This window comes from Mesorhizobium sp. M8A.F.Ca.ET.218.01.1.1, from assembly GCF_004791165.1.
GTDB lineage: Bacteria > Pseudomonadota > Alphaproteobacteria > Rhizobiales > Rhizobiaceae > Mesorhizobium.
Genome location: NZ_SRUZ01000003.1, coordinates 113,480 through 169,520, shown reverse-complemented (window position 1 = coordinate 169,520; position 56,041 = coordinate 113,480). Strand labels below are relative to the sequence as shown.

Below are 56,041 nucleotides of genomic sequence, written 5' to 3'. Positions count from 1 at the left end.
GGAAGATTGTCGAAACCGCCCTGATCGTCGGAACCGTCATCGGCGGTCGGTTGCAGCTTGGCCTTGACCTTGACGCTGACCACGGCTGGCGAAACGCGCTCGACGACATCGGCGAAGCTCGGAACCTGGGGAGCCTCCACACGCACGGCGTCAGCCAAAACGGGGCTGGTTCCACTGGTCAGCGCGCCAACGCCGATCGCGCCGGCGACAGCGATGGACGCGGCGGCAGCCAGAAGACGCTTGCGGGTGCGGGAATATGAATTGGGGGCAATATTCATGGTTCTCTTATCCTCTTTCAACGGACGCGCCTTGATCGGCATCCTCAAGAACGAGAATTAGAGCGGCGCACATTACGACGCCATTTCCGGCACATGAAACTTTGGTAATGTTGGCGCGGCCGTCAGTCGCGGTCCAGGATCGTGTCCAATGCCGCCTGTTCATCGGCTGACAGGGATTTCGTCGCCTGCGTCCGGCGCGACCGCGCGGTCAACACAATGAATCCGCCTCCCACCAGCAGCAACAGCACGGGCGTGCCCCACAGCAACGCGTTGCGCAGGTCGAAACGCGGCTTCAACAGAACGAACTCGCCGTAGCGGGAGACCACATAGTCCATCACCTGCTGGTCGGTATCACCGGCGACAAGGCGTTGTCGCACCAGGATACGCAGGTCGCGAGCAAGGTCGGCGTCGGATTCGTCGATCGACTGGTTCTGGCAGACCATGCAGCGCAAGCCTTCCGACAGCGCCCGCGCCCGTGCCTCCAGAGCGGGGTCGGCCAGCATCTCGTCAGGCTTCACCGCCATTGCCGTGCCGGCGAAGAGCAATGCAAGTAACAGGACAATCGAGGTCAGCGAAAACCTTGCACTCATGGCAGAACCACCGGCGCAACCGCCTGCTTGCGGCGGCGCGAAGGCGCGCCGACCCGCAGGCGCCTGTCCATCAGCGACATGGCGGCACCCGCCATCATCACCAGGCCGCCGCCCCAGATCAGCGTCACCAGCGGCTTCCACCACAAACGCACCACGACCGAGCCGTCCTTGCCCTCGTCGCCGAGCGAAATGTAGAGCTGGGAGAGGCCGATGGTCTTGATGCCGGACTCCGTCGTCGTCATCTGCCGCACCGGATAGAAACGCTTGGCCGAGCTGATTTCGCCGACGGGGCTGCCGCTGGCGCCGATCAGCTCGAAACGGCCGCGATCCTCGCTGTAGTTCGGCCCCTGGGCCGGATAGAGGCCGACGAAACGCACCGTGCGGCCGGAGATTTCGACGGTTTCACCAGCACGCATGGACAGGATCTTCTCCGTGCCGAAGCAGAGCGTGCCGACAATGCCGAGCACCGTCAGGCCAAGGCCGAGATGCGCCAAAGCGGTCCCGAAGACGGAGCGTGGCAAACCAACCAGGCGCCTGACCATGACCGGCGCGGCGACATTGCCTAAGCCTGCCTTGACGGCGAGGTCAGTCAGCGCGCCAAGGATCAGCCAGACCGCGAGGCCAACGCCAAGCGCGGCAAGCACCGAAGCGCCGTCGATGAACAAGGCAGTGACCAGCGTCGCCAGAAGGGCGGCCGCAAACGCGAGCATCAGACGCTGCGCGACGCCTAGGACATCGCCGCGCTTCCAGGCCAGCAGCGGCCCAAAGGGAACCATCACCAGCAGCGGCACCATGAGCGGGGCGAAAGTGAGGTTGAAGAACGGCGCGCCGACCGAAATCTTGCCGGCCGAAAAAGCCTCGACCGCCAGCGGATAGAGCGTGCCGACCAGCACGGTGGCGGTCGCCGTGGTCAGGAACAGATTGTTGAGGACGAGCGCGCCTTCGCGCGAAATCGGATGGAACAGGCCGCCTGCCGTCAGCCTCGAGGCGCGCAGCGCAAACAGCGCCAGCGAGCCGCCGATGAACAGCGTCAGGATGCACAGGATGAAGACGCCGCGCGTCGGATCGGTGGCAAAGGCGTGGACGGAAGTCAGGACGCCCGAACGCACCAGGAAGGTGCCGAGCAGCGACAGCGAGAAGGTCAAAATGGCGAGCAGCAGCGTCCAGATCTTCAACGCCGAGCGCTTTTCCATCACGATGGCAGAATGCAGCAGCGCGGTGCCCGCCAGCCAAGGCATGAAGGAAGCGTTCTCGACCGGATCCCAGAACCAGAAACCGCCCCAGCCGAGCTCGTAATAGGCCCAATACGATCCCATGGCGATGCCGCCGGTCAGAAACATCCAGGCGACCAGCGTCCATGGCCGCACCCAGCGCGCCCAGGAAGCATCGATGCGGCCCTCGATAAGGGCCGCGACCGAGAAGGAAAAGCAGATCGAGAAGCCGACATAGCCGAGATAGAGCAGCGGCGGATGAATGGCGAGGCCAAGGTCCTGCAGGATCGGGTTGAGATCGCGGCCTTCGATCGGCGCCGGATTGAGTCTGACGAAGGGATTGGACGTCACCAGGATGAACAGGAAGAAGGTTGCGCCAATGGCGCCCTGCACGGCAAGCACGTTGGCGCGCAGCGTCGCCGGCAGGTTGGAGCCGAAAGCGGCGACAAGCGCGCCGAAGAAGGTCAGGATCAGCACCCAGAGCAGCATCGAGCCTTCGTGATTGCCCCAGGTTCCGGTGATCTTGTAGATCAGCGGCTGCAGCGAATGCGAGTTCTCCCAGACGTTCGCCAGCGAAAAATCGGAACTTGCATAGGCGCTCGCAAGTGCCGCGAAGGACAGGGCCGTCAAGGCAAAACCAGTCACCGCGACCGGACCGCCGACCGCCATCAGGCGCTGGTTGTTCAGCCGCGCGCCAAACAGCGGCACGATGGTCTGCACCAGCGAAAGCGCGAACGCCAGAACCAGGGCGAAATGTCCGGTCTCAACCATTCCCGCCTGCTCTCCCGCCGGGATTACTCACTCTTGCTCTCCTGCCAGACACCCTTGGCCTTCAGGCCGTCGGCAACTTCCTTGGGCATGTAACGCTCGTCGTGCTTGGCCAGCACGCTGTCGGCGACAAAGACGCCGTCGGGGCCAAAGGTGCCCTCGGTGATGACGCCCTGCTCTTCGCGGAAAAGGTCGGGCAGGATGCCGGTATAGGTAACCTTGACCGATTTGTGGGTGTCGGTGACCGAAAAGGCAACCGTCGCGCCCTGGCCGCGCTGGATGGTGCCTTTTTCGACCAAACCGCCGAGCCTGATGCGCTGGCCGGGCTGCACACTGGCAGTGGTCAGATCGGCCGGCATGTAGAAATAGGACGCTTTCTGGCCAAGCGCATAGAACGTCAGGCCGGTGGCGGCTGCGAGGAAAGCCAAGCCGCCCACAATCACCGACAATCGTTTCTGCTTGCGCGTCATATCCAATTCTACTCCGTCGCCGTCAGGCCGAGCGAGGCGCCAAAGGCGGTGAATTTCTTGGCTTCGTCACTGTCGGCCCCAAAGACCGCAATGGCGCGGCCCAGCGCATCGCGCGCCTGGTCGGTCTTGCCCAGCACGACATAGGAACGAACAAGCCGCATCCATCCTTCCGGGTCGCGCGGATTTTGACGAAGTTTGTCGTCGAGGCCGGCGACCATGGTGTTGATCATGGCTTCCCTGTCCTGCGGCGACATGGAGGATGCCGCGTCGACATCGCCGGCATCGGGGCCTTTCGGGGCCGCGCCGGAAGCGACTTCGGAGCCGGATTTGGCCAGTGCCTGTTCGACGGCGCCGCGCCATGGCGAATCCGGCGGCAGTTTACCGAGCATCACCTGCCAGGCCGCGGCCGCTTCCTTGCCGCGGCCCTCCTGCGCCAATGCCATCGCCAGATAGAAGCTGGCTTTCGCATTGGCCGGGTCAAGCCTCAAGGCCGCCTCGAAGGCATCCTGGGCATCGGCCGAAACAATACCGCCCGCGGCACCGGCGATCGCCTCACCGAGTCCGGCCTGGCGTACGGCGCTGTCGCCGTCGAGGCGTATGGCGTTGCGGTAGGCCGCCGCGGCGTCGGCAAAGCGCTGCATGCGCAGATAAACCGGCGCCAGCACATCCCAGCCCCGCCCATCGGAAGGGTTGGCCGCGAGGTGGGCTTCGGCGCGCGCCACCAGCTCATCGACCGAACTGTCGGCCGGGTTCTTGGCCAGCCGCTCGCTGAGCGGCTGCGACGGCAGGTCAGGCGAGCCGATCTGGCTGTAGAACCCCCAACTGACCAACGGGACCGCCAGCACGGCCACGGTCGCGACAAGCCGTGCCGTGACCGACGCCGCCCTGCCGGACGTCTTGCCGGTTATGTCAGCGTTACCCAGGCGAAGGATGCGGCGGGCGATCTCGGCGCGCGCCTCGGCTGCCTCAGCGGGCCGGATCATGCCGCGCGCGGCATCGCGGTCGAGTTCGGCTAATTGATCGCGATAGACTTCCAGGTCGTGGTCGCCGCTCGATGACGCGCCCTTGGAAGCCCCAGCCAGCGGCAAAAGCACCGCCAGACTGGCGCCCAGCGTGAGAATTGCGGCTATGACCCAGAACAGCATGGTTCTTCCAATAAAGGCAGAGCCCTGCCCTGCCAACACAGGCATCCTGCGACGCTTTGACGGCAGGCGCACCGAATGTCCTTGATCGACATCAACTGGCCGGGTCGCAACCGGACCCGGCGTGCTAGGTCAATGGTGTCCAGCCGCCGTCGGCATTGCGGCAGGCTGTTCCGTGCGCCGTGACACTGGCGCTGCCGGTGAACACCGTCTGCGTATACTGGCGGCAATCCTGCGAACCAACGCGGTAAGGTTGGGCTGGCACGACCTCGCCATGGCGCGAGGCCTGATCGCCCTTCCACGCCACCTTCTGCCCGCTCGTCGTGTATTCAAGCGCCTTGTATTCAGCCTCGAGCGCGCTGCGCTTTTCCGTGTCGCTCAGGCCATTGCCGACAGACCCGCCAATGAGGCCGCCGCCCATGGCGGAAATGATCGACTTGGTGACGACCTTGCCGCCGGCCGGGGGCGTCGAGGCCGGGGTCGCGGCCACGGTCGGGCCCTTGCCGCTCGAGGTGGTGCAGCCCGACACGGCCAGCAATGCGGAAACAAGCGCGACGCGAATCTTCATGCCAACAACCGGTATTCCTGAGTTGGAGCTTGCCATGGATGCGCGTGGCATCATCTGAGAAGTGGGCATGGCCATACTATTGATATTTGTCGGAAATTTGGCCGCCGCCGGCCAGTATGAGGTCAATCGATATGCCGCCATAGCATGTGCCACCCGTTGGTGTCGATTGGTCTGGGCAAACGTCACTGAAGGCTCCGCAATCGCACCGCTGCCTTCAGACCACCCATGCCGGAACGCCCCAGATCCAGGCCGCCTCCATACTCGTTGACGAGGTCGGCGACGATGGCGAGGCCCAGGCCCGTTCCCGGCTTTGTCTCGTCCAGGCGCCGTCCGCGCTTCATGGCTTCGCGCGCCTTGTCCTCGGGAATGCCAGGGCCGTCATCCTCGATGCTGATCTCGAACAGGCTCTCATCCTTGCTGACCAAGGGCACGACCGAGACCGCGACAGCACTCCTTGCCCATTTCATCGCATTCTCGAGAAGATTGCCGAGCAGTTCCTCGAGGTCCTCGCGTTCGCCGGCAAAGACGATCTCGGTGGCCGGCAGCGACAGCGACAGGCTGGTCCGCGGGTTGAGCTTCTGCAAAACACGCACCATGCGCTGTACCAGCGGCGCCACGGGCGTGCGGTAGACGACGCTGTCGCGCTGCGCCGCGACGCGGGCGCGCTGCAAATAGTGATCGATCTGCTTTTGCATGGAGGCGGCCTGCTCGGCGATCAACTGCCCCTTGGCGCCGCCAAGCGCCCGGCCCTCGTTGAGCAGCACGGCGAGCGGCGTCTTCAGCGAATGGGCGAGGTTGCCGACCTGGGTCCGCGAACGCTCGACAATGCGTTTGTTGTTTTCGATCAAAGCGTTGGTTTCGTTGGCCAACGGTTCGATCTCGGCCGGGAAGCGGCCGTCGAGCTTCTGCGCGGTGCCCTCGCGCACCATGGCGAGTGCGTTCCTGACCCTGCGCAGCGGCTGCAGCCCGAGCAGGATGGCGATGGCGTTGATGGCGATCATTCCGATGCCGAACAGGCTGAGATAGGTCAGCAGGCGACGCTGGAAGGTCCCTATTTCCTGCTCCAGCTCGGTCTTGTTTCCCATGACGCGGAAGCGCGCGGCGCGGTTCTTGGCATCGAGAACGAATTCGCTCTCGAACACGACCAGTTCCTCGCCGTTGATGCCTTGCGCGGCATAGCTACGCTGGAAATTGGCGTTGAAAGGAACATCCGCCACATCGGGCGACGGGATGGTCCGGGTCATGGACGACGAATGGAGATCGCCGTGCACGCCTTCCGAGGCGGGCTCGACGGACCAGTACCAGCCCGAATTCGGCTCCGAGAAACGGAGGTCGCCAAGATCGGGCGAGCCGGTCAGCGCGCCGCTGTCGGAAATGCCAATGGAGCCGATCAAGTTGAACAAATGCGCCGACAGCAAACTGTCGAAGCCCCGCTCGCTGGCTTGGCGGTAGAGCGTGGTGATCAGGGTGAAGATGACGACCAGGGTCAGGATCGCCCATACCGTGGAGAAGGCGATAACGCGGAACGTCAGCGAGCGCGGCCAAGCGCGTAGCGAAAGCCGTCTGCCCACGGTTGGGTTGGTAGGAAGCGGTTCCGCCTTACGCCTCCGGCTCACGCATGCGGTAGCCCATGCCGCGCACGGTTTCGATCATGTCGATGCCCATCTTCTTGCGCAGCCGCCCGACAAAGACCTCGATCGTGTTGGAATCGCGGTCGAAATCCTGGTCGTAGAGATGCTCGACCAGTTCGGTGCGCGAAACGACCTCGCCCATGTGGTGCATCAGATAGGCAAGCAGCCGGAATTCGTGCGAGGTCAATTTCAGCGGCACGCCATTGACATCGGCCTTCGAAGCCTTGGTGTCGAGACGCAGCGGCCCACAGGTCAGTTCCGACGAGGCGTGGCCGGCGGCGCGGCGGATCAGGGCCCTGACCCGTGCCAGTACCTCCTCGATGTGGAACGGCTTGGTGACGTAGTCGTCGGCGCCGGCGTCGATGCCCGAGACCTTGTCGCTCCAGCGGTCACGCGCGGTCAGGATCAGCACCGGCATCTTGCGGCCGCCGCGACGCCAACGCTCGACCACGCTGATGCCGTCCATCTGCGGCAGGCCGATGTCGAGCACGACGGCATCGTAAGGCTCCGTGTCGCCGAGGAAATGACCCTCCTCGCCATCGAAGGCACGGTCGACGACATAGCCGGCATCGACCAGCGCATCGGAAATCTGCCGGTTGAGATCCTTGTCATCCTCGACGACGAGTACGCGCATGCGGGGACCAATGCCTGTTGACTGAGGTTTCAGATATAGGCCGATTCCGGCGGCCTGGGAAACGGAGCCCTGTAGGACGAGAAGACTGCGTCAGTTCTGCGGAACGACGATTTCGGAGCGGCGCGGACGCTGCCCGTCCTTGCCCGGCACGAGGACGACGATAACGCAGACCGGCTGGCCGCCACGCGTCGACGCCGAGGCCTTGGCGAGTGTTCCACCATTCTGCTGGGCCACCTGCTGACCGATCGCATAGCAGTCGGATGCGGCCAGGACGATCGGGGTGGGCTGATCGGGCGCGATCGCCGGTATCGCCATTGCCTGCGACGCAAACATCCCGGCGGCACTAAGCGCCAGGGTCGCGGTTCGGAAATGGGAGCGAAGCGTTTTCATGACCGGCGTTGTAACGCATCGGTGCTGAACGTGAAATGAACAGTGAACGGCCCTGAACCCATGCTCGCCACACCCCTGCAACGCGAGATAGACAATCTGGATTCACCGCCCCACCAGTGAACCCCGCGAAAGCCCAGTCTAGACTCCGTTTCGATGATATTGAAAGCGCGTCAGGCGTTTTCCTGCGTCAGCGCTCGGAATCGCAGCAGACCATGATGGACAAGCAATTCCTCATCATAACGCGCCTCGGTGAATTCCAGCGACAGCCGCGTCTGTCCACGCGGGCCGATCACCAGCACCGCGTCGGCAAGGCGCGCCTTGATGGCGGCCATGATGGCAAGCGTTTCGGCTTCACCATGGGCCTTCGACCAGACATGCAGCGTGATCAGCTGGTCGTCGTTATTCTCGGCGCCGGTATCCCAGTCAAAAGCCGAGGTCTGGCCTGAAGTCACATAGGGAAAGGCGGCGGTGTCGGTTGCCCGCTCGAGCAGCCCGGCGCCGCCGAGCAGCGCCGACAGCGACGCATCGCTTTTCAACCTGAGGAACAGGGCCTGCTGCAAATCACCGGGCGCGGTCATCGTTCTTCCCCTCGCCTGTTGCGCCACCGACCCTTGCCTGCCAGAAGCTCTTCCGCGTTCTAGACGCTTTGCCATATATAACCATTTGCCGCACGGACAGGTTTGCCGATTCGTCGTCTCGATGATGAATGCCGATGATCTCGAAAATACGACTTGCCGACAATCTCCTCAGCGGACGCGGCATAGCGATACCGGTTGCGCACCGCAAGCACCATCAACGCCCGGCAGCGGGCCATTTTCCCAGATTCGGGAGCTGACCATGCTCGATCCACAAAAGGCCAAAGCCGCGTCGCGTCTGCTGGTAAGCCATTGGGATCATGGCACCCATCTCGACGCCATACCTGAGGAGCTTCGCCCGAAGACACGGACCGAAGGCTATGCCATCCAGGCCCATGTCATGGATCGTTCGGCGGTCCCGCTTTTCGGCTGGAAGATCGCGGCAACCAGTCTTGCCGGTCAAAGGCATATCAATGTCGACGGCCCGATGGCCGGGCGCCTGCTGGCAGAGAAAGCGGTCGCGGTTGGCGGGACCGTCTCGCTCGCGACGAGCAAGATGCGGGTCGCCGAGATCGAATTCGCTTTCCGTTTTGGCCGCCAGATCCCGACGCGCCCGGCGCCTTATGAAATCGCCGAGGTGATAGATGCCGTGGCGACCTTGCATCCGGCGATAGAAATACCGGACTCGCGCTACGACGATTTCCGCGCCGTCGGTGCGCCACAGCTGATAGCGGACAATGCCTGTGCCAATCTGTTCGTCATCGGCCAGCCCACGCAAGACGAATGGCGTGACGTGAACCTCGCGGAACACCCGGTGACCGGTCTTGTTTCGGGCAAGTCGAGGCACGACGGAACCGGCGCGGCGGTGTTAGGCGACCCGCGTATTGCGCTCACATGGATCGTCAACGAACTGTCGGGCCTGGGCATAGCGCTCCAGCCGGGACAGGCGGTGATCACGGGCACTTGCGTGACGCCGATACGCGTCGAGGCTGGTGATGAAGTGATCGGCGATTTGGGCAAATTTGGCCGCGTCTCGGTACGGTTTGTCTAGACCGGCTTGCTCTCCCGGTTCAGCCTGACCACGAAGCTCCTCACCGCCAGAACCAGCACGGTGATGATGATCAATATCACGGAAAGCGCCGCGATCGCCGGGTCGATGTTGTCGCGCAGGCCCATCCACATCAGGCGCGGCAGCGTGATGGCGTTGACCGAGGTGATGAACAGGGTGACGCCGATCTCTTCCCATGAGAGTACGAATGAGAGCAGTGCCGCGGTGACGATGCCAAACTTGATGTTGGGCATAATGACGCGCGTGGCGCGTTCCCACACGCTTGCACCAAGGCCGCGCGCGGCGAGGTCGATGCGCCGATCGAGCTGGCTGAGCGAGACCAGGATCAACACCGTCGCGAACGGCACCGTCATCACCGAATGCGCCATGGCAACGCCGAGCCAGGTGTCGTAGCCGAAGAAGGAACTGACGCCTGAGATCGAGGTGAGCAGGAAGTAGAGCGTCACCGCCGAGACCACCGGCGGCACAACCATCGGCAGCAGCACGAAACCGACCAGGGCTGCCGTAAAGCGCGGCTGGAACATCCAGACGCCGAGGCTGAAACTAAGCGCCAGTACGGTTGAAATAGTGCTGCTGACGATGCCGATCCGGATCGAAAGCAGGATCGACTGGAGCCAGCGCGGGTCCTCGATCAGCGAGCGATAGTGGCGCAGCGACAATTCACCCGTCGGCATTGCCAGCATGCGGCTCGGCGTCAGCGAGACCGGAATGACGGCCAGCAGCGGCAACAGCAGGAACAGCGCCACCAGCACGGCGAGGATCAGCGAGACGGGTCCGGGGCGATAGGTCGGCATCACGCTACACCAGTTGCTTCGGTTTGACGTATCGGAAGAGCAGCGCCATCAGGGCGCCGACGAAGACCACCAGCACGACGCTGATCGCGGCCCCCAGTCCCCAGTCCGGGCTCTGGAATATCCGGAGATAGATCAATTCGGCGATCATCACGCTGCGGCCGCCGCCGAGAATCGCCGGCGTGACGAAGAAGCCGAGCGAGAAGACGAAGACGATCATCGCGGAGCCGATGATGCCGGAGCGCGTCATCGGCACGAACACCGTCCAGAAGGTGCGCATGCGGCTGGAACCCAGCCCGCGCGCCGCGAGCAGCACGCGCTCGTCCAGGCTGCGCATGGCTGACGCCAACGGAAAGACGGCGAAAGGAATGAGGAAATGCGTCATGCCGACGATGACGCCGAATTCGTTGCGCACCAAAGTCAGCGGTTCGGAGATGAAACCGATGGACTGCAGCCAGGTGTTGATGAGGCCGCGGTTGGACAAAAGCGCCACCCAGCCGAAGGCGCGCGTCAGCACCGAGATCCAGAACGGCACCAGGATGCAGAATTCGGCGATGAGGCGCTGCGCCGGGCTGCCGCGCACCCAGACGACCGTGATGGCATAGGCGGCGGCGACCGACACAACAGTGACGATGGCCGCGATGCGCAGCGTGCGGATGAACACCGACTGCACCAGATCGTCGGTGAGCAACGCTTGGTACTGGCCAAGCCCGGGCGTTGGCAAGGTGAAGCTCCACTTCACCACGCCGAGAAACGGCCAGGCATAGGCCAGGACGAGGAACAGGAGCAGCGGCGCCATCAACAGCGCCGCGCCCATCCTGTCGGAGAGAACACCTCTCATGTCAGCTCAGCAACGCCAGTGATCAGGCGGAGATGATCTTGGTGTATTCGTCGAGGGCCGCGCCGTAGTTCTTGGCGTACCAGTCCATGTCGAGCGGGATCTGCTTCTTCATGTTCTCCGGATCGACGGGGTTGATGCGCTTCTTGTCGGCGGGAATCAGCGCGTCGGCCGCCGGATTGGCCGGACCCTGGCCGAGCTTGTCGAACATGACGAGCTGCTTTTCCGGATCCTGGGCGCTGGCGATAAACTTCATCGCCGCATCCTTGCCGCCTGGGTTGTTCTTGAGCACGGCCAGCGCACCGGGCGAGATCAGACCCTGGTCCCAGATGAACTTGATCTTGCCGCCGGAATCCTGCTCGATCAGCGAGGCCCGTGTCGACCACACGATCGCCATCGACGCTTCGCCATTGAGCAGCACGCTCTGGCTCTCGGCGCCGCCGCCCCAATAGGCGACGACGTTTTCCTTGAAGGCTGATATCTTGTCATGCGCACGCTTCAAGTCGAGCGGGTAGAGCGACGCCGGTGCGATGCCGTCGGCCAGAAGGGCCGCTTCCCAGCTCGACACGCCCCATTTGTAAAGGGAACGCTTGCCGGGGAATTTCTTCACATCGAAGAAATCGGCCATGCCGGTCGGTGCATCCTTGCCGTATTTCTCGGAATCGTAGGCGATGACATAGGAGAAGAAATAGGTCGAGGCGGCATAGTCCCAGCCGAAACCGGGACGCATCTTCTTCTTGTCGACGATATTGTAGTCGATCGGCTCGAGCATGCCTTGCGCGCCGAGCGTGATGGCCGAGAACGGATCGACGTCGACTAGGTCCCAGGTCGGGGCGCCGCTCTTGGACTGCGCGGCGATCGCGCCTTCGGTCGGGCCCGAGCCGTCCATCTTGACGGTGATGCCGGTGTCCTTGGTGAAAGCCTGGCCATAGGCGGCGTCGTAAGCCGTGATCGCGTCGCCGCCCCAATTCACCAGCACCAGTTCCTTCGCCGCCGCGAAGGCTCCGGTCGAGCGCAGCAGCATCGGCGAGCCTGCAAGCACGAGTGCCGCGAGTTGCGTGAACTGGCGGCGCGAGATCTCGCCGCGTCTCGTCCTCTCGGACAGCGTTTCGATGGCCTGTTTCTTGGTGTCGTTCATGTCATTTCCCCTTTGTTTTCGTTGATTTCAATCCGGAAACCGGTGCGGCGGATCAGGCCGCACCGGCGCTCATTGTCCTCCATCCGGAAGGAGGAAGCCCTTTTCCGCCGGCCATGTCAGCCAGACGGAATTGCCCTTGCTGAGAGCAGCCGCCGCGACCTCGTTGGGCACCGAGACGGTTACCTTGGCACCATGGCGCGTGGTGAGGTCGAGCTTGGTCGCCGCCCCCAGATAGGTCGAGGCGATCGCGGTCGCGGCGATGCCGTTCTCTCCAGCTGCCGCCTCGGGCGCGATCGACATGTGTTCGGGCCGGATCGCCAGGATGGCGTCACCGCGGACTTTCTCGGCCTTGCAGTGCATGCTGACCGCGCGGTCCTCGCAAAGGCCGGTCGAGCCGTGGTCGGCGGGCTTGACCCCCTTCAGCGGCAGCATGTTGATCTCGCCGAGGAACTCGGCGACGAAGCGATTGTCCGGCCGGTCGTAGACCTCGTCCGGCGCCCCGACCTGCAGCAGTTTGCCGTGGTTGAAAATGGCGACGCGCGACGACAGCGCCAGCGCCTCGCTCTGGTCGTGGGTGACGAAGACGAAGGTGGTGCCGGTCTCCTGATGCAGGCGCTTCATCTCGGCCTGCATCTGGCCGCGCAGGCTCTTGTCCAACGCCGAAAACGGCTCGTCGAGGAGGAGCACGCCCGGCTCGAACACCAGCGCGCGGGCAAGGGCGACGCGCTGCTGCTGGCCGCCGGACAGCTGCGACGGCAGTTTCTTCTCGTGGCCGACCAGACCGACGCGCTCGATCATCTCGCCGACGCGCTTCCTGATCTCGGCGGCCGATTTCTTGCGGACCTTGAGCGGGAAAGCGATGTTGGCTTCGACGCTCATATGCGGAAACAGCGCATAACCCTGGAACACCATGCCAGCGGCACGCTGCTCGGCCGGGCGGTCGGTGATGTCGGCGCCGTCGCTGAAAAGCCTGCCCTCGCTCGGCTGCACGAAGCCGGCCAGGATCATCAGGAAGGTGGTCTTGCCGGAGCCGGAGGGGCCAAGCAGGGTCAGGAACTCGCCGCGCCCAATGTCAAGCGTCAGATTGTCCAGTGCACGGAACGAGCCGAAGCTCTTGCCGATCCCGATTGCCTTGATCTCTGCGGCCCGGCCGGGTTGCTGCATCCTGCCTCTATCCTTACCGTTGAGCCAAATCGTAGGCAGGGCCGAAGCTCACCGCAACCGAATAGTTTTCGCCTGATCGGCAAATTTGATTCACGGGTGGATGGAAGATGGCGTGGCTGGAACCGCCAATCTCCCCCTCGTGGGGGATCTGCTAGTCTTAATTCGCCTAGAGCCTGTTCTCCGATAGCTTTGCCCTCAACCAATCGCTGAAGGCATTGAGTACCGGATGTCCCGCCTTGGCATGCTCGAAGACCAGGAAATATGAGCGTGGCGAGGGGACCGACGCCTCGAACGGCTTGACCAGGCGGCCTTCGCTCAGCGCCCGGCGGCCTGTCAGTTCGTCGCCCATGGCAATCCCCTGCCCGGCGACCGCCGCCGAAAAGACGAGGTTCATGTCGGAAAAGAAGATGCCGCCCTCGGTGTCGGGATTTTCCACCTTCGACAATGCCAGCCAGCGTGCCCAGTCCTCGGTGTCGCCGAGATGGAGCAAATTGGCGCGCAGCACGTCGGCGGGCTTGGAAAACCCACCGACCTTGTTGAGCAGCGTCGGGCTGCAGAGCGGCGTGAACGAGACCTCGCAGAGCAGTTCCACCGCGCGGTTCGGCCAGTTGCCGACGCCAAAGGCGATGAAAGCGTCGGCCTCCGCATTGCTGACGTCATCGAGGCGACGAGGCGTCAAGATCGAGAGTGCCACGTCCCGATACATTTGCTGGAACTCGCCGATATGGGAGCAAAGGAACATCGAGGCGAAGCCCGGAGGGCAGGAAATGGCAAACGAACCGCCGACGCCCGCACCGCTGTTTTGCGCTCCCGCGTCGCCGAGCACGGTTAGCGCCTTCCTGACATCGGCCGCATAGCGCTGGCCGCGCGGCGTCAGCGCCACGCCCTTGCCGATGCGTTGCAGGAGATCGAAGCCAAGGTCACGCTCGAGCAACCGCAGCTGATGCGAGACGGCGCTGCGGGTCAGGTGCAGTTCGTCGGCGGCACGCCAGACGCTGCCATGCCTGGCGAAACTGTCGAGGGCGCGTAGCGCCTGTGTCGAAGGAATTCTCAAGAGGTGAACCGAATTTGCACGAACCGGGAAAACATATCACTTTTTGGCGAGCCGCTTCACTGCTTTCTTCTAGAGCATGGACAAACCGGTGACGACATCGGCGCAAGAAACCGCGCTTGCCTGCCTCGACGGCATCCAGCCGCTGCTGTCGGCCTGGACACGCAGCATCTTCGATTTCGGCGAGACCGCATGGCGCGAGTACCAATCGGCCGCCTGGTATGTCGATCGGCTCAAACGCGAGGGATTTTCCGTCGAGGAAGGCTCGGGCGGCATGCCGACCGCCTTCTGCGCCCACTGGACGAACGGCGCCGGACCGACAATCGGCATGTATGCCGAATATGATGCCGTGCCCGGCAATTGCCAGGACGCCGTGACGGTGAGGCAGCCACGGTCCGGCCTTGGTGTCGAGGCCGGCGGCCATACCGACCCGCATTCGGGGCTCGGCATAGCAAGCCTCGGCGGGCTGCTAGCGACCAAGGCCGCCATGCAGCGCCACGACATTCAGGGCACGCTGCGCTTTACCGGCGAGCCGGCCGAAAAGGTGCGCGGTTCGAAGCCGATCCATGCGGCAAAAGGCTATTATGACGGCCTTGCCGGCATGATTTCCTTCCATCCATTTTACATGCTGCCGCTCTGCAACACCGCTCGCTGGGATACGCATTGCGGCGCGGCCTATGCGATGATCTATCGTTTCGTCTGCGACGAACCCGAAAACTGGATTCGCGCAGGCGACGGCGTGCCGATCCCGCAGGCGCATTCGGCGGTCAGGGCACCGGGCGCGAACGATGCGCTGATGACCATGTACATGGCCTCCAAGGCGTTGCGCGATTCCATGCTGCCGCACCAGGGCGGCTGGTCGATCAGCGAGGCGATCCTGACGGCTGGCCAGGCCACCGCCGACAATCTGCCGGCCGGCCTGGCCGAGATCCAGTACATGATCCGCGTGCCGACCATCGGCATGGCCGAGCAGGTGACGGCGGTGCTCGACCGCAACGCCGCGGCCGCGGCCGCGATCAGCGGCTGCCGCTACGAGCGGCACTGGGTGTCGAAGTCGCGGCCGGGGCTGGCCAACCACGCCATGGCAGGGATTACCTACGAAGCCCTGTCGACGGTCGGGCCGCCACGCTGGGACGAGGCCGCCAGGACGATCGCGCGGGAAATCCAGGTCAATGCCGGCGGCACCGCGACCGAAAACCCCTTCATCGATGAGCTGGAGCGGCTGATTTCGCCACAGGAGGCCGAGGCGATCTTGCGCCGCGACCTGCCGCCTTCCCAGGTGAATTCGACCTCCGACGACTACACCGACATGAGCTGGCACGCGCCGACCGCGCGCTTCTATGTCGCCCGCCCAGCGCTGCGCTCGGCAAACGGCCACGCTTTTCCGGCATGGGTGATGAATGCTCTGGGCGGCATTCCCGCGACGATCGATCCGATGGTCATCTGCGCGGCCAAAACGGTCGCGCTGGCGGCGCTGCGCCTGCTCGAGGACAAAACCGTCCGCGACGAGGCGATGAACGAGTTCACCACCCGTACCGGCGGCGGCGTCGGCGGCTCCACCTGGATCGCGCCGCTCTGCGACTACGAGCCGCCGATCAATTTCCGCTGGCCGGAATATGTCACCACGCCGCGCGGGCGCGACTGGTGGATACCAAACAATGCGCGACTGACCAATTCTTGAGAACAAGCCACGAGGAGAACCGCATGACCGTTCATGACCGCATCGTCGCCGAACCGTTTTCGCTGCAACGCCGCAACCCGGCCGGCGGCACCAAACCGCTGACATCATGGGGCTTCGCCAACGAAACCGATGTCTTGACCGACGTGCTGCTCGGATCGCCGAACTTCCTGCGTCATCTGTCGACCAGCTCGCTCTCGCGAAAACATTTGCGCGAGGCGCCCTGCAACGTCCAGATCGCGCAGGCGCAGCACAAGGATCTGGTCGCGGCCTACGAGCATTTCGGCGTCAATATCCATTGGCACGAGCCGACACCGGAGCTGCCGATGCAGGTCTATTCCCGTGATTCCAGCGTCATGACGCCTTATGGCGCCATCATCACCGCCATGGCCAACTGGTGGCGGCGCGGCGAGAACTATGCCGCCATCCGCACCTATGAAAAGCTCGGCATCCCGATCTACGACATGGTGACGGCCGGCACCTTCGAAGGCGGCGACTTCAACGTCATCGAGGACGGCGTGGTGCTGATCGGCTGCGGCGGCGCCCGCACGCAGGAGGAAGGCGCCCGCCAGGTGCAAGCCTGGTTCGAGAAGGAAGGTTGGGAGACGCGCATCGCCTTCATCGACGAATATTACGTCCACATCGACCTGATGGTTGTGCCGATCGCCGAAAAGCTCACCGCCGTCTGCCTCGCCTGCACCGAACCCGGCATCGTCGACTGGCTGAAGGGCAAGGGTCACGAGATCATCGACGTGCCCTTCCAGGACACGATGGCGCTCGGCTGCAACTTCATGTCGCTCGGCAAGGACCGGGTGATCGCGCCGACCTCCAGCCAGACGCTGATCGGCCAACTCAAGGCGCGCGGCTTCGAGGTCGCGGCGGTCGACATGAGCGAAATCTCCAAGACCGGCGGCGGCATTCATTGCATGGCGCAGGCACTGAAGCGCGAGGCGGCCTGATAGCCCGGGAAAAGGCAAATCCCCCTCGCTCGCCGGATCAAGATTCTGGCGCGCGAGGAGCCGGGCCGCCGGCTACCCGGCTCTTCCATCGACAAACCTTGCAGCTGTGTCCCCGACGCCCTTGTGAGTGTCGGCAAAATGGATGAATAGTCGGAACAGGGCACCGCCCTGAAATTGCCCGCTTGCGGTTTTCAGGTCGCGCCAGAGCCGAGCCGGGTTTTAGAATGGTCAACCCTGAACCGCGCAAGAGAAGAGGTCCGATCGCCTCCCGCCTTCTGGCGCTGGACGCGTGGCTCGATTCCTCGCTCTATGAGATCGGGTTCAAGGCGCGCGAGTTCTGGGAGACCGCGACGATCTTCTCGCGGCGCTTCCGTCTCAAGGGCTGGCGCCGTGGCTTCATCGAACTGTTGAGCGAAGGTTTTACACTCGGCGCCGGCGGCATGGTGGTGATGCTGGCGCTGGCGATACCCGCTTTCCAGGACACCACGGGGGACTGGCGTGCCCAAGGCGACTTCGCGGTCACCTTCCTGGACCGCTACGGCAACGAGATCGGCCAGCGCGGCATCATCCAGCGCGATTCAGTACCGGTCGACGAGATGCCCGACCACGTCATCAAGGCGGTGCTCGCCACCGAGGATCGACGTTTTTTCGACCATTACGGCATCGACGTGCTCGGCCTTTCCAGGGCGATCTTCGAGAATGTGCGGGCAAACTCGGTCGTCCAGGGCGGCTCCAGCATCACCCAGCAGCTGGCCAAGAACCTGTTCCTGACCAATGAGCGCACGTTCGAGCGCAAGATCAAGGAAGCCTTCCTGTCGCTGTGGCTGGAGGCCAATCTGTCGAAGAAGGAAATCCTGCAGCTCTATCTCGACCGCGCCTATATGGGCGGCGGCACGTTCGGCATCGAGGCGGCGGCGGATTTCTATTTCGGCAAGAGCGTCAAGGACCTGAACCTTGCCGAAGCGGCGATGCTCGCCGGCCTGTTCAAGGCGCCGACCAAATACGCGCCGCACATCAACCTGCCGGCGGCACGCGCGCGCGCCAATGTGGTGCTGTCCAACCTCGTCGATTCCGGCTTCATGACCGAAGGCCAGGTGCTGCAGGCCAGGCTGCATCCGGCCGACGTCGTCGACCGCGGCGAACAGAAGAGTCCCGACTACTATCTCGACTGGGCCTTCGACGAGGTGAAGAAGATCGCCAAGCCCGGCCAGCACTCGCTGGTCGCCCATACCACCTTCGACGCCAACATCCAGAAGGCGGCGGAAGAGTCCGTCGAGTTCCACCTGCGCCAGTTCGGCAAGGAGTACAACGTCACCGAAGGCGCGGTGGTGGTCATCGAGACCAATGGCGCGGTGCGGGCGATCGTCGGCGGCCGCGATTACGGCGCCAGCCAGTTCAACCGTGCCACCAAGGCACTGCGGCAGACCGGCTCGTCGTTCAAGCCCTATGTCTACGCCACGGCGATGGAACACGGCTTCACGCCGAACTCGATCATTTCGGGCGGGCCGATCAGCTGGGGCAACTGGTCACCGCACAATTACAGCGGCGAGTCGGCGGGCAACATCACGCTGATCATGGCGATGGCCAAGTCGATCAACACCGTGCCGGTGCGACTGGCGAAGGACCATCTCGGAATCGCGCCGATCAAGGCATTGGCGGAATCGTTTGGCGTGGAGTCGCCGCTCGAAGGGCACAAGACGATGGTGCTCGGCACCTCGGGCATGACCGTGATGGACCAGGCGACTGGCTACAGCGTCTTTGCCCAGAACGGCTTCGTCGGCTCCAGGCACGGCATCACCCAGCTCGTCACCCGCACCGGCGACGTGGTCTATGACTGGACCAAGGACGCGCCGCCGCCGCATCGCGTGCTGTCCGAGCAGGCGCTGAAATCCATGAACACCATGCTGGCGGCCGTGCCGGTGATGGGCACGGCGCGGCGGGCGCAAATTCCCAACATCGTCGTCGCCGGCAAGACCGGCACGACACAATCCTACCGCGATGCCTGGTTCGTGGGTTTCACCGGCAACTACACGGCGGCCGTGTGGCTGGGCAATGACGATTTCACCCCCACCAAGAACATGACCGGCGGCTCGCTGCCGGCGATGGTGTGGCAGCGGCTGATGGTCTACGCGCACCAGAACATCGACCTGAAGCCGATCCCCGGTATCGACAAACCCTTCGTTGACGAGGAGATCGCGGCCAAGGCCGCCGAGGCGCAGAAGAAGAGCGAGGAGCAGGCAGCGGCCGACGCCGCCGCCGAGCGGCCGCCGGTGCTGTCCAGCCGAACCACGCAGACGCTGCGGGACATGAGCCAACTGTTCCAGATGGCGCCCAAACTCGAGGCCCCCACTCCACCCGAGACGCTTTCGGCCCTGTGACATCCGCCCGGTGAGACAAGACCGACAGGCAAAACCATCACGCCGGCTTGCCACAGGGCCCTGCGCCGCGATATCCCCGAACGGCAATCCTCGCGCACCCGGCCCTTAATGCTCAAGAATGCTTTCCTGATGCTGATCTCGCTTGCCATAGCCGTTGGCGGGGGCGGTGCCAGCGTCTGGTATGCGCTGAAGATCCAGGACGGCGTCGGCGCGATCAGGATCGGCCAGTGGACCGCCTTCCCCGACATCGGCACACCGGCCGCGGATCCCTATTCCAAGGCGCGCGTGGCGCGCGAGGGCGTGCTGGCGCTCGGCCGCGCCGAAGGCCTGTCCTTCGTGGCGGAAAATGATGCCGCCGGCGACCAGCTCAAGCGGGAATGCACCTACAGGATCGAGGGTGGATTTCCAACGGCCCGGTTCTGGACGCTTTATGCCGCCGATCAATCGCTCGGCGTCGTCGAGACCGGCAAATCGCGGCTTGCGGCACTTCAGTCCTACGAGGTGCTGCGCCAACCGGACAATTCGGTGATCATTTCCGTCGGCCATCACCCGATGCCGGGCAACTGGCTTCTGACCGACGGTTCGGGAAGGATGTACTTCGTCCTGACCTTCTATGACACGCCAATCGCCAGCAGCACCGGCCTGTCGGACGTTTCGCTGCCCAGGATCGTCAAGGCAGGCTGCGATGCGTAGTTTGCGTGCCGCACTGCGCAGGCTTCTGCATGCCATCCTGCTCGGCCTCGTCGGCGCCGGCATCGTCCACATTATCGTCCTGCTTCTGGTGCCGGAATTTTCGGAACGTGACGCCTGGTCGCGTCTCTCCCTGGCGTCGGATCTCTACAGGATGAATCGGCTCGACGCCGAAGCGGGCGGTGCGCCGGTGGTGAAGTCGGTCGACCCGCTGTTTTATGCCACGGCCTGCCGCTTCGACCTCGAGGAGGGAATGGTGCGGATCAAGGCACCAGGAAACGTCCCCTTCTGGTCGGTGTCGGTCTATGACCGCAGCGGTCACAATGTCTATTCCTTCAACGACCATACGGCGACGGGCGGCAAGCTGGATGCAGTCGTGCTGACGCCGGCGCAGATGATCGACGTGCGCAAGGACCTGCCCGAAGACCTGCAGGGAGCGATTTTTGTCGAGGCGCCCATCGACGAAGGCATCTTCGTCATCCGCAGCTTCGTGCCCGACGAGAGCTGGAAGCCGATCGTGTCGCGCTTTCTCGATCAAAGTTCCTGCGAGCTGCAGGATTTCTAGGCCGTCGACCAGAGGTCCAGAGCTGAAGGGCTGGCGGACCAGGCCACAGCCTTAAGGCTTAGTGATGCGGCACTGGCGTCCGTGGCGATCCCGGCTTGTCCGGGCCTGCGGGCCGCGCTTCGCCGGTGTTGGGCCGCTCATAGCGGATGCCGGGAAATATGATCACGGCCGCCGGTATCTCGGTGGTTTGCTTGGCTCGATTGGTCGGTGCCGCACGCGGCACGAAAGACAGTACCATGCCCATGGTTCGCGCATTCCTCTCGGTTTCCCCGGAGCACAACGCAACGCCTCCAAATATCATTAAGGCCGGCAGAGGGTTAACGGACCGCTAACGGATCGTCGCTAACTTGATCTTTGTCTAGAGGTCAGAGCGTTCTGACCGAGGCAATCGCGAAACCGGCACAGTCCCGGTGGCGCGAGGCCAAGTGTGTATCCGGTGTCAGGCGTATCCCTCGTGTCATCTTCGGACTTCAGGCAAATCGCGATCAGGACGGAATCGGGAAAAGCCGAAAGGTTGTTCCGCGCCGCCGTGTCGGCGTTCTGCTCACTGACGCGCCCGTCGCGCCGCGAGATCGGCCAGCTCGAGGACTTGACCCTGCCGCTGTTCGACGACGTGTCCGTCGAATCGCGACGCTACGTGGCAGCCGCCCTTTCCGAATGCGAATATGCACCCACGGCCCTGGTGCGGCGCCTCTGCGAGGAACCGGTCGACATCGCCGCTCCGCTGCTCATCCGTTCGCGCGCGGTCAGCGATATCGACCTGATCGCGCTGATTGGCCGGCATGGGCTGCCGCATGCGCGCGCCATAGCGCGGCGCAAGGAGCTGAACCCGACCATCGCCGATCTGATCAGGGCGCTTGAAAGACCGACCTTGGTGCGGGTGCGGGATCGGGAAGCAGCCCCGGCGCAAGGCCTTGCCGTAAAGACGCAAGCGACGGCGGACAGCGCCGAAACCCCACAGGCGCCCGGCGTTGCCGCCGAGAACGCGCGGCGCAGGCTGCGCTCAATGATGCACACCGGCGACGAAGCCTTGGCCGCGAAGGTCGATGCGTTCCCAGGTGCGGATACCTATGTCAAACTGCGCGAGACGGCACTGACCGGAAACGCCGCCTTCTTCCAGACCGCGCTAGCGGACGCCCTCGACATTGATTTCTCGATCGCGCGATCGCTGATCGCTAACCAGAACTATGCGCCACTGCTTGCGGCGCTGCGTTCGCTCGACTTCAGCGAGGACCGGGCATTCCTGGTCACGGTTGCCGTCTATCCCAGCCTGTTCCCGCATCCGCAGGCCATCCGGACCTATCTCGACCGTTACCGCCTGCTGCATCGCGATGCGGCCCTGGAGACGGTGCGGGGATGGAAAGCCGAAACCCTGTCGAAGGCGGCTCGCAACGTTTCGCCGACGAACGGCGACAGCCGCAAGGCCTCCAACGGCGACGAAGCCCCCGGCCTCAGGGCGTCTTCACGGAAATAAGCTCCTCGACGGGAACGCTCCCGGCCTCGATCTCGACCACCCAGATGTCGGGATCGAATTTTTTCTCGCGCTCAAGTCTCGCATCCAGCACGGCGGCATCATCGCCGGTGGCGAGAAGGCTGAAAAAACGGTCCTCGGGCTTGGCCGAATCGTAGCTTGTCTGCGGTGCCGGCCCGTAGAGAGCCGTTTCACCCATCCTGCCCCGCGCCAGGATGAACACAGCCCCGGCCTCGGTCGCACCGCGATTGACCACAGCGGCAAATCCGCCGGCGCCAAAAACCCGGCGCAACAGGGCCGACACCCACAGATCAGCGGTTACACGCATGGAAGACTCCCGACGACATGCGGGCTCTCTATCGAAATTTCCCATGCAGGGCGAGCCGTCGTTTCGGCCGTCAGTTGGTCAGGCCGATCTCGCGCATCTTGACGTAGACGATCTCGTCGGGCTCGCCGGTCTGCGGTAGTCCGAACAGCGACTGGAATTCCTTGATCGCCGCCTTGGTGCGCGCACCGACGACGCCATCCAGTTGCATGTCATCATTGCCGAAGGCCTTGAGCCCGGCCTGGATCTTGACGATGCGGGGGTCGGGTCCTTCGGTGGAGGCCGGGGCGGAACTCGTCTGCCCAGTATTCGTCTGCCCAGAATTCGTCTGCCCAGAATTCGTCTGCAACGACACGGGAACGGCGGCCGACGGCATGGCGGGACGAGGCTGCGGCTTGGGCACGGCGGCGGTCTTCGGCGTTGCCCCCAACTGGTCCAGCAGCAGCGCGTCGATCTCGCCCGAGGCGTTCAGCCCGACCTTCTGCTGATAGGCCTGTATGGCCTTGCGCGTGTTGGGGCCGGAAATGCCGTCGACGGTGCCAGAATAGAAATCGAGATCCTTCAATATGCCCTGCACCTGCTCGACCACCGGATCGCCCTTGATCGGGGCGGGCGCAGCGTTGGGCCGCACGATGTTGATCGTTGTCTCCGGCTCGTCGGATGCGTGCGGAAAGCCCTGGAAATTGCGTGTGGCGAAAAATGCCCCGGCGTGCGGGAAAGGCTGATACCACAGTGCATTCGCCGAGACGTAGAACAGCGTCACCAGGAATGCGGTCGATCCTCCCACAAGGACGGGATTGCGCGAAATCATGCCGCCAACGGCGATGGCGCCGTCCTGAAAGGCATTGCTGCGGCGTTTGACCGCCTTAGGCTGTTTTGCGGAGCGAGCCATTTCCGTCCCCTTTCGCCCTCGTCACCGGCATCGTCAGCACTCCGGTTTGGTTGGCGGGGCGTCCCTTCGGCCCGCTGACCGGCAGGCTGATGGTCACCGTGGTGCCCTCGCCCGGCATGCTTTCGATCGACATGGTCCCTTCATGCAAGGCCACCAGCCCCTTCACCAGGGAAAGGCCAAGACCCGTCCCCTCGAAACGGCGGGTATAGTCGTTCTGGATCTGCATGAAGGGTTTGCCGAGATTGGCGAAATCCTCCTCGGCAATGCCTATTCCGGTGTCCCTGACCCAGAAATGCAGACGTGAGCCGATCCGCTTGGCGCCGACGACGACGTCGCCGCCGTCGGGCGTGAACTTGATCGCGTTGGAAACGAGGTTGATGAGCATCTGCTGTACGGCGCGGCGATCGGCGTTGATATCGCCTGCGTCAGGGGCGATCTGCGTCTGCAGGTCGATATTCTTGGCCCGCGCCTGCAGCCGCATCATCGACTGGCACATGTCCACGGCTTCCACGAACCGGAACGGCTCCGGTTCGGTGGCGTAGACGCCCGATTCGATTCTCGATACGTCGAGTATGGATGTCACGACTGCCAGCAAATGCTGGCCCGAATCCCGCACGAGGCCGACATATTCCTTCTGGCGCGGGTCCTTGAAGGCGCCGAACATCTCGTGCAGCAGCATGTCGGAGAAGCCGATGATGGCGTTCAACGGCGTGCGCAGTTCATGGCTCACCACTGCCAGGAACCTGCCCTTGGCCACTTCGGCGGCCGCCGCCGTCTCATTGGCTTGCGCCAGTTCTTCGCGCAGCCGCGCTGTCTCGTCATTCTCGCGCAGCACAAGCGTGAAGACGTCGCTTTGTTCCTCGCCGCGCACCAGTTCGAGCGCGAATGGCTGATAGTTATCGGCCACAAACCCATTTCCGTTCTGGGTGCCATTGCCACTCTGGGGCAGCCTGATGCGCAATTCGAGACGGCGCGACAGTGCGCCGTCTCGCATGTCGGCCAGGGCGCTGAGATAGGCGACACGGTCCGACAGGTGGACGCGGTCGAAGAGGCCCGTTCCGGACAACAGTTCAGGCGGCAATTTCAGAAGCGTACGCGCCTTGGCGGACGCATCCACGACTTCGCCGTGGCGGGCGATCCGCAAGACCACCGCGTCGATGATGTCTTCCAATCGGTCCCCTGCATCGACCGTATCGGTCGCGCCCGCGGAGCCGCGAAAAGCCGATATGCGCGGGATGAGGGTCAGCGCCCAGGCCAATGGCACCAGCCAGTGCCAGGCGGCGATGTGCGCGTCCGCGAATGGAAGGAAGGCGGCCGACAGGGACTGAATGGCGATGGCGATGGCGGCCGAGGCGCCCCCCCACAATGCCGCACGCCGCGACGCGCCGATCCACCAGGCTTCGAATGGCAGCGCCAGGGCAAGCATGGCGACAGGTGAACTCAATCCGCCTGCGGCACCGATGAGACCGCCAAGGGCAATCGCCGCCATCGCCAGCGCGATCGGTCCCGCGGCGGCCATCTTGCCGGTCGCGGCCACCAGGAGGGCGACGAACCAGCACAGACCGAAGGCGGCGAAAATGGCGGCCATGGTCACGGCGGCCCCCATGCCCGATGTAACCAGCGTGACCGCGGCACCCGCTGCAAAGAACGGCGCGGCCAGCATCACGCCTATGAAACGGCGCTGGCGCTCGCGGTCGCTGCGCCCGAGAACGCTGGGATGAACCATGCGTTCACAACCGGCCGCCATTGCGCCAGGCAATTCAGCGTATCTGGCCTCGATCGGCATCAACTCAACGCACTCGCACTCGTCGGGAACAGCTCTGCTTTTGCAGATTGTCTTGATTGGCTTTGAAACTCGCATCCAGCGTTTAAGGAATGGATAAGGCAGGGCCGACCAAGGCCGGCCCTGCGGCAAATATCGGGATGACGGCCGCCGAAAACCCGGGCAAATGCAGCCATAGTAAACGGAGGGTTATTCGCGAACGCCCGCCATCACCGGCCAAGCGGCAGGAACGGGATCGCCTTGATTTGCGAAAAATGTCATATAAACAAATAGATAAATGGTTATCGGATGGTAACGAGAATCGTCCCGATATGAAACAAATCGACAGCAAAAACGCTTCGTTTCGAATTTGCCTAAAATTTGAGGAAAATTCTCGGCGATCATGCAAGCCGTCTTTCGTCCCTGTGTGCCAATATCCTGCCCATAAAAGAGGTCATGCCATATGATGCATGATCCGGTCACGACGAGAGGCAAGGCATGTTCTTCCTGATAAGAATGGCTTTCTGGTTTTCACTTGTGCTGCTGGCGCTGCCGCTGGGCGTCGGGTCCGATGAAACGGGCCAGGAAAGCGTCGGGCCGATCCAGGCCCTGTTCGCGGCGCGCGACGCCGTCGGCGACATCGCCGGAATCTGCGAACGCAAGCCCGATGTCTGCGAAACCGGCAAGTCGGCGATGCACACCATCACCGCACGCGCCAAGGAGACCGCCAAGATCGCGGCCGCCATGCTGGACGACAAGTCCGCCGGCCCCGACACCTCGACAATGACGGGCAGCGTGCCGGACGAAATCGTCCTGCCCCAGACGGTCAACCTGCCGATAAAGAATTAAGCCGTCTCGACGGCGCACCGCGGATCGTTTGCCCTCTCGACGCCCGCGGTGTCCTTGTTTTTTCCGTGACGCGGCGCCGCCGCGTGACTATATCCGGGTCATGACGACCACGATCCAGACGATCCGCGACGACTTCTCGTTCCTCGAGGAATGGGAGGACCGCTATCGTTACGTCATCGAGCTCGGCGAAGCGCTGCCTCCCTTCCCCGATGCGGAGCGCAACGCCGCCAACAAGGTGCCGGGTTGCGTCAGCCAGGTCTGGCTGACCACCGAACGCGATTCGGGCGCCGATCCCGTCATCACCTTCACGGGCGATTCGGACGCCCATATCGTGCGCGGACTGGTCGCGATCATGTTGGCGCTGTTTTCCGGAAAGACAGCCAGCGAAATCCAGAAAACCGACGCTGAAGCAACGCTGAAGGCACTCGGCCTCGACGAGCACCTGTCCCCCCAGCGCGCCAACGGCCTTCGCTCGATGGTCAAGCGCATCAAGCGCGACGCCGAGATGGCGCTCGCGCAGACTGCCTGACAGGCTTCTTCACACCTTTCCTGGAATTGCTCTGGCCCTCAAAATCAAACGGCGCCCGAAGGCGCCGTCCGATTTCAGGTCCAATCCGGCAGTATCGGCTACCGCGCCTTGCGCTTGCGGCCGAGGCCCATCTTCTTGGCAAGCTGCGAGCGGGCCGCCGCGTAGTTCGGGGCAACCATCGGATAGCTTGGGTCCAGGTTCCACTTTTCGCGATACTGATCGGGCGTCAGATCGTAGTGGGTCATCAGGTGACGCTTGAGCGACTTGAACTTCTTGCCGTCTTCAAGACAGACAATGTAGTCGTCGTGAACCGAGCGCTTCGGGTTGACAGCCGGCTTCTGCTTGTCCGCAGGCGGCTGTTCGACGGTACCGCCCACACGCCCAAGAGCGGCGTGGACATCGGATATCAGGTTCGGCAGTTCGCCGACCGGCACGGGATTGTTGCTGACATAGGCAGCCACCACATCGGCGGTGAGCTCGATCAGCGCATCATTGTTTCTGGAAGGTGTTTCGACAATATCCATGGTCTTCAGGCCCCAACAAGAGTTACGTCGGTCTGCGCCCTTTTTTACAAGCAGGGCATTGCACGAATTTTTTGCAGATAGAGCATCCGCGATTCGTGTCACGGGGACATCAATGCGACCACACGTCAAGTAAGTCAATTCGCTCTTTGCATTATATTTAGGAATGTTGATCAACTATTCCGGGATCAGCTTCAATCTTTCGTGCACCATGTAATTTTTCGATATTTCGGTCGCCAAACGGACAAAGGCTGACGTTGGGTCAGCTAATCGTTACATTCGCGATAACTCACAAAACAAGCTTCAATGCTCCGGTTTGCTTGACGAGCACACCGGCAAGCTTGGTTGTTCACACCTGTCCACAAAACCACAGGTTGCCAAACCATTCCCCGGTCAAGCAGGCCACTCCGGGGTCAAAACGGCACGATGTATCCGCCATAGGCCCAGCCGGTGACGAAGACGCCGTTCCTGGCGGGGTCATGCCAGACTTCGCACCAGCGATAGCGAACCGTCTGCTGCTGTTTCCATGCCTCCTGGCCGGCAATATCGAGCAGATCCATGCCGCCGGTGCATCGTCCGGTCATCTGCAGGACGGTCCCGTTCTGGTATGCGGCCTGCTTCTGGGAGATGCCCGACGGATATTTGCGCACATTGAGCGTGTCGCCGAACGGCACATTGGCTACTTGCCAAGCTGCGAATACGGTCGCATGAGACTGGCCGGCAAAGACCAGAGTCAACGAAGCGACGGCGAAGACCGCAGCAATACGAGACCGAACAGTCATCTTCTCTCCTCCCGACCATCTCAGGGCCCGACACCACCTCTACGCAACAGCTCTTGAACCCGCGCTGATCTGCGCGTTCATACATCGTTCAAGATATTTCCAGAGCGAGACGCAATGACCAGGACTTCCCGATTTCCGACCGTCAACCCGCCTGCCCCCGAAAAAAGGCCGGTCTCGGATACGCATCACGGCATCACGCGAACCGATGACTATGCCTGGCTGCGGGCGGATAACTGGCAGGAGATGTTCAGGGACCCTTCCTTGCTCGATCCTGGGATCCGCGCCGAACTCGAAGCCGAGAATGCCTACCATTCGGCGCTGATGGCCGACACGTCGGATCTGCAAAAGCAGCTTTTCAAGGAAATGAAGGGCCGCATCAAGGAAGACGATTCTTCCGTTCCCATGAAGGACGGTCCTTACGCCTATGGGTCTTCCTTCAAGCTTGGCGGCGAGCAGCCGCGCTATTTCCGCATGCCGCGCGACGGCGGACTCGAGCAGATCCTGCTCGACGGCGACGCCGAGGCCGAGGGCAAGGCCTATTTCCGGCTTGGCGGCGTCGATCATTCGGCCGATCATCGCAAGCTGCTGTGGGCCTTCGACGACAAGGGTTCCGAATTCTACACGCTGCGTGTGCGCGACCTTGCCGATGGCAGGGAACTGGCGGACCAGATTCCCGCCACCGGCGGTTCGGGCGTCTGGGACGCAGGCAATGACGGGTTCTTCTATACGCGTCTCGATCCGAACCACCGGCCGTCCAAAGTGCTGTTCCACGCCTTGGGCCAAGATCCTGAAAACGACCGCCTGATCTATGAGGAAACCGACCCCGGCTTCTTCATGAACGTCGACGGGACCCGCAACAATCAATGGATCATGATCGGCATCAACGATCACGAGACTTCGGAATATCGCCTGTTGAGCGCCAGCGATCCGTTTGCCGAGCCGAAGCTGGTGTCGGCGCGCGAGACCGGCCTTCAGTATGAGCTGGAGGAAGGCGGCGACATATTCTTCATCCTGACCAATGCGGACGGTGCCAAGGACTTCAAGATCATGACGGCGCCGGCGAGCGATCCTGTCCGCGCCAACTGGCAGGAACTGGTGCCGCATGAACCGGGCCGGCTGATCCTGTCGGTGATCGGCTTCAAGGACCACATGGTCCGGCTCGAGCGCAAGGAAGGCCTGCCGCGCATCGTCGTGCGTGACCGCGCCAGCGGCGAAGAGCATCTGATCTTCTTCGATGAGGAAGCCTTCTCGCTCGGCCTTTCGGGGTCCCTGGAATACGACACCGAGATGATGCGCTTTTCCTACTCGTCGATGACGACGCCGTCGCAGATGTTCGACTACAACATGCGCACCCGTGAGCGTGTGCTGCTCAAGACCCAGGAAGTGCCGTCCGGCCACGACCCGCATCAATACGTCACGAGGCGGCTGATGGCGCCCGCGGCCGATGGCGAACTGGTGCCGATCTCGCTTCTGCACCACCGCGACACGCCGCTGGACGGCTCCGCGCCCTGCCTGCTCTACGGTTATGGCTCCTATGGCATTGCCGTGCCGGCCGCCTTCAATACCAACTGGTTCTCACTCGTCGACCGCGGCCTAGTCTTTGCCATTGCCCATGTCCGCGGCGGCAAGGACAAGGGTTATGGCTGGTACGATGACGGCAAGCGGGCACAGAAGATGAACACCTTCACCGATTTCATCGCCTGCGCCCGTCACCTCGTTGCCGAGCGCTATACCGCGCATGACCGCATCGTCGCGCAGGGCGGCTCGGCCGGCGGCATGCTGATGGGCGCCATCGCCAACATGGCGCCGGATTGCTTCGGAGGCATCGTGGCCGAGGTTCCGTTCGTCGACGTGCTTACCACCATGCTCGACGCGACGCTGCCGCTGACCCCGCCGGAATGGCCGGAATGGGGCAATCCGATTGCATCGGCCGACGACTACCGGACGATCGCCGCCTATTCGCCCTACGACAATGTTGCCGCGCTCGACTACCCGGCGATCCTGGCGCTCGCCGGTCTTACCGATCCGCGCGTCACCTATTGGGAGCCGGCCAAGTGGGTGTCGCGGCTGCGTGACCGCAAGAGCGGCGATAATCCGGTGCTGTTCAAGATCAACATGGATTCCGGCCATGCCGGCGCGTCCGGCCGGTTTTCACGCCTGGAGGAGATCGCCTATACCTATGCCTTCACCCTGAAGGTGACGGACAAGGCATAGCTAACGGAGGAACGCCGCGGTGATCGATCTGTCCACATTGATAGCCTATATCGCGGTTGTGTTCGGCTTTGTCTTCATTCCGGGTCCGGCCACATTGTTGACGATCGCGCGCGCGACGAGTTCGGGAACCAGGGTCGGGATCGCCACCGGCGCCGGGATCGCGGCCGGCGATGTGTTTCATACCGTCATGGCGATGGTCGGCATCTCGGCGATCATCGCCACATCGGCGACGCTGTTCAGCATCGTGAAGTATATCGGCGCGGCCTATCTCGTTTACCTCGGCATTCGCGCCATCATCGAGAAAGCGCCGACCGATCCGACCGCCGGCGCGCTTGCAATCTCCGCCGGCAAGGCGTTTCGACTGGCTGTCCTGACCGAGGTGCTCAACCCCAAGACCGCGCTTTTCTTCCTCGCTTTCCTGCCTCAGTTCGTGCGGCCCGAAAACGGATCGGCGATGGTTCAGTTGGCCGTATTGGGGATCATCTTCGTCGTGCTGGGCCTATTCAGCACGGTTGTGTTCGCGGTGAGCGCGGGGCGGCTCGGCAGTTTCCTGCACCGAAATCCGACAGTGCTGAAATGGCAGGGCAAGGTTGTCGGCGGCATCTATTGTGCGCTCGGTGTACGCCTGGCCTTGCAACAGCGCTGAGGTCAGGCAGCCACGCGTCTGTCGGCAGGCATGATGATCATGACTTTTTGAATTCCGCGCGGCTCATTTCCGCTCGCAATTGCGACGCTCGCGCGTTACCCAAAGCACGACTTTTCCCGGCCACGAAGCCCACACTCGCACAAGGGTCCATCATGCTGCTCGTCGACGTCTATCTCGACAAATCGCCGATCCAGGGCATCGGTGTGTTTGCCAAGCACCACATTGCCAAGGGCACGCTGGTCTGGAAGCTCGACCCCCGGTTCGACCGGATCATCGACGTCGAGACCTATGAGGGCGAGACCGGGCCGGTGAAGAACTATCTCGACCGCTATTCCTACCCCGACCGGCGCGATCCGGCCTATATCGTCTTCGAAGCCGACGACGCCCGCTACATGAACCATGACGACGAGCCGAATTGCGATGTCTCGTCGCCCGAGGAAACCTACGCCTTGCGCGACATCGCGCCCGGCGAGGAGATGACCTGCAACTACAACCATTTCTTCGAAACGGGCTTCGATTTCCTCGGCGATCGACACCTGCAGTCCGAAGACTAGTTCGTGCTTTTCTTGCGCGGCGGATAGCCGTTGGGATGCGGCGGTACCGCCTTGAGATAGGCGGCAATCGCCGCACGGTCGTCCGCCGTCAGCTCGGCCATGTTGCGCTGCACATCGACCATCGCGCCGCCAGCGGAATCGAAATCCGGCGTGAACCCGGTTTCGAGGTAGTTGGCAATGTCGGCTTCCGACCAGTTGGTGATGCCACTCCCACCCGAAGTGATGTTCGGCACGACGCCCGAGCCCTCGGCTGCCACAGCACCGGCCAGCCATTCGCTTTTCCTGATGCCGCCAGCCAAGTCGCGGGGCGTATGGCATTCGCCGCAATGACCTGGCCCTTCGACCAGATAGCGGCCTGCCATCACGGGTTCCGGCGTGCCGCCAGGCAGCGGAATGACAGGCTGGTCGCTGAGATAGAGGCGCTTCCATAGGCCAATGCCGCGCCGGATGTTGAACGGGAACGCCAGCGAATTGCCCGGCGTCTTGCCGGCGACGGCGGGAAGCGTCTTCAGGAAGGCATAGAGATCGGCAATGTCGGAAGGTTTCATGCGCGCGTAGGACGCGTAGGGAAACGCCGGATACAAATGATGACCCGAGGGCGATACGCCTTTCAACATGGCGTTGGCGAGATCCTCGGCCGACCATGCGCCGATGCCGTCCTTGGGGTCTTGCGAAATATTGGGCGGAACGAAGGTGCCGAACGGCGTCTTGAGTTCAAGGCCACCCACGAGCTGAAGCCGTGCATCGCCCTGCGACCCAGGTTTCGCATGGCAGGAGGTGCAGCCGCCTGCATAAAAAATCCGCTTGCCCCGAACAGCATCGCCGGGGCCGAGTTGCGCCAACGCCGCCGCATCAAGCTTGACCGGCGCCGACAGCAGCCAACCGGCTGCCGCGCCGACGACGCCCAGAACGAGGGCCGCGCCGACGAGCTTCTTCAGCCATGCCATATCAGGCAATCAGCCCTTCTTGACCCTGTAGCTCTGATGGCAGGCGCCGCAATTCGACCCAAGAACGCCGACTTGCGCTTTGAGCGCATCGACATCGCCAGGAGCTGCCGCGACCGCGGCCTTGACGTCGGAGAGATACTTGTCCTCGGCCGCCTTGAAGCCGGCCATGTCTTCCCAGATCTTTGGTGCCGCCGTGGTGTCGCCGGCATCGCTGCCCTTCGGGAACAAGGCCTCTACGTCGAATTTCTCGGCATTTTCCTGCACGGCCTGCAGCTGCGTCAGCACCGCGGCGGCATCAAAGGGTTCCTCGCCCTTGACCACTTTCGCCAGGCCGCCGACGATCTTTCCGCGTTCCTTCATCAGAGCCTGCCGGTCGAGGATCGGATCGGCAAAGGCCGCCGACGCGGCGAGTGCGAGCATGGAGATGGCGATGACAAGCTTTCTCATTCATTTGGCTCCGTGATGAAGGCATTCAGGACAGGACGTTAACGGACGTGGCGGGAGGAATATTCCCTTCTCGCGGCATGAATTTTGTATGACCTTTGCTTGTGCGGCACTTCGGTACAAAAAAGAAAAGCCCCGTCTTGCGGGGCTTTTCTGGAGGCCTGTCAGGCTTTTTCGTAGAGTTCGAGAACGTGATCCCAGTTGATCAGGCTGTCGACGAAGGCCTCGAGATATTTCGGCCGGGCGTTGCGGTAGTCGATGTAATAGGAGTGTTCCCAGACGTCGACGCCGAGGATCGGCGATGCGCCATGAACGAGCGGGTTTTCACCGTTTGGCGTCTTCGAGATCGCCAGCTTGCCGTCCTTGACCGAAACCCATGCCCAGCCCGAACCGAACTGCGTCGTGCCGGCGGCGATGAAGTCGGCCTTGAACTTGTCATAGCCGCCAAGATCGCTGTCGAAAGCCTTCTGCAGCGCGCCAGGGAGCTTGTTGCCGCCACCGCCCTTCTTCATCCACTTCCAAAAATGGATGTGGTTGTAATGCTGTGCGGCATTGTTGAAGAGACCGGCATTCTTGCCGAACGACTGCTTGACCACCTCTTCGACGGAAAGATCGCCAAGGCCGGCTTCGGCGGCGAGCTTGTTGCCGTTGTCAACATAGGCTTTGTGATGCTTGTCGTGGTGATACTCCAGCGTCTCTTTCGACATATAGGGCTGCAGGGCCTCATAGTCGTAGGGCAGAGCGGGCAATTCGAAAGCCATGGGTAGTACTCCCTCGTGGAAAAATCCGGTGTGGATACCGGAGTAAGATAGGTCGCGATTGAGCTGGAACAACTCCGGAAGTGAAGCGTCGGTTCTCTTTCTAAGCGGGTTCCCGAGAACTGTCACACGCTTTTCCTGCGGCCAACCGCGCAGCGACAAAAAGCTCAAACCGGCATCTCAGCCAACCGAGGCCGAATGCGCCCAATCCCAATAGAGTTCGCGTGCCTTCTTGGCCACCGGGCCGGGTTGCAGGTCGCGGCCCTCGATGCGGGTGATCGGCACCACCTTGGAGTGGTTGCCGGTCGAGAAGATTTCGTCGGCTTCGAGGAAATCCCGCACCGAAAGCGTCTTTTCGGTCGTCCTGAACCCATAGTCGCCGAGCAGCGTCATCGTGCGCGAGCGGGTAATGCCGGACAGGAAGGTTCCGTTGGGCGCCGGCGTCAGCACATGGCCGTCCTTGACCAGAAAGATGTTCGAGCTTCCGGTCTCCGCGACATTGCCCAGCATGTCGAGCACAAGTGCATTGTCGAAGCCGCGCGCCTTGGCCTCGAGGATGGCGCGGCCGTTGTTGGGATAGAGGCAGCCGGCCTTGGCATTGGTCGGCATGGTTTCGATGGTCGGCCGCCGGAACGGCGATACGGTCACGGAAAAACCGGTCGGCGAGATCATCGGCGATTCATAGAGACACAGGCAGAAACGGGTCGAGGCGGGATCGGCCGGCACGCCCATGTAGCCGCCATGCTCGGCCCAGTACATCGGCCTGATGTAGACCGCCGTCTTGCCGTCGAATTTCTTCAATCCGTCCCAGGTCAGCCCGACGATCTGCTCCGGCGTCATGTTCGGCGCGAGGCCGAGCGCGATCGCCGAGGCATTGACGCGTGCGGCATGAAGTTCGAGGTCCGGCGCCACGCCCTCGAACCAGCGAGCCCCGTCGAACACGCTGGTGCCGAGCCACATGGCGTGGCTGCGCGGCCCCAGAATGGCGACATTGCCTTCGTACCAATCGCCATCGATGAAAGTCCATGTCGCGGATTGCGCCGCTGCCGCCAGTGTCATCGCGTTTTCCCGTTCCGGTCAATCTTATGTGACAGCCATTGGAAGATGCTTTGACAGGCCTCGTCAACCATCATCAGGGAGATTTGTTGAGGCCAGCGACGGGTGCGGTGCAATCAAGGCTTGCACCTTGTCCCGCCTCGCCTCAAAACTGTTGCCATGCAATACGCCGCCTATGTTTTCGACGCCTACGGCACACTGTTCGACGTGCACGCCGCCGTGCGCCGCCATGCAGACGCGATCGGCCCGGACGGCCAGCTCCTGTCCGAAATCTGGCGCGCCAAGCAACTCGAATATTCCTGGGTGCGCACGCTGATGGGCGCCTATTGCGATTTCTGGCAGTTGACGGAACAGGCGCTGGACTTCGCCTTGCGCAAGGTCCCTTCGGCCGATCCTGGTCTCAAGGCAAAGTTGCTGGAGGCCTATTGGAGGCTGGACTGTTACCCCGAAGTGCCAGCCGTGCTGAAGGCGCTCAAGGCTTCCGGCGCCAGACTGGCTATCCTCTCCAATGGCTCGCCCGAAATGCTTGAAGCGGCAGTAAAGTCCGCGGCACTCGACCAGGTCCTGGACGACGTCTATTCGGTCGATGCGGTGCGGCGCTTCAAGACCGACCCAGCGGTCTACGACATGGTCGCCACCGGCTGGCGCCTCTATCCAGGCGCGGTCTCCTTCCAGTCTTCCAATCGCTGGGACATTGCGGGCGCCACCAAATTCGGTTTCCGCACGGTTTGGATCAACCGCTCCAACCAGCCGGAGGAATACCGGGACTTGCCGCCGGCCCTGATCCTGCCATCGCTGGAGGCCCTCGTATCCGGCAGCTGACAGACCTGTGGCCCCAACGCCACAGTGGCGGCGCAGTCACAGCTTCGCCTTTGTTTGTCCACGTTCGGGCCAGAATCGGAACCGCCTATCGCCTCAGGTGTTGTTAGGCACCCGCGGCGGACGTCGGCGTGTTGACGCTTTGTTGCGATTTGAGTCTTAAAGAAGGCAGCCATGTCCATAACCGAAATCGAATCCTATCGCCTGAGCCGTCGCTGCTTTCTCAACGCCGCAGCCCTGGGCGCCGCCTCGATCGCGGTTTCGGCATGCGCAACCACCGGACCGGGGCCGGCCGAGCCGCCGCCACCTACCTATGTCGAGCCGCCGCTCGCCGACTATGCGTCTATGTACGCGGCGGTCAACGATGGCGGCTTCGATCTGCCGGCCATCCCGGTCGACAGGATCGACCCGCAGTTCCTGCGCCAGATCGTGCCCGACCCGACCGGACAGAAGCCGGGAACCATCGTCGTCGATACGACAGGCCACTTCCTCTATCTGGTTCGCCCGGGCGGCCAGGCCATTCGCTATGGTGTCGGGCTCGGCCGCGCCGGCTTCGAATGGTCGGGCGACGCCGTCGTCCAGTGGAAGCAGAAATGGCCGAAATGGACGCCTCCGGATGAGATGATCGCGCGCCAGCCGGAATTGAAGCAGTACAGCGCCGACAATGGCGGCATGCCCGGCGGCCTGAAGAACCCGCTCGGGGCGCGCGCGCTCTATCTCTTCCAGGGCAATGTGGACACGCTCTATCGCCTGCACGGCTCGCCGGAATGGCGCTCGATAGGCAAATCGGTGTCATCGGGCTGCGTGCGCCTGATGAACCAGGACATCATCGATCTCTATGACCGCGTGCCGTCGAAGAGCCCGGTCATCGTGACCAGCAACGCCAGCCAGCCCATGGTGGCGACGGCGAACCACAAGGCCATCCCGATCGACGCCGGCGTGCCGGATGGATCGGTGCTGCTCGGCCCGGTCAAGGCGGTCACGGACGCGATCTTCTGAGCTCACAGGGCAGCGGCAACGCCGCTGCCCGATCCTACCGCCCCCGCGACAAACTCCCCAGAATCCCGCGCACGATCGCACGTCCGACCGACGAGCCGACCGATCGCACCACCGACTTGATTGCGGCTTCCGCCACCGTCTGGCGATTGGACGGCCGCGGCGCCGGCGCGCGCCTGCCACCGGACTGCGGCGCTGGATCGTCATTGCCGAAGCCTGGAATGGTCCAGCGCGAGCCGCCGGTGTCTGCCTGCTGCGCCTCGGCGTCCTGCGCCTCCTTGGCCTTCTTCTGCAGCATCTCGAACGCCGATTCGCGGTCGATGACCTGGTCGTACTGGCCGGTGACCGGGCTTTCCCCGATCAGCTTCAGCCGCTCGGCGGGGGTAATGGGTCCAAGCCGCGACGACGGCGGACGGATGAGCGTGCGCTGGACCATCGACGGAATGCCCTTGGCCTCCAGCGTCGAGACCAGCGCTTCGCCGGTGGCGAGCTGGGTGATGGCGGTGGCGCAGTCGAAATCGGGATTGGGCCGGAAGGTCTCGGCCGCCGTCCTCACCGCCTGCTGCTCGCGCGGCGTGTAGGCGCGCAGCGCATGCTGCACGCGGTTGCCGAGCTGGGCGAGGACCTTTTCGGGAATATCCAAAGGGTTCTGCGTGACGAAATAGACGCCGACGCCCTTGGAGCGAATCAAGCGGACCACTTGCTCGACCCGGTCGATCAGCACCTTCGGCGCCTCGTCGAACAAGAGGTGCGCCTCGTCGAAGAAGAACACCAGCTTCGGCTTGTCGGGGTCGCCGACTTCGGGCAGTTCCTCGAACAGCTCCGACATCAGCCAGAGAAGGAACGTCGCGTAGAGGCGCGGATTCATCATCAGCTTGTCGGCGGCCAGCACGCTGATGGCGCCGCGACCGTCGCGGGTCGTGCGCATGATGTCGGCGATGCGCAATGCCGGCTCGCCAAAGAAGTTCGCCGCGCCCTGCTGCTCCAGCACCAGCAACGTGCGCTGAATGGCCCCCACCGATGGCTTGGTGACGTTGCCGTAACGGGCGCTGATCTCTTCTGCACGCTCGGCAATGTTGGCGAGCAGCGCCTGCAGATCTTTCATGTCGAGCAGCAGCAACCCTTCCTCATCGGCTATGCGGAAGGCAATGTTCATGATGCCTTCCTGTGCGTCGGTCAGGTTCATCAGCCGCGACAGCAGCAGCGGTCCCATTTCCGAAATGGTCGCGCGGATAGGGTGGCCCTGCTCGCCGAACAGATCCCAGAAGATGACCGGGAATTCCTGGAAGTCGTAAGGGTCGAGCTTCACCTGTTCCGCCCGCTTGACCAGGAAATCCTGCGCGGTGCCCATCATGGCGATGCCGGAAAGGTCGCCCTTGATGTCGGCGCAGAAGACCGGCACGCCGGCGTTGGAAAATCCCTCCGCCAGGATCTGCAAGCTGACGGTCTTGCCGGTACCGGTGGCGCCGGTCACCAGGCCATGGCGATTGCCGTATTGCAGCAGCAGATTTTCAGCTCGCTGATAGCTGTCGTCGGGCTTGCGGCTGGCGCCGATGAAAATACTGGTGTCGTCAGCCATATGTCGGGTCTCCGCAAACTGATGTGCCCAAAGCCAGCCTTTGCCCGAAGGTATAGTGAGGCTGTTGCACAGCGACAATGACAATTGTCCAACGCGGGGCCGATCATCCAATCCAGGCCAATCGTCCAAATCGGACCAATCGCCAGGATCGGATTTTGGAACTTGCGAATTTCGATGGTGTTTGGCAATCGTCCATGGTCCGCCCACCCAAGCCGACCTATATCAGGTGGATCGAATATCAGGTGAGTGGGATTCGGGCCTTGCACCTGCATTGCGGTAACCCACCGGGGACCGTAGACTGGGCTGGCCGGGCTGGTGCGGCCACACAGAACGAGGACGACGAATGGGCGCCGGAGCCTTGACCAGGGATGTTGAGCCAATGGATGCGGAGCGTCAGCGATGGCTGGCCTTGGCGGAAAAGGCGTTGGCCGGCGCATCCTTCGAGGAAAAGCTGATCTCGCATACCGACGACAACATCCGCGTCGAGCCGCTCTATGACCGCGCGACCGGAGCCGAACCGATCGTGCGCGCCAATCCTCAATCGCCCTGGATCGTCAGCCAGCGCGTCGACGACCCCGATGTCGATCGCGCCAAGAGCCAGGCCCTGGAAGACATTGCGCAAGGCGCGACGGGACTGTCGCTCGTCTTCGAAGGTGCCCCGAACGCGTTCGGCTACGGCCTGCCGAGGACGGCGCAGGCACTGGAGACGGTGCTGGAGGGCGTGCCCCTCAACAGGGTCCAGATCCGCATCGACACCCACCCCTGGAGCCGCCCCATGGCCGACTGGCTGGTGGCGTTCCTGAGCAAGCGGCGCTCCGATCCGGCAAAGCTCAACCTTTCCTTCGGCATCGATCCGGCGGCAGTCCTCGCCGGCACCGGCCGGCTGCGCATGTCGATCGAGGCGCTGCAAGAATCGATGCCGCAATCGCTGGCGCATTTCTTCTCGATGGGCGTTCCGGGTGTGCTCCTGGAGGCGGACGGTCGCGTTTTTCACAATGCCGGCGCCACGGAAGCGCAGGAACTCGGCATCATGCTGGCCTCGGCGGTCTCGTATCTGAGAATGTTCGAGAAGGCGCGGCAGCCGCTCGTCTATGCCGCGCCTCATATCGGTTTCGCGCTCAGCGTCGACCAGGACCAGTTCCTGTCAATGGCCAAGGTGCGGGCCTTGCGCAGGCTGTGGGCACGGGTGCAGGAGGCCTGCTCGATCCCCAATTCCACGGCCAACATCCATGCCGAGACATCATTTCGCATGATGACGGCACTGGACCCCGAAACCAACATCCTGCGCACGACGATCGGCTGCTTCGCCGCGGCGGCGGGAGGCGCCGATTCGATCTCAATCCTGCCGCATACGATCGCGCATGGCCTGCCGGCGGCTTTTGCCCGCCGCGTCGCGCGCAACGCGCAGTTGATCATGGCCAATGAAAGCCATGTCGACCATGTCGCCGATCCGGCCCATGGCTCCGGCGCCGTCGAAGCGCTGACGTCGGGTCTTTGCGAAGCAGCGTGGGCGGAATTGCAGGCGATCGAGGCAGAAGGTGGCGTGCTCTCCAGCCTTCGGGACGGACATATCCAGCAACGCGTCCGCGCTGCCGCCGTCCAGCGCGGCATTGCCTTCAAGTCAGGCGAGCGGGCCATGATCGGCGCCACGCTTTATCCGTTGAAAGGCGAGCGTCCGGTCGAGACGCTGGACGCTGAGCGGCGAGCTGCCTTCACCGAGGGCGTCGTCCTGTGCGAGCCGCTGCCTCCAGTCCGCATCGATCAATCCATCGGGGCCGCTTCTTGATTCCGGATTTCAGTCAGATCGGCTGGGTGCCACCGCGCCGCGCGCCTGTCGAGGTCAAGGGGCAGCGGACGACGCCGGAAGGCCTCGTCGTCAAGCATCTCTACAATCAGGGCGACCTCAAGGGCCTGCCGCATCTCGACACCTATCCCGGCCTGCCCCCCTTCGTGCGTGGCCCCTACCCAACCATGTATGTCCAGCAGCCCTGGACGATCCGGCAATATGCAGGCTTTTCGACCGCCGAAGAGTCCAACGCCTTTTACCGGCGCAACCTTGCCGCCGGCCAGAAAGGTCTTTCGGTTGCCTTCGATCTTGCCACCCATCGCGGCTATGACTCAGACCATCCGCGTGTCGCCGGCGATGTCGGCATGGCGGGCGTGGCCATCGATTCCATCCTCGACATGCGTCAGTTGTTCGACGGCATTCCGCTCGGCGACATGACCGTGTCGATGACGATGAACGGAGCCGTGCTGCCGATCATGGCGCTCTACATCGTGGCGGCGGAAGAGCAAGGCGTCGCACAGGAAGATCTGGCGGGGACCATTCAGAACGACATTCTGAAGGAGTTCATGGTCCGCAACACCTACATCTATCCGCCGAAGCCCTCGATGCGGATCGTCTCGGACATCTTCTCCTACACCTCGAAGAACATGCCGAAGTTCAACTCGATATCGATCTCCGGCTACCATATGCAAGAGGCCGGCGCGACCGCCGACCTGGAGCTCGCCTATACGATCGCCGACGGTATCGAATATGCCCGCGCCGGCGTCGCGGCAGGGCTCGGCATCGACCGTTTCGCGCCGCGCCTGTCCTTCTTCTGGGCGATCGGCATGAACTTCTTCATGGAAGTGGCCAAGCTCAGGGCCGCGCGCCTGTTGTGGGCGACGCTGATGAAAAAGAATTTCGCGCCGAAGGACGAGCGATCGCTGTCGCTGCGTACCCATTGCCAGACTTCCGGCTGGTCGCTGACGGCGCAGGATCCCTACAACAACATCATCCGCACCATGATCGAGGCGATGGCGGCGACCCAAGGGCATACCCAGTCGCTGCACACCAATTCCTTCGACGAGGCAATGGCGCTACCGACCGACCATTCGGCGCGCATCGCCCGCAACACGCAACTTGTCCTGCAGAAGGAGTCCGGCACCACGCGCATCATCGATCCGTGGGGCGGTTCGGCCTATCTCGAGCGGCTGACACACGATCTGGCGGCGCGTGCGCTTGCTCATATCGAGGAGGTCGAGGCTCTCGGCGGCATGGCGGCGGCGATCGAAAAGGGCATACCCAAGCTGCGCATCGAGGAAGCGGCGGCCCGCACGCAGGCGCGCATCGATTCCGGCGAGCAGATGCTGGTCGGCGTCAATGCGCATCGCCCGGAGAACGACATCGAGGTCGATGTGCTGAAGATCGACAATGCCGAGGTCAGGGCCCGGCAACTCTCGAAGCTGCAACGGCTGAAGGGCACGCGCGACGTCGCCGCCGTCGAAAGCGCGCTCGATGCGCTGACACGTGCCGCACAAGGCGAGGACAATCTCCTTGAATTCGCCATCCGCGCCGCGCGCGCCAACGCCACTGTCGGCGAAATCTCGTTCGCCTTGGAACGAGCCTATGGCCGCCATGTGGCCACGGTGCAGACCATTTCCGGCGTCTACCGCAAGGCGCTCGGCGACAATCCGGTGGTCGACCGGCTGCGGGACAAGCTTGATGCCTTCGAAAAGAAAAATGGCGGCAAGCCGCGCATTCTCGTGGCCAAGATGGGACAGGACGGCCACGACCGCGGACAGAAGGTGATCGCCACGGCTTTCGCCGATCTCGGCTTCGACGTCACCGTCGGCGCCATGTTCCAGACACCGGAAGAGATCGCGAAACTGGCCGTCGGGCACGATGTCCACATCATCGGCGCCTCGTCGCTGGCGGCGGGACATCTGACGCTGATCCCCGAATTGCGCGACGCGCTGAAAAAGCTCGGCCGCGGCGATATGCTGATCGTGGCCGGCGGCGTCATCCCGCCGCAGGACTATGATGCGGTGCTGAAGGCTGGAGCAGCGGAAATCTTCCCGCCAGGCACGGTCATTCCGGAAGCGGCGGACCGCTTGATGGACCGGCTTCTGGCGGGCTGAGGGAGATTGTTATAATATCCGTTGCAACGCGCACTGATTGCGTTATAATCGGCGTTGCAACAGGATATCCATCATGAACACCACCATTCGCAAGATCGGCAATTCTGAAGGTGTGATCCTGCCCAAGGATCTCCTTGACCGTCTGAACATGAAGACAGGCGATCAGCTCCAGATTGTCGAAACGGACAAAGGTATTGCTCTTGAGCCGGTGGACGACAGTTTCGAGCGGCAGATGGAAGCTGCTCGCAAGGTCATGGACAAGTACAAGGTCGCATTACAGAAACTCGCCGAATGAACTGGGAGTTTCTGTCACGTCGTGCCGTCGAAGCGATGCATGCAGAGCAATTGCGCAGACATGGTGGAGCGCAAGGTTTGAGAGATGAAAACGCTCTCGAATCGGCGCTTGCCCGCGCTGAATACAAATCGAACTATGGGGACCCATCGATCGAGGATCTCGCCGCTGCCTATGTCTTTGGTATTGCCAGAAATCATGCCTTCGTCGACGGAAACAAGCGAACTGCCATCGTGGCCGCCGGCGCATTTTTGATTGTGAACGGCCATGTCCTGACAGCCGACAACGGCACGCTTTACGAATTCGTCATGGCCGTCGCTGCCGGCGAGATCGACGAAGCGGGTGCCGCGGCATTCTTCCGCGACCACGTCGTCAAGCTTGAAGACTAACTCTCCGAGAGCTTGACGATCTCCCACTCCTTGCCATTGACGCTGGCGACGTCGCCGACCTTCTTGCCGAACAGCGCCACCGCCATCGGCGAGACATGCGAGATGCTGCCCTTGGCGGGATCGGCTTCGTCCTCGCCGACGATCTTCCAGTGCACCTTCTTGCCGTCATCACTTTCCAGCGTGACACCCATGCCGAAGCGGACGACGTCGCTGCCGGGCTCCGGTACGGACAGTTCGGCGTTCTCCCGCCGCGCGGTCCAGTAGCGCAGGTCACGCGACACGACCGCGATGCGCTCGCGATCGGCCTTTCTCTCGGCTTTCGCCAGCACGTCGCGCAAATCGGCCAGATTGTCCTCGATCTGCGCCAGGCCGCGCTCGGTCACCAGGTTGCGGTGCGTGCTGATCGGCCTCTCGCCAACGCCGGCGATGGCATTCTCGCTGTCTTCCTCGCGGGTAAAAGCTCTGCTCATCTCCTGAACTTAGGCGCCGAGTGGCCGCTCGACAAGCCATGCCCCCCGAGAACGGCTGCCCAGCGTCTGGCATGATTCCTGCGGTGTCAGGACTGGACACTGGGGTGTCGGGACTGAACACTTGGATTGTGTGCCGATGTTGAACAGACGAATGCTGCTGACTCAGACCGCCGGCTTTGCCGTGATGGGCCTCGCGCTCGGCAAGGCGGCGGCCGCCAGCCTGACCGGCATCGAGAAGGCCTCGATGCGCGGTTCCATCAATGCCACGGAACTTGGCGTGCAGCCCGGCACGTTTGACGACCAGAGCAAGGCCTTCGCCAAGCTGCTGCGCGATGCCAACGGCCGCGACATGCCAGTCTTCCTGCCGCCCGGCACCTATGTGGTGTCCAATCTCTCGCTGCCTGGCCGCGTGCGTCTGTCCGGGGTACCGGGTGCGACGCGGATCGTCTATGGCGGCGACGGCCATCTGTTCATGGCGGAACAGGCCGACCATATCGAACTCAGCGGGCTGGTCTTCGACGGTTCGAACCGCTCGATGGGCGACTATGCACAAGGGCTGCTCGATCTGCGCCGGGTCGCTCACCTGGTGGTGGATAACTGCCAGATAACCGGCAGCGGCAAGAACGGGCTGGCGCTGGAACATGCGGTAGGCCGGATCGAGCGTTCGGACATATCGGGAGCGGCGGACGCCGGCATCTATTCCGTCGAAGCCGCAGGACTGGCAGTCACCGGCAACACCGTCTCCGATTGCGCCAATGGCGGCATCCTCGTGCACCGCTGGCAAGCCGCGGAAGACGGCACCATGGTCACCGGCAACCGAGTCGAACGCATTGGCGCGCGCAGCGGCGGCACCGGCCAGAACGGCAACGGCATCAACGCCTTCCGCGCCGGAAATGTCGTCATCTCGGGCAATGTGATTTCGGACTGCGCCTTCTCCGCGATCCGCGCCAACAGTTCCAGCAATCTGCAGATATCGGGCAACACCTGCGCACGCTCGGGCGAGACCGGGGTCTACTCCGAGTTCTCGTTCGAGGGCGCCGTCATCTCCAACAACATCGTCGACGGTGCGGCCAACGGTATTTCGATCGTCAACTTCAACGAAGGCGGCCGCATGGGTGTCTGCTCGGGCAACATCGTGCGCAATCTGTCGACATCAGGCCCCTACACCGCGGACCCGCCCGGTTTCGGCGTCGGCATCGCCGTCGAGGCCGACACCATCGCCTCCAATAATGTCGTCGAGAACGCGCCGCTCTACGGCATGTCGATCGGCTGGGGACCGTATCTGCGCAATGTCGTGGCCACCGGAAACATCATCCGCAAGGCGGGCACCGGCATCGTCGTCAGCGTGGTCGAGGGTGCCGGCACCGCCGTCATCTCCGACAATGTCATCGACGGTGCGTCGAACGGGGCGGTTGTCGGCCAGCGCTGGGCCGAGCCGGTGACGTCAGACCTTACCCAGACCAGCAGCAGCGGCTTTGCGCATCTGACCGTCGAGCGCAACCGCGTCAGCTGACCTCAATTCAAGGCTGGCGTCGGCCTCAGCGCCCCGACCTTGGCGCCAATGCGGCTTTCGATCGGCGCGTTCGCCAGTTCGAGCAGCTTCGCCGACAAGGCTTCGTCCGCCCGCAGCAGCCTGGCGAGGACGGCAGCGGCGATTGCGTCGCCAGCGCGCCCGGCACCGTCATCGCATTTGACGGCGATACCGAGACCGAGTTCCGGAAGCGCGGCACAATGGACGCCCTCGGCCCCGCCTTTGGCAAAAATCCGCCCGGGAGCGGCTTCCATCAGCAACAGGTCCGCACGGCCGGTGCCCGCGACGAAGAACGGCTCCGCCATGCAGGCCGAAAGCAGTCGCTTCGCAGCTTTCGCCCGCTCGGGGCCAAAGCCCTGTCCCGTCACCATGCGGGCAAAGCCGAGCGCGAAACTCCTCAGCGGCACCGCATAGGTCGGGATCGAGCAGCCATCGGTCGCGCGTTCGTCGGCGCCGTGGACAGCGCCGGTGACCGACTGCATGGCGTCGCGCACCATTTCCTGCAAAGCGTGCCCCGGCTTGACGTAGCCGCGATGCTCCATGCCGGAATGCACGCAGGTGCAAAGGAAGCCGGAATGCTTGCCGGAACAGTTGTTGTGAAGCGCATTTGGTGAACCGCCGGCACGTGCGAGCGCAATCTCGGCGTCATGATCCGAGGGCCAGTGGGTGCCGCATTCGAGCGCCGACCTATCCAGCCCGGCCCCGGCCAGCATGGACCGCGCCAGGTCGACATGTGCCGGCTCGCCGGAATGGGAGGCACACGCTAGCGCCAGTTCGCGGTTGCCGAAGCCGTAGGCATCGGCGGCACCCGTTTCGACAAGCGGCAGGGCCTGGATCGCCTTGACGGCGGAGCGGGGAAAGACCGGCTTCGATGTGTCGCCGATCTCCAGGACCGGCTTGCCGCCGGCATCGAAGACAGCGACGGCGCCGCGATGGGCGCTCTCGACAATGGCGCCGCGCAAGACTTCGATCAGAACCGGATTGGCCATGTCACCTCCCGTGAATGCCGGGGCGGTTTACCTGATCCGATCAAGAATGGAAACGTAGTTGGCGACAGCCGCGCCCCCCATGTTGAAGATGCCGCCGAGTTTTGCGCCCGGCACCTGGATGCCACCGGCTTCGCCAACAAGCTGCATGGCGGTCAAGACATGCATGGAGACGCCGGTGGCGCCGATCGGATGGCCCTTGGCCTTCAGGCCTCCTGAGGGATTGACCGGCAGGCGGCCGTCTTTTGCCGTTGTGCCATCCAGCGCCAGCTTGGCGCCCTCACCGGGCTTGGCCAGTCCCATCGCCTCATACTCGATCAATTCGGCGATGGTAAAACAGTCATGCGTCTCGACGAAGGAGAGATCGTCGAGCGTCACGCCGGCATTCTTCAAAGCGCGGGTCCAGGCCTGCTCGCAGCCTTCGAAGGCCAGGATGTCGCGCTTCGACATCGGCAGGAAATCCTGCACGTGTTCGTTGGCGCGGAAGGCTACGGCGCGGCGCATCTTCAGCGCCGTCGCCGTGTCGGCAAGGACAAGGGCGGCGGCGCCGTCGGAGACAAGCGAGCAGTCGGTGCGCTTCAAGGGTCCCGCGACGAACGGGTTTTTCTCACTCTCCTGCCGGCAGAAATCATAGCCGAAATCCTTGCGCATCTGCGCATAGGGATTGTCGACGCCGTTCTTGTGGTTCTTGGCGGCGATCATGGCGAGCGCATCCGACTGATCGCCATAGCGTTGGAAATAGGCCTGCGCGATCTTGCCGAAGACGCCGGCAAAGCCGGCCGGCGTGTCACCGTCCTCGGGCAGATAGGACGCCTTGAGCAGGTTCTTGCCGATCTCGGGCCCGGGCGTTGTCGTCATCTGCTCGGCGCCGACCACCAGAACGACCCGGGCAGCGTTTGCATCGATCGCGCGGATGCCTTGCCGGACCGCGGCCGAACCGGTTGCGCAAGCATTCTCGACGCGCGTGGCCGGCTTGAAGCGCAGCCGGTCATCGGCCTGGAGAACCAGGCTTGCGGTGAAATCCTGCGCCGAAAAGCCGGCGTTGAAATGGCCAAGCACGATCTCGTCGACCTCGTCCGGGCCGATGCCGGCATGATCGAGCGCGTCCGTCGCGACCTTGACGATCAGGTTTTCGAGCGTCTCGCCCTCGAGCTTGCCGAAGCGCGAATGTGCCCAGCCAACGATACATGCGGTCATGCCGGTCTCCATCCTTGGCGCCAGCCTAGCATGTGGGCTCATGGCGCACTTCGTCTTTATTGTTCAAATATAAACATTCCTGCTCGAACCGTGAAGAGCCGCCGCGCAACAATCGCTTGGTGCAGGTCGCGTCAGCATCGATTTTTTGTTGATTGACGCGTCAATAAAAAATAATCTCCCGAAAAGATCGGGAACAGCATGCCAAAGGTCGGAATGGAGCCATTGCGCCGCAAGGCGCTCATCGACGCGACGATCTCGGCGATCGGCGAGCGCGGCTCGCTTGACGTGACCATGTCCGAGATTGCCGGACGCGCCGGTGTGTCTTCGGCCCTTGCCCATCACTATTTCGGCGCCAAGGACGAGCTACTGTTCGCGACGATGCGGCACATCCTGGCCGAACTGACCATCGACATGCGCCGCGCGCTTCAATCCACCACCTCCCCGCGCGAGCGCGTGTCGGCCGTGGTAGCTGTCAATTTTTCCGACATCCAGTTCCAGGCGGAGACCATCGCCGCATGGCTCGCCTTCTATGTCGAGGCGCAGCAATCGTCCTCGCTGCGCCGGTTGCTCAGAATCTACGCAAGGCGGCTGCATTCGAACCTGATGAGCGGTTTGATCGGTATCCTGCCCAGGACCGAAGCCGACCGCGCCGCGGAAGCGACGGCGGCAATGATCGACGGGCTCTACATCAGGCGCGCGCTGAAGGATGGCGTGCCCGACGCCGCGACCGCGATCGCGCTGGTCGAGGACTATCTCGAAACCAAACTTGGCGGACAGCACAAACAGTGACAGCGAAGCGACCCAATTTCCTGATCGTCATGGTCGACCAGCTCAACGGGACCTTTTTCCCGGATGGGCCAGCGGAATTTCTACACACGCCGCATCTGAAAGCGCTGGCGGCGCGTTCGGCGCGCTTTGCCAACAACTACACCGCCTCGCCGCTTTGCGCACCGGGCCGCGCCTCGTTCATGAGCGGCCAGTTGCCGTCGCGCACCGGTGTCTACGACAATGCCGCTGAATTTACCTCGTCCATCCCGACCTTCGCCCATCATTTGCGTGCCGCCGGCTACTACACCTGCCTGTCGGGCAAGATGCATTTCGTCGGACCGGATCAGTTGCACGGTTTCGAGGAGCGGCTGACCACCGACATCTATCCGGCGGATTTCGGCTGGACGCCGGACTACCGCAAACCCGGCGAGCGCATCGAGTGGTGGTATCACAATCTGGGTTCGGTAACCGGCGCCGGCATCGCCGAGACCACCAACCAGATGGAGTATGACGACGAGGTCGTGTTCCTCGCGTCTCAGAAGCTCTATCAGCTTTCACGCGAACAGGACGATGCAAGCCATCGGCCATGGTGCCTCACCGTCTCGCTGTCGCACCCGCACGATCCCTATGTCGCGCGCAAGCAGTATTGGGATCTCTATGAGCATTGCCAGGCGCTGGACCCGGAAACCGGCTTCATCGCGCATGACGAGCAGGATACGCATTCCCAGCGGCTGTACCACGCCAGCGACTATCCCTCTTTCGAGATCACACCGGAGCAGGTGCGTCGTTCGCGGCGCGGCTATTTCGCCAACATCTCCTATGTCGACGACAAGCTCGGCGAGCTCCTCGACGTTCTCACCCGAACGCGCATGCTCGACGACACGATCATCCTGTTCTGCTCCGATCACGGCGACATGCTGGGCGAGCGAGGCCTGTGGTTCAAGATGAGCTTCTTCGAAGGCTCGGCGCGGGTGCCGCTGATGATCGCCGGCAAGGGCGTGCCGGCCGGGCTGATCGACGCGCCGGTCTCCAATCTCGACGTGGCGCCAACGCTTTGCGACCTCGCCGGCATCGACATCGGGTCGATCGCGCCGTGGACCGACGGCCAGTCGCTGCTGCCGCTCACCAAGGGTGGGCAGCGCACGGCACCGGTGTTGATCGAGTACGCCGCGGAAGGCTCCTATGCGCCCTTGGTGGCAATCCGCGAGGGCCGCTACAAATTCGTCCATTGCGAACTCGATCCGCCGCAATTGTTCGATCTCGAAGCCGATCCGCTGGAGCGGGACAATCTTGCCGATGATCCCGCCAATGTGGCGTTGGTGGCCGAGTTCATGGACAAGGTCAGGGCGCGTTGGGACATGGCCGGCTTCGACGCCGCCGTGCGCGAGAGCCAGGCGCGCCGCTGGGTGGTCTATCCTGCGCTGCGCAATGGCGCCTATTACCCCTGGGATTTCCAGCCACTGCAGAAGGCGTCAGAGCGGTACATGCGCAATCACATGAACCTCGACAATCTCGAAGAGAGCAAAAGGTATCCGCGAGGCGAATGATGACAGATCTTCTCGTTCCCACCCTCGATCATCTCATGCAGGCCTATGCCGTCACCTCCCAGGCGACACAGGTCACGCCGCTGCTGGAATCGACGGCACTCGCCAAGGAAACCGGTGCGGCCCGGGTCTTCATCAAGCCGGAATCGCTGCAATGGGCCGGATCCTTCAAGGTTCGCGGCGCCTATTGGCGGCTGAAGCGGCTTTCGCCCGACGAAGCAAGGAAGGGCGTCGTCGCCTATTCCTCCGGCAATTTCGCGCAAGGGCTGGCGGCCGCCGGACAGGCGCTCGGCATCCCGGTCACCATCGTCATGCCGATCGACGCCCCGGCCGCCAAGCGTGATGCGACATCAGGCTATGGCGCCCGCGTCGTGCTGACCGATCATGGCGATCGGGCGCGTGAAGAGGTCGCGGCCGCAAAGGCGCGCGAGATCGCGGAGACCGAAGGTCTGGCCCTGCTGCATCCCTTCGACGATCCGGAGATTGTCGCCGGCCAGGCGGGCGCCGGCCTCGAGGCACTCGACCAGTTGTCGGCCAAGGACGCCAGCGCTGATCTCTTGTTCTGCTCGGTCGGCGGCGGTGGGCTGATCGGCGGCGTTTCGCTCGCCTTCCACTATCTGTCGCCGGCGACCGAGATCATCGGCGTCGAGCCCGAAGGGTTCAACGGCATGGGCTCGTCACTGGCGCATGGCTCGATCGAGACCATGCCGATTGGCCCGAAGTCGATCTGCGACGGGCTGATGTCGCGCCGGCCCGGCGACGCCCCCTTCGCAGCAGTCAAGGCAGCGGGTGTTCGCGGCATCACCGTCGACGACCAGTCGGTGCGGCGGGCAATGAAGATCGCCTTCGAGCGGATGAAGCTGGTGCTGGAGCCTTCGGGCGCGGCGTCGGTGGCGGCACTGCTCGGTGGCAAGGTGGATGTGGCGGGAAAGACCGTCCTCGTGGTTGCAACCGGCGGCAATGTCTCGCTCGCCGATTTTATGGTGCATATGAACCATGCTTGAAGCGGATTTCGTCATCATCGGCTCCGGCTCCGCCGGCTCGGCCATGGCCTATCGCCTGTCCGAGGACGGCAAGCATTCGGTCATCGTCATCGAATTCGGCGGCACCGATCTCGGACCTCTGATCCAGATGCCGTCGGCGCTGTCGATCCCGCTCAACATGAACCTCTACGACTGGGGGTTCGCCAGTGAGCCGGAGCCGCATCTGGGCGGCCGCGTGCTGGCGACGCCGCGCGGCAAGGTGATCGGCGGCTCGTCCTCGATCAACGGCATGGTCTATGTGCGCGGCCACGCCCGTGACTTCGACCATTGGGCCGAACAGGGAGCGGCCGGCTGGGGTTTTGCTGACGTGCTCCCCTATTTCAAGCGCATGGAAGATTCCGACGGTGGCGAGGATGGCTGGCGCGGGCACGGCGGCCCGCTGCATGTGCAGCGCGGCTCGCGGCGCAATCCGCTCTATGGCGCCTTCGTCGAAGCGGGCCGCCAGGCAGGGTTCGAACTGACCGACGACTACAATGGCGCCAAGCAGGAAGGCTTCGGGCCGATGGAGCAGACCATTCTGGGCGGCCGCCGCTGGTCGGCGGCATCAGCCTATCTGAAGCCGGCGCTCAGGCGCAAAAACGTGAGTCTGGTCAAAGGCTTTGCGCGCCGGGTGATTATCGAGAATCAACGCGCCATCGGCGTCGAGATCGAAGCTCACAAACAGATTCAGGTCGTTAAGGCGCGACGCGAAGTGATCGTCGCGGCGTCGTCGATCAACTCGCCAAAAATCCTGATGCTGTCCGGTATCGGCCCGGCCGGGCATTTGCGCGAAAACGGCATTGCCGTCGTGGCCGACCGGCCCGGTGTGGGCGGCAACCTGCAGGACCATCTGGAGCTCTACATCCAGCAGGAATCGACCAAGCCGATCACCCTGAATTCGGTGCTGAACCCGTTCTCCAAGGCGATGATCGGGGCGCAGTGGCTGTTCTTCAAATCGGGCCTGGGCGCCACCAATCATTTCGAGGCCGCCGCCTTCGTTCGCTCGCAGGCAGGCGTCGACTATCCCGACATCCAGTACCACTTCATCCCGGCGGCGGTGCGTTATGACGGCAAGGCGGCGGCGAAATCGCATGGCTTCCAGGCGCATGTCGGGCCGATGCGCTCGAAGTCGCGCGGCTCGGTGACGTTGCGCTCGCCGGATCCGAAAGCGAAGCCGGTCATCCGCTTCAACTACATGTCGCATCCGGACGATTGGGCGGAGTTCCGCCATTGCATCCGCCTGACCCGCGAAATCTTCGGCCAGTCGGCCTTCGATGCCTACCGCGGACAGGAACTCTCGCCGGGCAGCCATGTGCAGTCGGATGACGATCTCGATATGTTCATTCGCGACCATGCCGAAAGCGCCTACCACCCTTGCGGCACCTGTCGAATGGGCCGGGTCGATGATCAATCGAGCGTCGTCGATCCGGAATGCCGGGTCATCGGCGTCGACGGATTACGGGTCGCCGACTCCTCGATCTTCCCGCGCGTGACCAACGGCAACCTCAACGCACCATCGATCATGACCGGCGAGAAGGCGTCCGATCACATCCTTGGCCGTACACCGCTCGCGCCGTCCAACCAGGAGCCATGGATCAATCCTCGCTGGCAGGCGTCTGACAGATAGGCCATGATCCGGGCAACCGATCGAGCCGCCTCGATAGATTGAGCCGCCCACTTGGGCGCAGACGATTTGGAGATCCCCATGCGCGCCCAGCCCACGGCTTCGCACTATGTCAACGGACGCTATATCGAGGACGAAGGCGGCGCGCCGCTGCCGGTGATCTATCCTGCCACGGGCGAGACCATCGCCATGCTGCGTTCGGCGACGCCGAACGTGCTGGAACTCGCTATCGAGGCCGCACGCGCCGCACAGCCGGCCTGGGCGCGGCTCAAGCCGGTCGAGCGCGGCCGCATTCTGCGCCGTGCCGCCGACATTTTGCGCGCCCGCAACGCCGACCTTGCCCGCATCGAGACGCTGGACACCGGCAAGGCGATCCAGGAGACGCTGGTGGCGGACGCGCCTTCAGCAGCCGATTGCCTTGAATATTTCGCCGGCGCGGTCGCCGTCTTCAATGGCGAAGCGGTCGACCTCGGCGGACCCTTCGCCTACACGCGCCGCGAGGCGCTTGGCGTCTGCGTCGGCATCGGCGCATGGAACTATCCGATCCAGATCGCCGGCTGGAAATCGGCGCCGGCGCTCGCCATGGGCAACGCCATGGTGTTCAAGCCATCGGAAAACACGCCGCTTTCGGCGCTGGCGCTGGCCGAGATCTACTCGGAAGCTGGTCTACCCGACGGGCTGTTCAACGTCGTGCAAGGCTATGGCGATGTCGGCGCCGGGCTGGTCGGCCATGATGTCGTCGCCAAGGTTTCGGTGACCGGCTCGGTGCCGACCGGGCGCAAGGTCCTGTCGCTGGCCGGCTCAGGGATGAAGCACGCGACGATGGAACTCGGCGGCAAGTCGCCGCTGATCGTCTTCGACGATGCCGATGTCGAAAACGCCATTGGCGGCGCCATGCTCGGCAATTTCTATTCGAGCGGCCAGATCTGTTCCAACGGCACGCGCGTCTTCGTGCAGAGCGGCATTCACGACCGCTTTGTCGAGCGGCTGGTCGAGCGAACCAAGAAAATCCGCATCGGCGATCCGCTCGATCCGGATACGCAGATGGGTCCGTTGGTCAACAAGGCGCAGCAAGACAAGGTCGTCGGCTATATCGCGGCTGGCAAGCAGGATGGCGCCACGCTCGCTTGCGGCGGCAACGTGCCGTCGCTGCAGGGCTTCCAGGGCGGCTTCTTCGTCGAGCCTACGGTCTTCACCGGCGTCACCGACACCATGCGCATCGCCCGCGAGGAGATTTTCGGCCCGGTCATGAGCGTGCTGAAATTCGACGGTGAGGACGAGGTTATAGACCGCGCCAACGACACCGAGTTCGGCCTTGCCGCGGGCGTGTTCACACGCGACCTGCCGCGTGCCCACCGCGTCATTGCCGAGTTGCAGGCCGGAACCTGCTGGATCAACGCCTACAATCTGACCCCTGTGGAAATCCCCTTCGGCGGGGTCAAGCAATCGGGCATCGGCCGCGAGAATTCGCTGGCGGCACTGGCGCTCTATTCGCAGCTGAAGTCGATCTATGTCGAGACCGGGGACGTGGCAAGCCCGTACTGATCCCGCCTACTTGTCCACAGTCCCATCCAGATACTGGGTCAGCGCACAGACCAGATGGTAGAAGATACTGGCCGGCACGTCTGACGCCAGCGAGCGGCCGCGTTCGTCGATGCGGTCGATCCAGAGGCCCAGCGGCGCCGGGTCGATGTGCCAGCGGAACAGCCGGCCGACGCGCGCCTCGATCTCCGGCTTGAGATCAGGGCCGCCCGAGCCATCCAGCGCGATCGCCGCCTTGAGCGCTTCGGCCTGCGGCCAACTGCGCGATATCAGGTCGAGCGGCAGGCCCTGCCGCGAGACTGCCCCATAGGCAAGGCCGGTGGCGCGGTTAAGGCCGTTGGCGATCGCCGAGGCATAGAGTTTTCGGGCATAGACGCTCAGCTCGGCCTGGCCGCTTCGATCGGCAAAATCGACCAGCAGCGATGCCCATTCGAAGTGATGGCCGGGTTCGGTCCAGGTTCCCTTCTCTCCCAAGACCGGTTTCCATTCGGCATCGAAATACTCGCCGAGCGTCCAGCTCTCGGGGTCGAAGAAATGGCTGCGGAAGAGGTCGATGATGCGGGCCGCGCGTCGCAGATGCGCGCGCTCTCCGGTCGCCTGGTGCCAGGCCAGGAAAGCTTCGAGCAGATGCATGTGCGGATTGGAGCGCCGCTCGCCGGCCCCATCCGATGTCTCGAGGAACCCCGTCATGCGGCTGTCCTCCAGATGCGCATCGAGGAAGGCGAAGGTCTCCTCGCCGAGCCGCAAGGCATCGGGATTGCCCGACATATGCGCGTGCGCCAGTGCCAGCAGAATGCAGGAATGATCGTAGGCGTCCTCGACCGGGTCGGCGACGGAGCCATCGACATTCAGCGTGCGCACCCAACCGCCCCGTTCGGTGCGGCCCTGCCCTGCCATGAAATCGATGCCATGCGCGATCAGCCGGTCGGCCGGGCCGGTCCAGCCACGTTCCTTGGCAACGGCGAAAGCATAGACCTGCCTGGCCTGGGTGCGCATGCGCTTGGGCTTGACGAGCGGCCTGGTGTCGAAACCCAACGCCTCGTGGAAGCCGCCATGGCGCTCGTCGACGCCTGATGTCGACCATAGCGGCAAGGTCTCCTGGAACAGCCAGTGATGCACGCGCCGCCGCCAGGCGCCGCTTTCGATGACGCGGTCGTGCGCTGGCGTGAATCTGGTTTCCAGCCGTCCCGATTTTTCGAGTTGTTCGACGATCTTCTTGACGTGCTGGCTGTGGCTCACCGGGGCAACGAAAGTGGCATCCGCCGTCGAGACGATGGCAACGTCCTTCATGCCGATCGCCGACAGCAGGCGGCCGTCGCTACGGATATAGGAATTCTCACAATCGATGGCGACGACATCACCGACGACGACGTTGCCTCGCTCGTCAGCGGGACCGACGTCGAGGAGCGATTGCCAGGAGCCGAGATCGTTCCAGCGGAAACCGGCCGGCACCATGGCGATGTCTTTTGCCCGCTCCATGATGGCATAGTCGATCGAGTTCGACGGGATGGCCGCGTAGAGCTCCAGCGGCATATAGAGGCCGGACAGGTCCGATGTCGCCGCCTTGTAGGCCGCTTCGGTAGTGCGCCAGATATCGGGCTGGAATGCCTCGAAGGCGTCGCGCATGGCACCCGCCCGAAACAGGAAGATGCCGGTGTTCCAGTAGAAATTTCCCGCCTTGAGATAATCATTGGCCGTCGCGAGGTCGGGCTTCTCGACGAAGCGCGAAACGTCGAACACCCCGCCCTTCTCGGCCGATACCTCGATATAGCCGTAACCGGTTTCCGGCTGGGTCGGCTTGATGCCGAACACCACCAGGCGGCCGGCGCGCGCCGCCTGCGATCCCGCTTCGATACTTTGCCAGAATTGCCCCGCCGTCGCTATTTCATGGTCGGAAGGCACCACCAGCACCAGGCTGTCGCCGAATTCCGACAGAGTGCGCAGCGTCGCCAGTGCGACGGCGGCGGCGGTGTTGCGTCCCGCGGGCTCGAACAGCGGGCCGCCGCCGGCAAGATCGAGACCGGCCAAGTCGGCATGGACACGATCGGCGTGACGTTCCGAGGCGATCAGGAAGATCGGCGTCTCGCCAGCCGGTCTCGCCGTCAGGCGGCGCAAGGTCTTGGCCAGCATGGAGCCATCGCCCGACAGATCGTGGAACTGCTTGGGATTGTCCTCGCGTGACAGCGGCCATAGCCGAGAGCCAACGCCGCCGCTCATGACAAAACTGACGATCCGCTCGGTCATTCAGGTCTCGCGCTCGGGAATTGGAGGTCGATTGGGTAGCACAGACGCCCTTTAAGCGGTATTTGCCCGATTGGAAATCCGCTCGGCCGCCAGTTCGATAAAGGCCTTCACCAGGGGCGAAAGGTGGCGGCTGCTCGGATAGAGCACATGCAGTCCGCCGGCCGGTGTCGTGTAATCCTCGAGGACGCGCTGCAGGCGCCCCTGATCGATCAGCCCTTCGGCCATCGCCTGGGGCAATTGGGCGACACCGAAGCCGGCGAGCGCGGCAGCAAGCACCGCCTGCATTTCATTGGCGGCGAAGCGCCCGGTGACCACGACCGTCTCCTGGCCTTGTGGTCCATCCAGCACCCAATGGGCGCCCGAGGCCGATGGGCCCGCGATGACGCATCGATGGCGCGCGAGATCCGCCGGGCCTTCCGGCATTCCATATCGTGCGAGATAGTCGGGGCTGGCGCAGAGCAACCTGCGCGCGGCACCGAGCTTGCGGGCGATCAGCGTCGAATCCTGGAGGGTGCCGGTGCGGAAGGCGAGGTCGATACCGTCCTCGACCAGGTTGAGCTTGTCGTCGGTGAGCCGAAGCTCGACATTGGTCTTCGGATACAGCGCCAGAAAGTCGACCACGGCGCGGATGAGGAAATAGCCGCCAAAACCTACCGGGGCCGAAATGCGGATGGTGCCCGACGGTTCCGCCCTCGCCTCCGCCAGACGCAGATTCGCCTCCTCGATCGTGCGCAGCCCCTGGCTGCTTTGCTCATAATACAGACGCCCGGCATCCGTCAGGTTGAGGCTGCGTGTCGTGCGCTGCAA

At 63.2% G+C, this 56,041-nt stretch carries 55 protein-coding genes (2 of these 55 cut by a window edge); 24 read left to right on the top strand and 31 right to left on the bottom strand.

The window, feature by feature from the left end:
- From EN861_RS11940 to EN861_RS11895, 10 genes are all read right to left on the bottom strand, one after another.
- On the bottom strand, positions 1–278 hold the 5' portion of the coding sequence (locus tag EN861_RS11940; protein ID WP_127871349.1) for a Do family serine endopeptidase. It extends 1,273 nt beyond the left edge of the window; 278 of the gene's 1,551 nt are visible here — the first part of the coding sequence; its start codon is at positions 276–278; its stop codon lies off the left edge, out of view.
- 122 nt (positions 279–400) lie between these two features.
- Positions 401–868: a cytochrome c-type biogenesis protein gene (locus EN861_RS11935; protein ID WP_135863697.1), complete on the bottom strand. Its 468-nt coding sequence runs from the start codon at positions 866–868 to the stop codon at positions 401–403.
- Complete coding sequence (locus tag EN861_RS11930; protein ID WP_135863695.1) at positions 865–2,850, bottom strand: heme lyase CcmF/NrfE family subunit; 1,986 nt, start codon at positions 2,848–2,850, stop codon at positions 865–867. The genes EN861_RS11935 and EN861_RS11930 overlap by 4 nt, the downstream gene beginning before the upstream one ends.
- 23 nt (positions 2,851–2,873) lie before the next feature.
- Positions 2,874–3,317, bottom strand: a complete 444-nt coding sequence (gene ccmE / locus EN861_RS11925) for a cytochrome c maturation protein CcmE (protein ID WP_127871346.1) — start codon at positions 3,315–3,317, stop codon at positions 2,874–2,876.
- A gap of 8 nt (positions 3,318–3,325) precedes the next feature.
- Positions 3,326–4,462 carry a c-type cytochrome biogenesis protein CcmI gene (ccmI, locus tag EN861_RS11920; RefSeq protein WP_135863693.1) on the bottom strand — a complete coding sequence of 379 codons (1,137 nt, stop codon included), beginning with the start codon at positions 4,460–4,462 and terminating at the stop codon, positions 3,326–3,328.
- 124 nt (positions 4,463–4,586) lie between these two features.
- Positions 4,587–5,027: a hypothetical protein gene (locus EN861_RS11915; protein ID WP_135863691.1), complete on the bottom strand. Its 441-nt coding sequence runs from the start codon at positions 5,025–5,027 to the stop codon at positions 4,587–4,589.
- 182 nt (positions 5,028–5,209) lie between these two features.
- Positions 5,210–6,598 (bottom strand): ATP-binding protein, encoded by a 1,389-nt coding sequence (locus tag EN861_RS11910; protein WP_245511631.1) that lies wholly within the window; start codon positions 6,596–6,598, stop codon positions 5,210–5,212.
- 28 nt (positions 6,599–6,626) lie between these two features.
- Positions 6,627–7,292, bottom strand: a complete 666-nt coding sequence (locus EN861_RS11905; RefSeq protein WP_015318627.1) for a response regulator transcription factor — start codon at positions 7,290–7,292, stop codon at positions 6,627–6,629.
- A gap of 90 nt (positions 7,293–7,382) precedes the next feature.
- Positions 7,383–7,682, bottom strand: coding sequence for a hypothetical protein (locus EN861_RS11900; protein ID WP_127871342.1), 300 nt, complete (start codon positions 7,680–7,682; stop codon positions 7,383–7,385).
- 170 nt (positions 7,683–7,852) lie between these two features.
- Positions 7,853–8,260: a DUF3168 domain-containing protein gene (locus tag EN861_RS11895; RefSeq protein ID WP_127871341.1), complete on the bottom strand. Its 408-nt coding sequence runs from the start codon at positions 8,258–8,260 to the stop codon at positions 7,853–7,855.
- Positions 8,261–8,519: 259 nt separating this feature from the next.
- Between EN861_RS11895 and EN861_RS11890 the strand changes: the two genes are divergently transcribed.
- On the top strand, positions 8,520–9,308 hold the full coding sequence (locus EN861_RS11890; protein ID WP_127871506.1) for a fumarylacetoacetate hydrolase family protein: 789 nt from the start codon (positions 8,520–8,522) through the stop codon (positions 9,306–9,308).
- On the opposite strand, the gene EN861_RS11885 is transcribed toward EN861_RS11890, so the two are convergent.
- The 5 genes from EN861_RS11885 to EN861_RS11865 all read right to left on the bottom strand — a co-directional run bounded on the left by EN861_RS11885 (position 9,305) and on the right by EN861_RS11865 (position 14,311).
- Complete coding sequence (locus EN861_RS11885) at positions 9,305–10,120, bottom strand: ABC transporter permease (RefSeq protein WP_135863688.1); 816 nt, start codon at positions 10,118–10,120, stop codon at positions 9,305–9,307. The genes EN861_RS11890 and EN861_RS11885 overlap by 4 nt on opposite strands.
- Positions 10,121–10,124: 4 nt before the next feature.
- Positions 10,125–10,958, bottom strand: a complete 834-nt coding sequence (locus EN861_RS11880) for an ABC transporter permease (RefSeq protein ID WP_135863686.1) — start codon at positions 10,956–10,958, stop codon at positions 10,125–10,127.
- Positions 10,959–10,980: 22 nt separating this feature from the next.
- Positions 10,981–12,093, bottom strand: a complete 1,113-nt coding sequence (locus EN861_RS11875) for an ABC transporter substrate-binding protein (RefSeq protein WP_127280994.1) — start codon at positions 12,091–12,093, stop codon at positions 10,981–10,983.
- Between the two features lie 69 nt (positions 12,094–12,162).
- Positions 12,163–13,257: an ABC transporter ATP-binding protein gene (locus tag EN861_RS11870; protein WP_135863684.1), complete on the bottom strand. Its 1,095-nt coding sequence runs from the start codon at positions 13,255–13,257 to the stop codon at positions 12,163–12,165.
- A gap of 166 nt (positions 13,258–13,423) precedes the next feature.
- On the bottom strand, positions 13,424–14,311 hold the full coding sequence (locus EN861_RS11865) for a LysR substrate-binding domain-containing protein (RefSeq protein WP_127280983.1): 888 nt from the start codon (positions 14,309–14,311) through the stop codon (positions 13,424–13,426).
- A 76-nt stretch (positions 14,312–14,387) separates the two neighbouring features.
- Here EN861_RS11865 and EN861_RS11860 point away from each other — a divergent pair, with 76 nt between their 5' ends.
- The 5 genes from EN861_RS11860 (at position 14,388) to EN861_RS11840 (ending at position 20,578) form a co-directional block, all read left to right on the top strand.
- Entirely contained in the window at positions 14,388–15,989 is a 1,602-nt protein-coding gene (locus tag EN861_RS11860; RefSeq protein ID WP_189343614.1) for an amidohydrolase, read from the top strand.
- A gap of 23 nt (positions 15,990–16,012) precedes the next feature.
- The gene (locus EN861_RS11855) at positions 16,013–16,945 is read left to right on the top strand and encodes a dimethylarginine dimethylaminohydrolase family protein (protein ID WP_010915034.1); all 933 of its coding nucleotides are present in this window, start codon (positions 16,013–16,015) and stop codon (positions 16,943–16,945) included.
- A gap of 224 nt (positions 16,946–17,169) precedes the next feature.
- Positions 17,170–19,323 carry a penicillin-binding protein 1A gene (locus tag EN861_RS11850; protein ID WP_135863678.1) on the top strand — a complete coding sequence of 718 codons (2,154 nt, stop codon included), beginning with the start codon at positions 17,170–17,172 and terminating at the stop codon, positions 19,321–19,323.
- A gap of 108 nt (positions 19,324–19,431) precedes the next feature.
- Positions 19,432–20,016: a DUF1214 domain-containing protein gene (locus EN861_RS11845; protein ID WP_127871333.1), complete on the top strand. Its 585-nt coding sequence runs from the start codon at positions 19,432–19,434 to the stop codon at positions 20,014–20,016.
- A complete protein-coding gene (locus EN861_RS11840; RefSeq protein WP_127277827.1) occupies positions 20,009–20,578 on the top strand; it encodes a DUF1254 domain-containing protein in 570 nt (189 codons plus the stop codon). Before EN861_RS11845 ends, EN861_RS11840 begins: the two co-directional genes overlap by 8 nt.
- 58 nt (positions 20,579–20,636) lie before the next feature.
- Here the strand turns inward: EN861_RS11840 and EN861_RS11835 are convergent, their stop codons facing one another.
- On the bottom strand, positions 20,637–20,822 hold the full coding sequence (locus EN861_RS11835) for a hypothetical protein (RefSeq protein ID WP_127277826.1): 186 nt from the start codon (positions 20,820–20,822) through the stop codon (positions 20,637–20,639).
- Positions 20,823–21,032: 210 nt separating this feature from the next.
- On the opposite strand from EN861_RS11835, the gene EN861_RS11830 reads away from it, so the two are divergent.
- Positions 21,033–22,052 (top strand): hypothetical protein, encoded by a 1,020-nt coding sequence (locus EN861_RS11830; RefSeq protein ID WP_189343613.1) that lies wholly within the window; start codon positions 21,033–21,035, stop codon positions 22,050–22,052.
- Here the strand turns inward: EN861_RS11830 and EN861_RS11825 are convergent.
- From EN861_RS11825 to EN861_RS11815, 3 genes are all read right to left on the bottom strand, one after another.
- Positions 22,030–22,377: a DUF1491 family protein gene (locus tag EN861_RS11825; RefSeq protein ID WP_127871331.1), complete on the bottom strand. Its 348-nt coding sequence runs from the start codon at positions 22,375–22,377 to the stop codon at positions 22,030–22,032. The two genes, EN861_RS11830 and EN861_RS11825, sit on opposite strands and share 23 nt — an antisense overlap.
- 70 nt (positions 22,378–22,447) lie before the next feature.
- The gene (locus EN861_RS11820) at positions 22,448–23,266 is read right to left on the bottom strand and encodes a peptidoglycan-binding protein (protein ID WP_135863674.1); all 819 of its coding nucleotides are present in this window, start codon (positions 23,264–23,266) and stop codon (positions 22,448–22,450) included.
- Entirely contained in the window at positions 23,241–24,992 is a 1,752-nt protein-coding gene (locus EN861_RS11815; protein ID WP_135863672.1) for a HAMP domain-containing sensor histidine kinase, read from the bottom strand. The genes EN861_RS11820 and EN861_RS11815 overlap by 26 nt, the downstream gene beginning before the upstream one ends.
- Before the next feature lie 534 nt (positions 24,993–25,526).
- On the opposite strand from EN861_RS11815, the gene EN861_RS11805 reads away from it, so the two are divergent.
- Positions 25,527–25,877 (top strand): DUF5330 domain-containing protein, encoded by a 351-nt coding sequence (locus EN861_RS11805; RefSeq protein ID WP_127277820.1) that lies wholly within the window; start codon positions 25,527–25,529, stop codon positions 25,875–25,877.
- A 100-nt stretch (positions 25,878–25,977) separates the two neighbouring features.
- Positions 25,978–26,406 (top strand): SufE family protein, encoded by a 429-nt coding sequence (locus tag EN861_RS11800; protein WP_135863668.1) that lies wholly within the window; start codon positions 25,978–25,980, stop codon positions 26,404–26,406.
- Positions 26,407–26,504: 98 nt separating this feature from the next.
- Here the strand turns inward: EN861_RS11800 and EN861_RS11795 are convergent, their stop codons facing one another.
- Positions 26,505–26,930 (bottom strand): MucR family transcriptional regulator, encoded by a 426-nt coding sequence (locus EN861_RS11795; RefSeq protein ID WP_027143963.1) that lies wholly within the window; start codon positions 26,928–26,930, stop codon positions 26,505–26,507.
- A gap of 410 nt (positions 26,931–27,340) precedes the next feature.
- Positions 27,341–27,709, bottom strand: a complete 369-nt coding sequence (locus tag EN861_RS11790; protein WP_127277818.1) for an SH3 domain-containing protein — start codon at positions 27,707–27,709, stop codon at positions 27,341–27,343.
- A gap of 114 nt (positions 27,710–27,823) precedes the next feature.
- Here EN861_RS11790 and EN861_RS11785 point away from each other — a divergent pair, with 114 nt between their 5' ends.
- The 3 genes from EN861_RS11785 to EN861_RS11775 all read left to right on the top strand — a co-directional run bounded on the left by EN861_RS11785 (position 27,824) and on the right by EN861_RS11775 (position 31,123).
- Entirely contained in the window at positions 27,824–29,923 is a 2,100-nt protein-coding gene (locus tag EN861_RS11785; RefSeq protein ID WP_135863666.1) for a S9 family peptidase, read from the top strand.
- 19 nt (positions 29,924–29,942) lie between these two features.
- Positions 29,943–30,569, top strand: coding sequence for a LysE family translocator (locus EN861_RS11780; protein WP_127277816.1), 627 nt, complete (start codon positions 29,943–29,945; stop codon positions 30,567–30,569).
- A gap of 152 nt (positions 30,570–30,721) precedes the next feature.
- The gene (locus EN861_RS11775; RefSeq protein ID WP_127277815.1) at positions 30,722–31,123 is read left to right on the top strand and encodes an SET domain-containing protein-lysine N-methyltransferase; all 402 of its coding nucleotides are present in this window, start codon (positions 30,722–30,724) and stop codon (positions 31,121–31,123) included.
- Here the strand turns inward: EN861_RS11775 and EN861_RS11770 are convergent.
- The 4 genes from EN861_RS11770 to EN861_RS11755 all read right to left on the bottom strand — a co-directional run bounded on the left by EN861_RS11770 (position 31,120) and on the right by EN861_RS11755 (position 34,331).
- Entirely contained in the window at positions 31,120–32,070 is a 951-nt protein-coding gene (locus tag EN861_RS11770) for a cytochrome c (protein WP_127277814.1), read from the bottom strand. The genes EN861_RS11775 and EN861_RS11770 overlap by 4 nt on opposite strands.
- A 9-nt stretch (positions 32,071–32,079) precedes the next feature.
- Positions 32,080–32,517, bottom strand: a complete 438-nt coding sequence (locus EN861_RS11765) for a cytochrome c (RefSeq protein ID WP_127277813.1) — start codon at positions 32,515–32,517, stop codon at positions 32,080–32,082.
- A 161-nt stretch (positions 32,518–32,678) separates the two neighbouring features.
- The gene (locus EN861_RS11760; protein ID WP_056563640.1) at positions 32,679–33,275 is read right to left on the bottom strand and encodes a superoxide dismutase; all 597 of its coding nucleotides are present in this window, start codon (positions 33,273–33,275) and stop codon (positions 32,679–32,681) included.
- Between the two features lie 177 nt (positions 33,276–33,452).
- Positions 33,453–34,331: a branched-chain amino acid aminotransferase gene (locus EN861_RS11755; RefSeq protein WP_127278920.1), complete on the bottom strand. Its 879-nt coding sequence runs from the start codon at positions 34,329–34,331 to the stop codon at positions 33,453–33,455.
- A 156-nt stretch (positions 34,332–34,487) separates the two neighbouring features.
- Between EN861_RS11755 and EN861_RS11750 the strand changes: the two genes are divergently transcribed.
- Positions 34,488–35,150, top strand: a complete 663-nt coding sequence (locus EN861_RS11750; protein ID WP_127278921.1) for a haloacid dehalogenase type II — start codon at positions 34,488–34,490, stop codon at positions 35,148–35,150.
- 171 nt (positions 35,151–35,321) lie between these two features.
- Complete coding sequence (locus tag EN861_RS11745; protein ID WP_127871327.1) at positions 35,322–36,146, top strand: L,D-transpeptidase; 825 nt, start codon at positions 35,322–35,324, stop codon at positions 36,144–36,146.
- A 34-nt stretch (positions 36,147–36,180) separates the two neighbouring features.
- Here EN861_RS11745 and EN861_RS11740 read toward each other — a convergent pair whose 3' ends face one another.
- Positions 36,181–37,722, bottom strand: coding sequence for a helicase HerA-like C-terminal domain-containing protein (locus tag EN861_RS11740; protein ID WP_127278923.1), 1,542 nt, complete (start codon positions 37,720–37,722; stop codon positions 36,181–36,183).
- A gap of 343 nt (positions 37,723–38,065) precedes the next feature.
- Between EN861_RS11740 and EN861_RS11735 the strand changes: the two genes are divergently transcribed.
- The 4 genes from EN861_RS11735 (at position 38,066) to EN861_RS11720 (ending at position 42,306) form a co-directional block, all read left to right on the top strand.
- On the top strand, positions 38,066–39,508 hold the full coding sequence (locus EN861_RS11735; RefSeq protein WP_135863664.1) for a methylmalonyl-CoA mutase subunit beta: 1,443 nt from the start codon (positions 38,066–38,068) through the stop codon (positions 39,506–39,508).
- On the top strand, positions 39,505–41,625 hold the full coding sequence (gene scpA / locus EN861_RS11730; RefSeq protein ID WP_135863662.1) for a methylmalonyl-CoA mutase: 2,121 nt from the start codon (positions 39,505–39,507) through the stop codon (positions 41,623–41,625). The genes EN861_RS11735 and scpA overlap by 4 nt, the downstream gene beginning before the upstream one ends.
- Positions 41,626–41,698: 73 nt before the next feature.
- Complete coding sequence (locus tag EN861_RS11725) at positions 41,699–41,920, top strand: AbrB/MazE/SpoVT family DNA-binding domain-containing protein (protein WP_135863661.1); 222 nt, start codon at positions 41,699–41,701, stop codon at positions 41,918–41,920.
- Entirely contained in the window at positions 41,917–42,306 is a 390-nt protein-coding gene (locus EN861_RS11720) for a type II toxin-antitoxin system death-on-curing family toxin (RefSeq protein ID WP_135863658.1), read from the top strand. The genes EN861_RS11725 and EN861_RS11720 overlap by 4 nt, the downstream gene beginning before the upstream one ends.
- On the opposite strand, the gene greA is transcribed toward EN861_RS11720, so the two are convergent.
- Positions 42,303–42,776 (bottom strand): transcription elongation factor GreA, encoded by a 474-nt coding sequence (greA, locus tag EN861_RS11715; RefSeq protein WP_127280456.1) that lies wholly within the window; start codon positions 42,774–42,776, stop codon positions 42,303–42,305. The genes EN861_RS11720 and greA overlap by 4 nt on opposite strands.
- Positions 42,777–42,912: 136 nt before the next feature.
- On the opposite strand from greA, the gene EN861_RS11710 reads away from it, so the two are divergent.
- Entirely contained in the window at positions 42,913–44,289 is a 1,377-nt protein-coding gene (locus tag EN861_RS11710; RefSeq protein WP_135863656.1) for a TIGR03808 family TAT-translocated repetitive protein, read from the top strand.
- 2 nt (positions 44,290–44,291) lie between these two features.
- On the opposite strand, the gene EN861_RS11705 is transcribed toward EN861_RS11710, so the two are convergent.
- Both EN861_RS11705 and EN861_RS11700 read right to left on the bottom strand, forming a co-directional pair.
- Entirely contained in the window at positions 44,292–45,296 is a 1,005-nt protein-coding gene (locus tag EN861_RS11705) for an asparaginase (RefSeq protein ID WP_135863654.1), read from the bottom strand.
- A 27-nt stretch (positions 45,297–45,323) separates the two neighbouring features.
- Positions 45,324–46,490 carry an acetyl-CoA acetyltransferase gene (locus EN861_RS11700; RefSeq protein ID WP_135863652.1) on the bottom strand — a complete coding sequence of 389 codons (1,167 nt, stop codon included), beginning with the start codon at positions 46,488–46,490 and terminating at the stop codon, positions 45,324–45,326.
- A gap of 198 nt (positions 46,491–46,688) precedes the next feature.
- Here EN861_RS11700 and betI point away from each other — a divergent pair, with 198 nt between their 5' ends.
- From betI to betB, 5 genes are all read left to right on the top strand, one after another.
- A complete protein-coding gene (gene betI / locus EN861_RS11695) occupies positions 46,689–47,279 on the top strand; it encodes a transcriptional regulator BetI (RefSeq protein ID WP_127871322.1) in 591 nt (196 codons plus the stop codon).
- Positions 47,276–48,805 carry a choline-sulfatase gene (gene betC / locus EN861_RS11690; RefSeq protein ID WP_127277706.1) on the top strand — a complete coding sequence of 510 codons (1,530 nt, stop codon included), beginning with the start codon at positions 47,276–47,278 and terminating at the stop codon, positions 48,803–48,805. Before betI ends, betC begins: the two co-directional genes overlap by 4 nt.
- On the top strand, positions 48,802–49,806 hold the full coding sequence (locus EN861_RS11685; RefSeq protein ID WP_189343612.1) for a threonine/serine dehydratase: 1,005 nt from the start codon (positions 48,802–48,804) through the stop codon (positions 49,804–49,806). The genes betC and EN861_RS11685 overlap by 4 nt, the downstream gene beginning before the upstream one ends.
- A complete protein-coding gene (betA, locus tag EN861_RS11680) occupies positions 49,799–51,451 on the top strand; it encodes a choline dehydrogenase (RefSeq protein WP_135863648.1) in 1,653 nt (550 codons plus the stop codon). The genes EN861_RS11685 and betA overlap by 8 nt, the downstream gene beginning before the upstream one ends.
- A 78-nt stretch (positions 51,452–51,529) precedes the next feature.
- Entirely contained in the window at positions 51,530–52,993 is a 1,464-nt protein-coding gene (gene betB, locus EN861_RS11675; protein ID WP_127277705.1) for a betaine-aldehyde dehydrogenase, read from the top strand.
- A gap of 6 nt (positions 52,994–52,999) precedes the next feature.
- Here the strand turns inward: betB and EN861_RS11670 are convergent, their stop codons facing one another.
- Positions 53,000–55,234: a mannose-1-phosphate guanylyltransferase/mannose-6-phosphate isomerase gene (locus tag EN861_RS11670; protein ID WP_127277704.1), complete on the bottom strand. Its 2,235-nt coding sequence runs from the start codon at positions 55,232–55,234 to the stop codon at positions 53,000–53,002.
- 51 nt (positions 55,235–55,285) lie between these two features.
- Positions 55,286–56,041: the 3' portion of a LysR family transcriptional regulator gene (locus EN861_RS11665; RefSeq protein ID WP_127871316.1), read on the bottom strand. 144 nt of this gene lie beyond the right edge of the window; only the last 756 of its 900 coding nucleotides appear in the window; its start codon lies beyond the right edge, outside the window — the gene reads right to left on this strand; it ends in the stop codon at positions 55,286–55,288.

Excerpts from the sequence above, each read along its gene's own strand:
- EN861_RS11915 (WP_135863691.1), bottom strand. The coding sequence starts at position 5,027 with ATGAAGATTCGCGTCGCGCTTGTTTCCGCATTGCTGGCCGTGTCGGGC.
- EN861_RS11885 (WP_135863688.1), bottom strand. The coding sequence starts at position 10,120 with ATGCCGACCTATCGCCCCGGACCCGTCTCGCTGATCCTCGCCGTGCTG.
- EN861_RS11835 (WP_127277826.1), bottom strand. The coding sequence starts at position 20,822 with ATGGGCATGGTACTGTCTTTCGTGCCGCGTGCGGCACCGACCAATCGA.
- EN861_RS11740 (WP_127278923.1), bottom strand. The coding sequence starts at position 37,722 with ATGGCTGACGACACCAGTATTTTCATCGGCGCCAGCCGCAAGCCCGAC.
- EN861_RS11705 (WP_135863654.1), bottom strand. The coding sequence starts at position 45,296 with ATGGCCAATCCGGTTCTGATCGAAGTCTTGCGCGGCGCCATTGTCGAG.
- EN861_RS11825 (WP_127871331.1), bottom strand. The coding sequence starts at position 22,377 with ATGCGTGTAACCGCTGATCTGTGGGTGTCGGCCCTGTTGCGCCGGGTT.
- EN861_RS11800 (WP_135863668.1), top strand. The coding sequence starts at position 25,978 with ATGACGACCACGATCCAGACGATCCGCGACGACTTCTCGTTCCTCGAG.
- greA (WP_127280456.1), bottom strand. The coding sequence starts at position 42,776 with ATGAGCAGAGCTTTTACCCGCGAGGAAGACAGCGAGAATGCCATCGCC.
- ccmI (WP_135863693.1), bottom strand. The coding sequence starts at position 4,462 with ATGCTGTTCTGGGTCATAGCCGCAATTCTCACGCTGGGCGCCAGTCTG.
- EN861_RS11770 (WP_127277814.1), bottom strand. The coding sequence starts at position 32,070 with ATGGCATGGCTGAAGAAGCTCGTCGGCGCGGCCCTCGTTCTGGGCGTC.
- EN861_RS11685 (WP_189343612.1), top strand. The coding sequence starts at position 48,802 with ATGATGACAGATCTTCTCGTTCCCACCCTCGATCATCTCATGCAGGCC.
- betA (WP_135863648.1), top strand. The coding sequence starts at position 49,799 with ATGCTTGAAGCGGATTTCGTCATCATCGGCTCCGGCTCCGCCGGCTCG.
- EN861_RS11900 (WP_127871342.1), bottom strand. The coding sequence starts at position 7,682 with ATGAAAACGCTTCGCTCCCATTTCCGAACCGCGACCCTGGCGCTTAGT.
- EN861_RS11765 (WP_127277813.1), bottom strand. The coding sequence starts at position 32,517 with ATGAGAAAGCTTGTCATCGCCATCTCCATGCTCGCACTCGCCGCGTCG.
- EN861_RS11725 (WP_135863661.1), top strand. The coding sequence starts at position 41,699 with ATGAACACCACCATTCGCAAGATCGGCAATTCTGAAGGTGTGATCCTG.
- EN861_RS11760 (WP_056563640.1), bottom strand. The coding sequence starts at position 33,275 with ATGGCTTTCGAATTGCCCGCTCTGCCCTACGACTATGAGGCCCTGCAG.
- EN861_RS11840 (WP_127277827.1), top strand. The coding sequence starts at position 20,009 with ATGCGTAGTTTGCGTGCCGCACTGCGCAGGCTTCTGCATGCCATCCTG.
- EN861_RS11700 (WP_135863652.1), bottom strand. The coding sequence starts at position 46,490 with ATGACCGCATGTATCGTTGGCTGGGCACATTCGCGCTTCGGCAAGCTC.
- EN861_RS11720 (WP_135863658.1), top strand. The coding sequence starts at position 41,917 with ATGAACTGGGAGTTTCTGTCACGTCGTGCCGTCGAAGCGATGCATGCA.
- EN861_RS11870 (WP_135863684.1), bottom strand. The coding sequence starts at position 13,257 with ATGCAGCAACCCGGCCGGGCCGCAGAGATCAAGGCAATCGGGATCGGC.
- EN861_RS11875 (WP_127280994.1), bottom strand. The coding sequence starts at position 12,093 with ATGAACGACACCAAGAAACAGGCCATCGAAACGCTGTCCGAGAGGACG.
- EN861_RS11750 (WP_127278921.1), top strand. The coding sequence starts at position 34,488 with ATGCAATACGCCGCCTATGTTTTCGACGCCTACGGCACACTGTTCGAC.
- betB (WP_127277705.1), top strand. The coding sequence starts at position 51,530 with ATGCGCGCCCAGCCCACGGCTTCGCACTATGTCAACGGACGCTATATC.
- EN861_RS11905 (WP_015318627.1), bottom strand. The coding sequence starts at position 7,292 with ATGCGCGTACTCGTCGTCGAGGATGACAAGGATCTCAACCGGCAGATT.
- EN861_RS11895 (WP_127871341.1), bottom strand. The coding sequence starts at position 8,260 with ATGACCGCGCCCGGTGATTTGCAGCAGGCCCTGTTCCTCAGGTTGAAA.
- EN861_RS11815 (WP_135863672.1), bottom strand. The coding sequence starts at position 24,992 with ATGGTTCATCCCAGCGTTCTCGGGCGCAGCGACCGCGAGCGCCAGCGC.
- EN861_RS11710 (WP_135863656.1), top strand. The coding sequence starts at position 42,913 with ATGTTGAACAGACGAATGCTGCTGACTCAGACCGCCGGCTTTGCCGTG.
- EN861_RS11790 (WP_127277818.1), bottom strand. The coding sequence starts at position 27,709 with ATGACTGTTCGGTCTCGTATTGCTGCGGTCTTCGCCGTCGCTTCGTTG.
- EN861_RS11775 (WP_127277815.1), top strand. The coding sequence starts at position 30,722 with ATGCTGCTCGTCGACGTCTATCTCGACAAATCGCCGATCCAGGGCATC.
- EN861_RS11850 (WP_135863678.1), top strand. The coding sequence starts at position 17,170 with ATGGTCAACCCTGAACCGCGCAAGAGAAGAGGTCCGATCGCCTCCCGC.
- ccmE (WP_127871346.1), bottom strand. The coding sequence starts at position 3,317 with ATGACGCGCAAGCAGAAACGATTGTCGGTGATTGTGGGCGGCTTGGCT.
- EN861_RS11670 (WP_127277704.1), bottom strand. The coding sequence starts at position 55,234 with ATGACCGAGCGGATCGTCAGTTTTGTCATGAGCGGCGGCGTTGGCTCT.
- EN861_RS11860 (WP_189343614.1), top strand. The coding sequence starts at position 14,388 with ATGGACAAACCGGTGACGACATCGGCGCAAGAAACCGCGCTTGCCTGC.
- EN861_RS11745 (WP_127871327.1), top strand. The coding sequence starts at position 35,322 with ATGTCCATAACCGAAATCGAATCCTATCGCCTGAGCCGTCGCTGCTTT.
- betI (WP_127871322.1), top strand. The coding sequence starts at position 46,689 with ATGCCAAAGGTCGGAATGGAGCCATTGCGCCGCAAGGCGCTCATCGAC.
- EN861_RS11890 (WP_127871506.1), top strand. The coding sequence starts at position 8,520 with ATGCTCGATCCACAAAAGGCCAAAGCCGCGTCGCGTCTGCTGGTAAGC.
- EN861_RS11755 (WP_127278920.1), bottom strand. The coding sequence starts at position 34,331 with ATGACACTGGCGGCAGCGGCGCAATCCGCGACATGGACTTTCATCGAT.
- EN861_RS11930 (WP_135863695.1), bottom strand. The coding sequence starts at position 2,850 with ATGGTTGAGACCGGACATTTCGCCCTGGTTCTGGCGTTCGCGCTTTCG.
- EN861_RS11935 (WP_135863697.1), bottom strand. The coding sequence starts at position 868 with ATGAGTGCAAGGTTTTCGCTGACCTCGATTGTCCTGTTACTTGCATTG.
- EN861_RS11855 (WP_010915034.1), top strand. The coding sequence starts at position 16,013 with ATGACCGTTCATGACCGCATCGTCGCCGAACCGTTTTCGCTGCAACGC.
- EN861_RS11805 (WP_127277820.1), top strand. The coding sequence starts at position 25,527 with ATGTTCTTCCTGATAAGAATGGCTTTCTGGTTTTCACTTGTGCTGCTG.
- EN861_RS11820 (WP_135863674.1), bottom strand. The coding sequence starts at position 23,266 with ATGGCTCGCTCCGCAAAACAGCCTAAGGCGGTCAAACGCCGCAGCAAT.
- EN861_RS11845 (WP_127871333.1), top strand. The coding sequence starts at position 19,432 with ATGCTCAAGAATGCTTTCCTGATGCTGATCTCGCTTGCCATAGCCGTT.
- EN861_RS11785 (WP_135863666.1), top strand. The coding sequence starts at position 27,824 with ATGACCAGGACTTCCCGATTTCCGACCGTCAACCCGCCTGCCCCCGAA.
- EN861_RS11735 (WP_135863664.1), top strand. The coding sequence starts at position 38,066 with ATGGGCGCCGGAGCCTTGACCAGGGATGTTGAGCCAATGGATGCGGAG.
- EN861_RS11880 (WP_135863686.1), bottom strand. The coding sequence starts at position 10,958 with ATGAGAGGTGTTCTCTCCGACAGGATGGGCGCGGCGCTGTTGATGGCG.
- EN861_RS11795 (WP_027143963.1), bottom strand. The coding sequence starts at position 26,930 with ATGGATATTGTCGAAACACCTTCCAGAAACAATGATGCGCTGATCGAG.